Source organism: Derxia lacustris (assembly GCF_002105195.1).
Classification (GTDB): domain Bacteria; phylum Pseudomonadota; class Gammaproteobacteria; order Burkholderiales; family Burkholderiaceae_E; genus Derxia; species Derxia lacustris.
Window position 1 is genome coordinate 1 of sequence record NZ_MUHU01000055.1, and the last position, 44,698, is coordinate 44,698.

Genomic DNA, 44,698 nt, shown 5'->3' on the forward strand with positions numbered 1-44,698 from the left:
CCTATTCTTCGTACCCTCTCGCTCGACCTCGACGACACGTTGTGAGTCGTACGCCGTGGTCAGAATCACTGCGTAGGCCGGGGTGCGGCCCTGGCTTCTCGTCACGCGAACAAGCCTCTGCGAAAGCATCGCGCGCAGGTGGAGCGACAGATCGATCAGCAACTGCTGGCGCCGCTCCTCGGGGAAGAACTTGCTGACGCGGTCGAGCGCCTGGGTGGCGCTGTTGAAATGCATCGTCACCCAGCGCGAAGTGGGCGTGGATACCGACAGCTGGGAGGTGGCGCTGAAGAACGCGCTGCGCCAGGCGCCCGACGTGGTGCAGATCGGCGAAATCCGCGAGCGCGAGACGATGGAACACGCGGTGGCCTTCGCCGAAACCGGCCACCTTTGCCTGGCGACGATGCATGCCAACAGCGCCAACCAGGCGCTCGACCGCGTCATCAATTTCTTCCCCGAGGAGCGGCGCCAGCAGCTGCTGATCGATCTGTCGCTGAACCTGCGCGCGATGATTTCGCAGCGGCTGATTCCGCTGAAGAGCAGCAAGGGCCGCGCCGCCGCCATCGAAGTGATGCTGAACACGCCCTACATCTCCGACCTGATCGCCAAGGGCGAGGTATCGGAGATCAAGGAGCAGATGAAGAAGGGCCGCGAGCTGGGCATGCGCACCTTCGATCAGGCGCTGTTCGACCTGTACGAGGAAGGCCGCATCAGCTACGAGGACGCGCTGCGCAATGCCGACTCGGTGAACGATCTGCGGCTCAACATCAAGCTCAATTCGCGCGGCGCCATGCATCGCGACGTGGGCACCTCGACCGACCACATCAATCTGGTCGAGATGAGTCGCAAGGCCGGCTCGGGCGGTATCTGAGCCTCAGTCGTCGAGCGCCAGCAGCGCAAAGCTGGCGATCCAGTGGCGGCGCGCATAGCCGCCCGCCTCCAGACGCGGCATGGCCGCATGCAGATGGGCTTCGGCGGCGCGCGCAAACGCTTCCGATTGCGGACCGGCGTCGGGCGCGAGCCGGCGCAGGCACCAGGCGCGCGACAGCAGCAAGCCGTCCAGATGCACGAGCCTGGGATCGTCGTCGCCGGCCAGATGCGGCGGCTGAAGCCAGAACACCAGATCGTCGCCCTTGGGGCAGAACTCGCGCCACCAGGTCTGGAAGCCGAGCGGTGCGCCGAGCAGCCGCTGCATGAGCAGGGCCTCGACCAGCCCGGGCGAGAGGAAATCCTCGCCGCTCGGTTCGTAGCGCGCGGGGTAATGCTTGTCGGTGCCGAACCAGGCCAGTCCGCGGTCGCGCAGCTGGCTGGCAAACGCGTCGTCGCCGCGCACGCTGGCCCAGTCCATCGCGGCCAGCAGCAGGAAGGCGCTGTTGCCGTGGCCGCCTTCGCGCACCGGCCAGGTGGCCTGCGGCAGCCAGCGCCGCAGGCGGTCGGCGATCTCCTCCACCAGCGGTGCCAGCGCGGCGGCCCAGCCGCGCGCCGCCACCTCGCGCTGGGCAAAGCGCTCCAGCTCGGTCGCCAACCGGAACAGCCAGGCCCAGCCATAGGGCCGGCCGAAGGTGCTGCGATGCGGTCCGCGCAGATAGGCGATCTCGCCGGCGATGGCGGTCGGCGCAAAGCTGGCGTCGAGCCGGGCGACGGCTTCGCGCGCGCAGGCAAGCCGGGGATTGCGCCGCAGCATGCTCACCAGCAGCCAGTGCATGTGGATGCAGGAATGCCAGTCGAAGCTGGTGTGGAAGGCGGGATGAAGCTGCTCGGGCGGACGCACATCGGCCGGTCCGTCGAGCACATGGCTGAGCTGCCAGGGATAGTGAGTGGCGAGGTTGTCGAGCGCGATGCGGGCGAACAGCGCCGCGATTTCCGAGGTAAGCGAATACATCGGCTCAGTCTAAGAAAAACCCCTCGGACTTTCGTGTCCGCCGGCGGCTCAAGCCCTCCGTCCGGCGGACGGATGCCGCCGGACGGAAGCCGGACTCACTGCGGCGGCAGCGTGCCGGCCACGCCGATGACCAGCCGGCGCAATTCGACCGACTTGCGCAGCGCGGCATTCACCTCGTCGAGCGGAATACCGTCGCGCAGGGTCTGCACGCGGTCGAGGTAGTCGGGGCGCAGATCGCGCTCCTCCAGCGAGGCGAGCAGGCTGGCGAGGCTGCCGTCCTGGGCCCGGGCCAGCGCGGCGGCCTGCCGGATCGCGGCCTTGGCGCGTTGCAGCTCGGCGGCGGTAAAGCCGTCGCGACGCGCGCGCTCGACTTCCTCGTCGAAGGCCCGGCGCACGCGCGAGGCGTTCTGCGGCGCAAAGATCGCCTGCGCGCCCCAGCTCGCATGCGGCTCGAACTGGCCGCCGCCGATGAAGGCGGCCACGCCATAGCTCAGGCCCTCCTTCTCGCGGATGCGGTCCCACAGCCGCGAGCCATCGCCGCTGCCGAGCATGAAGGTGGCGAGCCGCAGCGCCTGGAATTCGCGGTCGGTCTCGGCCAGCGGCAGTTGCAGCGTGGCCATGAGCACCGCGTTCTGCTTGTCCTTGAGTTCGATGCGGAAGTCGGCCGGCTTCACGTCGTAGACCGGGCGCGGCACGCGCGCATAGGGCGTGGCGCTGGGCCAGTCGCCGAACAGCTTGCCGAGCTGGGCCTTGAGCTCGGCGCGGTCGAAGTCGCCGACCGCCGCCAGCACCGCCGACGAGGCGCCGTAGAACTTCTGATGGAAGGCGCGCGCGTCGTCGAGCCTGGCGTCCTTGAGCTCGGCGAGGCTTTCCTCGGTGCTCATCGCATAGCGCACGTCGCCCTTGGGATAGGGATTGCCTTCGCGCTCCAGTCGCTCGCTGACGCGGGCTTCGGGATCGTTGCGCGCGGCTTCGAGGCCGGCGATGGCGGCGGCGCGCGCCTGATCGAACTCGGCCTGGTCGAAGCGCGGGCTGCGCAGCACCTCGGCGGCCAGCGCCAGCGCCGGCGCGAGATTGGCGCGCTCGACCTGGAGCGTGAAGTTCGCGCCCTCGCTGGTGGCCGACACGCGCCAGCTCGCCTTGAGCTTCTCGAACTCGGCGGCGAGCTGCTCGCGCGTGAGCCGCGCCGTGCCGCGCCCGAGCAGCATGCCGAGCGTGGCGGCCGGCACGTCCTGGCCGAACAGCGATTTCTCGTCGCCGAAACGCAGGCCGATGGTCACGACCGCCTTGCTGCCGCGCGTGCGCTTGTCGAGCAGCGCCAGCTTGAGCGGCGCGCCGCCCGTGACCGGCAGCGTGGTGAATTCGGTGCGCGCGGCGATGTTGGCCGGGCTCGGGTCGAAGGCTTCGCCGGCGACCAGGGCCACATCGCCCTTGTAGTCCCTGAGCTCGCTCGCCACGTCCACCCGCACCGGCGCCGGCGCGCGCTGCGGCTCGGCCGTGGGCACGAACTGGCCCAGCGTGCGATTGCTCGACTGGAAGTACTGCTCGGCCACGCGCTGCACATCGGCCAGCGTGGCCTTGCGGATGCCGTCGCGGCGCCAGAACGCCAGTCGCCAGTCGCCAAGCGCGACGTATTCCGACAGCTCGACGCCAACGCGCTCGGGATCGGCGGTCAGCCGCTCGAAGCTGCGCAGCCACTGGTTGCGCGCGCGGTCCAGCTCCTCCTGCGTGAACGGCTGCTGGCGCACGCCCTCCAGCGTGGCCAGCAGCGCGGCGCGTGCCGCCTCGGGCTGCTGGTCGCTCTTGAGCGTGGCCTGGAACAGCGCATAGCCGGGCTCGGCCAGCGAATACACGCCCTCGTCGGCCTCGGCCGCCAGCCCCGCCTCGACCAGCGCGCGATGCAGCCGCAGGCTCGGGCCGCCGAGGATGGTCGCGGCCAGTTCCACCGCCGCAAAGTCGGGCGAGCTGCCGGCGGGGACGTGATAGCCGGCCATCAGGATCGGCGTGTCGCCGGTGCGACGCAGCACCACGCTGCGTTCGCCGTCCTGCACCGGGTCGAGGGTCCAGGTCGGTTCGAGCGTGCGCTTCGGTTTCGGGATGACGCCGAAGCTGCGCGAGATGCGCGCCAGCGTGCGCGCCGTGTCGAACTTGCCGCTCACGATCAGCGTGGCGTTGTCGGGCTGGTAGTAGCGCCGGTAGAAGCCTTGCAGATGCGGGATGTTCACGTTCTCCACATCCGCGCGCGCGCCGATCGTGCTCTTGCCGTAGTTGTGCCAGTCGTAGGCGGCCGACAGCACTTTCTCTTCGAGCACGTTGGCGGGGCTGTTCTCGCCCATCTCCATCTCGTTGCGCACCACGGTCATCTCGCTGTCGAGATCGCGCTTGGCGATGAACGAATTGACCAGCGCATCGCTGAGCCAGCCCAGATACCAGTCGAGATTGCCGTCGTCGGCCGCAAAGCTCGCGAAGTAGTTGGTGCGGTCGAACCAGGTCGAGCCGTTGTAGCGCATGCCGCGCTTGATGAACTCGGCGCCCGGGTTGGCGTAGTGCGTCGAGCCCTTGAACATCAGGTGCTCAAGCAGATGCGCCATGCCGGTCTCGCCATAGCTCTCGTAGCGCGAGCCGACGCGGATCGTGAGGTTGACGGTGGTCGTCGGCTTGGACGCATCGGGCAGCAGCAGCACCTGCAAGCCGTTGGGCAGGCGGTACTCGGTGATGCCCTCGATGCTGCGCACCTGGGCCGCGGCGGGCACGCTGTGAAGCGGGGCGGCAAAAGCCGGCGCGGGCGCAAGGCCCAGGGCCGGAACGAGACTGGCAGCGACGGCGAGCGCAACGGCGCGCAGACGCGGGGCGGATCGAAAGTTCACTCAAGCTCCGGTCGGTTGCGAACGCGGGCGATGGTAAGCCGCCCCGCATGCCAGACCGTCGCAGACCGCTCGGTACAATCGTTTCCAGATATTCCCCGGAGTTGGATGACCATGCCGGCCGCAGCGCCAGCATCGCCCGCCCGGGCGCAAGCCGCTCTTTGACCTCGCCGCGCCGGCCCTCGCCGGCCTTGTGCGCAACCAGCGCCCCTCCTGTTTTCTCCCGCCTGCGATGCCCGTCAATCTCCCCTATCCCAAGTCAGAAGAGCTTCTCCCCGTCGCCGGCTTTGCGCTCGGCCATGCCGAGGCCGGCATCAAGAAGCCGGGCCGGCGCGATCTGCTGGTGATGCGCTTCGACAGCGATGCCAGCGTCGCCGGCGTGTTCACGACCAACCGCTTCTGCGCCGCGCCGGTCACCGTCAGCAAACGCAATCTGGCCGCCGGCAACATCGGCGCGCTGGTGGTCAACACCGGCAATGCCAATGCCGGCACCGGCGCGCCGGGCCTGGTCAATGCCGAGCGCATGTGCGCCGCCACGGCCGCGCTGCTCGATCTCGATGCGAGCCAGGTGCTGCCGTTCTCCACCGGCGTCATCCTCGAACCGCTGCCGGTCGAGAAGATCGAAGCCGCCCTGCCCGCCGCCGTGGCCGCGCTGGCCGAGGACAACTGGTTCAACGCGGCCCACGCGATCATGACCACCGACACCCAGCCCAAGGCCTTCTCGCGCCAGGGCACGGTGGGCGGCGTGACCGTGACCATCACCGGCATCAGCAAGGGCGCCGGCATGATCAAGCCCAACATGGCGACCATGCTCGGCTACATCGCCACCGACGCAGCCATCGCCCAGCCGCTGCTGCAAGCGCTTGTGGCCGAAGTGGCCGACGCCTCGTTCAACGCCATCACCATCGACGGCGACACGTCGACCAACGACTCCTTCATCGTCGTGGCCACGGGCAAGGCGCCGATGGAGCCGATCGAAAGCGCGAGCGACCCGCGCTTCGCCGAGTTCACCGCGCTGCTGTTCGAGGCCAGCGTCACGCTGGCGCAGGCCATCGTGCGCGACGGCGAAGGCGCGACCAAGTTCATCACCGTGCGCGTCGAGGCCGGCGCGAGCCGCGAGGAATGCCGCAAGGTGGCCTATGCCATCGCGCACTCGCCGCTGGTCAAGACCGCCTTCTTCGCCAGCGACCCCAACCTCGGCCGGCTGCTCGCGGCCATCGGCTATGCCGGCATCGACGATCTGGATGTGGAGCAGGTCGAGCTCTATCTGGACGATGTGCATGTGGCGACGCAGGGCGGCCGCAATCCCGACTATCAGGAAGCCGACGGTCAGCGCGTGATGCAACAGAGCGAGATCACGGTACGCGTCGTGCTTGCACGCGGCGATGCTGTCGCCACGGTCTACACCTGCGACCTCTCGCACGACTACGTGAGCATCAACGCCGACTACCGGAGCTGAGCCCCAGCGCAATGGACAGACTCGATTCCACCCTCGACCGCTTCGACCGCCTGCTGGCGCGTGCCGAGGCACTGCTGCCGGCCACGCCGCGCGAACCCGACTGGACCGCCACCGCCTGGCGCTGGCGCGTGCCGCGCGGCACCGGCCGCGGCCAGCTCGACGCGGTGCGCCATGCCAGCGGCATTGCGCTGGCCGACATCCGCAATGTCGACCGCCAGAAGGCGCTCATCGTGCAGAACACGCGCCAGTTCGTGGCCGGCGCGCCGGCCAACAACGTGCTGCTCACGGGCGCGCGCGGCACCGGCAAGAGTTCGCTGGTGAAGGCGGTGCTCAACGAGTTCGCGCCGGCGGGGCTGCGGCTCATCGAGGTGGACAAGGCCGATCTGCACGACCTGCACGACATCGTCGATCTGGTCGCGCACCGGCCCGAGCGCTTCATCGTGTTCTGCGACGACCTGAGCTTTGAAGACGGCGAGGCCGGCTACAAGGCGCTCAAGGTCGCGCTCGACGGCAGCATCGCGGCGCAGACCGACAACGTGGTCATCTACGCCACGTCCAACCGGCGCCATCTGCTGCCCGAGCGCATGAGCGACAACGACGGCTATCGCCATACCGACGACGGCGAGCTGCATCCGGGCGAGGTGGTGGAAGAGAAGATTTCGCTGTCGGAGCGCTTCGGGCTCTGGGTGAGCTTTCACGGCTTTCGCCAGGGCGATTACCTCGACATCGTGCGGCACTGGCTCGGCCAGCTCGGCAGCGACTACAGCCCCGAGGTGGAGCGCGAGGCGCTGCAATTCGCGCTCGGGCGCGGCTCGCGTTCGGGTCGGGTGGCGTGGCAGTACGCGCGCGACCGAGCCGGGCGCGACCGGCTTGCGCTGACCGACGCGCTGGCCGCCTCGGCTGCGGAGCGTGCGCTGTGACCGCGCCGCGCAGGATCGTGGAAGTGGCGGTGGGCGTGCTGCTGCGCGCCGACGGCCGCTTCATGCTCGGCTCGCGGCCGGCCGGCAAGCCCTACTCGGGCTACTGGGAGTTCCCGGGCGGCAAGCTCGAAATCGGCGAGACCGTGGCCGAAGCGCTGGCGCGCGAACTCGACGAGGAGATCGGCATCACGCTCGATCCGCACGATCCGCATGCGGTGCGGCCCTGGTGCACGATCGAGCATGTCTATCCGCATGCGCATGTGCGGCTGCATTTCATGCGCGTGGTGAGCTGGCAGGGCGAGCCGCACGGCCGCGAAGGCCAGACGCTGCGCTGGGTCGCGCTGCACGAGGCCGCGCCGGCGCCGCTGCTGCCGGCGGCCCTGCCCTGTCTGCACTGGCTTGAGCTGCCGCCGGTGCTGGCGCTGAGTCAGGCCGGCGCGCTCGGGCTCGGCGGCTTTCTGGCGCGGCTCGATGCGGCGCTGGCCAAGGGGTTGCGCTTCGTCGAGCTGCGCGAGCCCGGCATGGCGCCCGACGACTTCAATCGCCTGTTCGACGCCACGCTCGACCGCGTGCGCGCGGCCGGCGCCAAGCTGGTCGTGCATTCGATGCACGGACTCGAATGGGCCAGCCGCGCCGACGGCGTGCATCTGAGTGGCGCCGATCTGGCGGCGCTCGCCGCCCGGCCCGATCTGCCGCTGGTCGGCGCCTCGGTGCATAGCCGCGCCGAGATCGATCGCGCGGCGGCGCTCGGGCTCGATTACGCGGTGCTCGGCCATGTGCTCGACACGCCCAGCCATCCCGGCGTGGCGCCGCTCGGCTGGGACGCCTTCGCCGCCCTGGTGCGCGATGCCGGTCTGCCGGTCTATGCGATCGGCGGCCTCGATGCCGACCAGGTGGAGCCGGCCCAGGCCAGCGGCGCCCATGGCGTGGCGCTGATGCGCGCCGCCTGGCGCGACGAGGCGCGCTTTCCCGAGCTGGTGGCGCGGCGCGACGACTGATGCGCCGAGGGCAGCGCGCTAGTCGCTGCCCTTTTCGCCCGGCGACGAGGTGTCGTCGAGCGGCGCGCCCGGGATCACGTAACGGTCGCTGGCCCAGGCGCCGAGATCGACCTTCTTGCAGCGTTCGGAACAGAACGGGCGCCAGCGCGAGGCGTCGGTCCACGGCACTTTCCTGCCGCAGGACGGGCATTTCACTTCGGTCGTCATCGCGAAATCGAATTCAGAGGTTGCACAGGCCGAGTTCGAACGGCACCACGCCTTCGTAGGGGCGCGGGCGCAGATCGCCGTCCTGCTGCGAGAAGCGCACCCACAACATGTACTTGTTGGCGCTGATCTCGGGGATGGCACCGAGCGCGGGATCGACCCGCACCTGGAGCATCTGGAAGGGCTTGCCGCTCAGGCTCTGCTGATAGCTGCCGCCGACCGCCGTCACCTCGTGGCGGCGCGCCGATTCGCGCAGCAGCCTGAGCACGATCACCAGGCAATCGCTCACCGGCATGAAGGGCGCGATCCAGCCGGCCAGATCGGCCTGGCGCTGCTCGACCGGCTTGTGCTGCCAGGCGTGATACGACGGCAGATCGAACTCGCAGGCGCCGCCCGGGATGATGGTGCGGCTGCGGATGCTCATCAGCCACTCATGGTCGCGCAGCTGCTGGCCGGTCTTGCCGGGCACCGCATTCAACACGCGCGCGGCGTTCTCGATGTTGCCGAGAATGATGTCGAGCGCCGCCGGCGACACGTCGGGCGAATTGCGGAACTGGTTCAACGCCACCCGCTGCCGGTCGAGTTCCTGCAGCAGATCCGACTTGAGATCGGCGCGGCTCGCCACTTCGACCACTTCGAACAGCGTGGTGAGTGCGGCGTGATGCTCGTGTCGATCCGTCTGGCTGGCAAAGAAACGCAGCCGCTCGAAAAGGTCTTCGAGCCGGAGCAGGGTCCGCACGCGCTCGTTGAACGGGTACTCGTAGAGGATCAAGGCGCGACCGGACAGCGGTGGAGGAATAGGGACAAAAATGTGCGGCCGATTCTGACCGACCCCCCGGCAAAACTCAAATGAACCCGGCGTGAGCGGCGCAATTCAAGTCGCTGCGGCGCGACCGTTTCGGTCACCGGCGCCGGCCGCCGCCAGATAGCGCCGATGCAGCGCCTCGACCTCGGTGGCGAGTGCCGGATTGGGGCCGGCGTTGTCGAGCACATCGTCGGCCACGGCCAGCCGCCGCGCCCGCGTGGCCTGGGCCGCGAGGATGGCCCGCACCTGGTCTTCGGGCAGGCCGTTGCGCGCCATGACGCGGGCAATCTGCTCGGCCTCCGGGCAGTCGACCACCAGCACGCGGTCGACGCGATCGCGCCAGTGGCCGCTTTCGACCAGCAGCGGAATCACGTACACGAGATAGGGATGGTGCGGCGCCAGCGCGGCCGCCGAGCGCAGCACTTCGGCGCCGATCAGCGGATGCAGGATGGCTTCGAGCCGGGCGCGCGCGTCGGGCTGCTCGAATACCTGGCGCCGCATCGCAGCGCGGTCGAGCGCGCCGTCGGGCGTCATGGCCCAGGCGCCGAAGGCAGCGACGATGGCCGGCATCGCCGCGCCGCCCGGTCGCGTGAGCGCATGGGCGATCAGATCGGTATCGACGATGCCGGCACCGAGCCGGGCGAAGCAGTCGGCCGCGAAAGTCTTGCCGCTGCCGATCCCGCCCGTGAGCCCGACGATCATCGCCTTCAGCCGATGCCGAGCCAGGCAGCGTTGATGGCCGGCCCGAAGAACAGCGCCAGCACGCCGGCGCCAGCCAGATAGGGGCCGAAGGGAATCGGCTGCTCGCGGCCATGGCGCGCGAACACCATCAGCCCAATGCCGACCACCGCGCCGACCACCGACGACAGCAGGATGATGATTGGCAGCATCTTCCAGCCGAGCCAGGCGCCGAGTGCCGCCAGCAGCTTGAAGTCGCCATAGCCCATGCCTTCGCGGCCGGTGGTGAGCCGGAACAGCCAGTAGATGGACCAGAGCACCAGATAGCCGGCCGCCGCGCCGATGACGGCATCGGGCAGCGCGACGAAGGCGGCGTCGAGATTGACCAGCAGACCGGCCCAGAGCAGCGGCAGCGTGATCTCGTCGGGCAGCAGCTGGGTATCGGCATCGATGAAGGTGAGCGCGATCAGCGCCCACGAAAAGCCGATGGCCGCCAGGCCGGCCAAACCGAAGCCGAACTTCCAGGCGCAGGCCGCCGCCAGCACGCCGCCGAGCAGCTCGACGACCGGATAGCGCGCGCTGATGCGGGCACCGCAGCCGGCGCAGCGCGCGCGCAGCATGAGCCAGCCGAGCAGCGGAATGTTCTCGTGGGCACGCACCGGACGGGCGCAGCTCGGGCAGGTCGAACGCGGCACGAACAGGTTGTAGGTCGTGGTTTCCGGCACCGGCTCGCCGCGGAATTCGGCCGCCTCGGCAGTCCAGGCCCGTTCGAGCATGATCGGCAGCCGATGGATCACCACATTGAGAAAGCTGCCGACGAGCAGACCGACCACGCCGGCCAGCAGCGCAAACGCAAGCGGGCTGGCCGACAGCACAGCGAACATCTCGACCATCAGACCACCGACCCGAGCTTGAAGATGGGCATGTACATCGCCACGACGATGCCGCCGACGATGCCGCCGAGGATCACGATGATGAAAGGTTCAAGCAGGCTCGACATCGACGCGACCGCGTCATCGACCTCGGCCTCGTAGAAATCGGCCACCTTGGCCAGCATGGAATCGAGCGCGCCCGATTCCTCGCCGATCGACACCATCTGCGTGACCATGGTCGGGAACACCGCCACATCCTGCATCGCCACGGTCAGGCTGGTGCCGGTCGCCACCTGCTGCTGGATCTTGCGCGTGGCCTCGGCATAGACCACGTTGCCCGACGCCCCGCCGACCGAATCGAGCGCCTCGACCAGCGGCACGCCGGCCGCGAACATCGTCGACAGGGTGCGGGTCCAGCGCGCGATCGTGGCCTTGCGGATGATGTCGCCGAAGACCGGCGCCTTGAGAAAGGCGCGGTCGGCGGCCTGCTGGAACTTGATCGAGCGCTTGAAGCCCTGCCCGATGCCGTAGATCGCCCCGCCGATTCCGCCAAAGATCAATGCCCAGTAATCGCGAAATGCATCAGACATGGCAATGACGATCTGGGTCGGCGCAGGCAATTCGGCACCGAAACTCGAAAACACTTCCTTGAATGCCGGCACCACGAAAATCATGATGACCGCAGTGATGATGAAGGCCACTGCAATCACGGCCGTCGGATAGAACAGCGCCGACTTGATCTTGGCCTTGATCGCCAGCGTCTTTTCCTTGTAGGTGGCAAGACGGTCAAGCAGGCCTTCGAGAATACCGGCCTGTTCGCCAGCGGCGATCAGATTGCAGAACAGCGCATCGAAATACAGTGGATGCTTGCGAAATGCGGTATTGAGGCTGCTGCCGGTTTCGACATCGGCGCGAATCTCGTTGAGCAATTTCGATACCGCAGGATTGGCATGCCCTTTTCCGGTGATGTCGAAAGCCTGGAGCAGCGGCACACCGGCCCGCATCATCGTGGACATCTGGCGAGTGAACAGCGCAATGTCCTTGTCGGTGATCTTCTTGCCACCGCGATAACTCTGCTTCTTGATCTTGGTGGCCAGAACGCCTTGCTTGCGCAAGGAGGCCCGCACGACGGTTTCGCCCTGGGCGCGCATTTCGCCGCGAACCGTCTTGCCAGCGCGGTCCTTGCCTTCCCAGGCAAACATCGGCTCTTTTGCCTGCTTGATTGCGCGCGTGGTGGTCGCCATTTCGTGATCCGTGATGAAACGTTATTCGTTCGTGACGCCGAGTACTTCCTCGATCGACGTCATGCCCTGGCGAACCTTCAACAGGCCCGATTGCCGCAGATCGCGCACACCATCCAGTTTTGCCTGCTTGGCAATATCCATCGAATTGCCATTGGCCAGGATGATGCGCTGCATCTCCTCGGTAATCGGCATGATCTGATAAATGCCGACCCGCCCCTTGTAGCCCGAATTGTTGCAATGCTCGCAACCCACCGGGCGATAGGGCTGCCAGGTCCCGTCCAGATCGCTTTCGGCAAATCCCGCCTGCAACAGCACACTGGCATCGGCCTCGTAAGGCTCCTTGCAATGCGAGCACAATCGCCGGGCCAGCCGTTGTGCCGTGATCAGAATGACCGACGAGGCAATATTGAACGGCGCAATCCCCATGTTGAGCATGCGCGTCAATGTGCTGGGAGCGTCATTCGTATGCAGTGTCGAGAAAACCATGTGCCCGGTTTGCGCCGCCTTGATCGAAATATCGGCGGTTTCAAGATCCCGGATCTCCCCGACCATGATGATGTCGGGATCCTGCCGCAGAAACGACTTGAGTGCCGCAGCAAAAGTCAGCCCGGCCTTTTCATTCACATTGACCTGATTGATCCCGGCCAGCTGAATTTCGGCCGGATCTTCCGCCGTGGAAATATTGACGCCAGGCTGATTGAGAATGTTGAGACAGGTATAGAGAGAAACCGTCTTGCCCGATCCTGTCGGCCCGGTCACCAGCACCATTCCATAAGGCCGCTGGACCGCATCGAGCAGGAGTTTCTTCTGATCGGGCTCATAACCGAGCGCATCGATGCCCAGTTTGGCCTGCGAAGGATCGAGAATCCGCATCACGATCTTTTCGCCAAACAATGTCGGCAAGGTCGAGACGCGGAAATCGATCGCCTTGTTCGGCCCCAGCACCAGCTTCATCCGACCGTCTTGCGGCACGCGCTTTTCGGAAATGTCCAGCTTGCTGATGACCTTGATGCGCGCGGCGAGCTTTTCCTTGATGACCAGAGGTGGCTGCGACATTTCCTGCAGCACGCCATCGACCCGAAAGCGGATTCGATAAAACTTTTCGTAAGGCTCGAAATGCAGATCGGATGCACCCATGTTGATCGCATCGAGCAAGACCTTTTGCAGAAACCGGACGATCGGCGCGTCATCGACCTCGCTGTCCGCCGCCGAAGCCGCATTGCTCGCATCGTCCGGCGAACCATCGACCAATTCGAGGCTGAGATCCTGGCCGGCCATCTCATTGAGCTTGGCCTCAGTCGTCTTGGCGAGTTGCGAGATCACGCGAGCAAGCTTGTCCGCCTCGACCACCACCGGCTCGACCAGCATCTGCGTCTGGAACTTGATCTGGTCAAGCGCCTGCAGATTGGTCGGATCGGCAATCGCAACCAGAAGCCGATTGCCTCGCTTGCGCAGCGCGACGGCGCGCAGGCTGATCGACAACTTCGGATCGATGGTGTCGATCGGCAAAACGGCCAGATCGACCGCCGCAAGATCCATCAACGGATGACCGAAGGTCGTCGCGCAGAACAACGCCACTTCGTAGGGAGTGAGCGCTTTGGCCGCAAGCAATTCGTCGATGAACGGACTGTTGTTGGCAGAGGCCTTCTTGAGCAGCGCGGACGATTGTTCCGGAGTGAGCTTGCCAGCCTGCACCAGCACCCTGGCAAGGCCAGGCACCACCTGGGTCGCGGAAACATTCTGAATCGCAGGCGCGGCCATGCACACTCGGGGAGAAATGAATGACGAGTTGGCGAGCCGACCCGAAGGACAGCCCGTGGACGACTTTTGATGGTGCCGAGCCCTTATGCCTTTGTAAAGGCGAACAAGGGATGCAAACGCGGGCTTAATTCATTGAATCGATGTATCGCAATTGAATTGCGAAATTGATCGACAAGAAATAAGCGCGAAATGCAGGCAAGTTGCGCAGAACGCGCTAGGAAGGAAATCTGGTCGGGGTGAGAGGATTCGAACCTCCGGCCTCTACGTCCCGAATACCGTTTACCGCGTCTGAAGCCTCATCTTGCGGGGGGCGAGCTCTTGAAAAATCAACAACTTAGCGATTTTCTTCCGTCCGTTTCCATCATTTTCCACCCCCTTCAAAACGGTTCCAGTGGAACAGAATTGGCACAGAAGTTCGCTGGGGTGAGGTCAGTGTAGCAACCGAAGGTTTGCGTGGGCAAGGTCGCCCACGCCCGTCTCTCGACATATGCCACTGGTCGAACGATGGCGCTCTGTGACTAGGAACTCGCTCAGGCGCCGTTGGTTGACTGCCAACGCCGTCGAAGTTTGCACGCACCCCCTTGTGTGCAGGCCTAGAAAATCAGCCTCCTGTCAAGGACACCGATGCATTTCCCAACCATCACCGACAGTGTAAGCAGTCACTGACTCGGCTTAAGAGTCATGCTGTTGCGCCCCCGCGAGCGACCAAGGCTCACTTCAGCCTAGCTCAAAGAGCATTCCGAAGATTGCATTAAGTTATCGGTTTACTAGCGTTTTGCTTACAGGAGCTACACATGGCTGTAGCGAAATCTCAGGTGGTCAGCGTCCGCGTCGAGCCGCACATCAAGGCGGCCATGCAGTCGGCCGCCACGCGCGAAATGCGCAGCCTCGCAAACATGATGGAGGTCATGGTGGTCGCCTACTGCCGCGCTCACGGCTACCCACTTGACGGCGTCCCAGACCACGCCTTGGCAGACACCCGCTGGCAGAGCAGTACTTCGTGAGCGAGCATCATCAGTCCCTTCTTGCGCGACTAGGTTTCCGCTTCGGCATCAACGGCCCGCATGCGGCTCGAACCATGATGTTGGAAGACCTACGTCTACTGCTGTCGCACACCTCGGTGGACGCAACACACGCCGAGTACGTTTCGGCGGTAGTCGACGGCAACGTGTTGGGAAAACCTACCCGCAAGGCGCGAGAGCTGGCGTTCCGTCATCTGGCCACGTTGTATGCCTTAGATGCGTCGAATCCCCTCTTTCGCGCATTGCGTCGCCTGTGGCCGCTCAACGAAGCCGCCCAGCCGCTGCTTGCGCTCGCTGTCGCACTCGCACGCGACCCGCTCCTGCGCACGTCACAGCCCTTCATCTTGTCGTTCGCAGTCGGAACTCCGGTCCCGAGAGAAGCAGTGGAGCTAATGCTGGATGCGGCCAATCCTGACCGGTTCAGCCCTGCATCGCTAAGGTCATTTGCTCAGAACATTGCAGGCACCTGGACGGCTGCGGGTCTGCTCTGTGGGCGAACACGCAAGACCCGTGCAGTTGCCCAAGCCTTTCCAGAATCCATCGCCCTTCTTTTGTTCCTTGGCTACTTAGAAGGCCGAACCGGACATCGCCTGTTCTCGTCGGACTGGATGAACCTGGTCGGCGGTTCTCCGGACGAGCTGGAAGCCATTGCGACCTCGGCATCACATCGAGGGCTACTCGTCTTTATGAATGCCGGTGGCGTCAAGGAAGTGCGGTTCCCCGGTTACCTCACGCCTGAAGAAGAACAAGTCCGCCAGGAGATTTCCTATGTCGTCTAAGGTCGCCAAGCTAGCGTCCGCCTATCGTCAGCACCTCACTGTGCCTTGGCAGATTGGTCTTGCGGCCATTCAGCGAGTCGTTTTCGCTGTTTACGACAAGACAGACGAACTACGGCTCCGCGCAAACGTCGACGAGTTCGCCTTGGCGACTCAGCAGGCCGGGAAACGGTGGCTGCTGCTGGACGTGACTAACGCCTTCCCTGAGTGGATGACCGCCCAGGAGTACAGGAATGCGTACTTCAAGCGTCCTGAAAGGCTCGCTGGCTACCAGACCGGTGAATTAACCGAGTTCGTTGCCGACCTCAACACCAAGCTCAAGGCCCGCATTGAGGCAGAAGCTGGACCTGACACCGTCGTGGCACTGCTCGGTGTTGGCACGCTGTTCGGATTGGCGCGTGTTTCGTCCTTGGTTGAGGGCATCAAGGAGGCCGTCGAGGGCCGCCTGCTGGTGTTCTTCCCCGGCGAGCACCACCCTGAAAACCACACCTACCGTCTGCTCGATGCCCGAGATGGCTGGAATTACTTGGCCGTGCCGCTACTGGCGCAGGACTGACCGGACACAACACACCTAAGAATCAGAGCAAGAACATCATGCTGAACCGGGACATTTACAACAAGGCTCCGAAGGAAAACCGTCTCGTCAACAACGGGGTCGCGGAGGTCTCGGAAGACCACTCCGCTGCCGCTCAAGACATCCTGCGCTACGAACTCGAAACCTTCGTCTGCGACGGGCAGTACGAGAAGGGTCTGGAAACCATCCTCGACAAGTTTCTCGTGAACCTCGACGCCGGTACCGAGCAGCCGGGCGTCTGGATTTCCGGCTTCTATGGCAGCGGCAAGTCGCATCTGGCCAAGATGCTGCGCACGCTGTGGACCGACTATCAGTTCACCGACGGCGCCACCGCGCGCAGTTTGGCCAAGTTGCCCACCAGCGTCTTTGAGCAACTAAAGGAGCTGAGCACCCAGGGCAAACGCCATGGAACGTTGCACGCGGCCGCCGGCAAACTCGGCGCAGGTGCGGGCGACAAGGTCCGTCTGGCGCTGCTTGGCATCGTGTTCAAGTCCAAGGGCTTGCCCGAGCAGTACAACCAAGCCCTGCTCGTGTTGTGGATGAACCGCGAAGGCATCCTTGAGAGGGTAGAGGCCGAGCTGCAGGCTGCCGGCCGAACTCTTGCGAAAGAGCTTCCGCACATGTTTGTGTCGGATGACTTGGCCATCGCCTTGCATAAGGCAAAGCCGACCTTGGCGGCTTCGCCAACCGACATCCTCACCCGATTGGAGTCGCAGTTCCCGCAGGTCACCGACGTCACCAGCGAGCAAATGACCGCCGCCATCGAGGCGGCGCTGGCCGTCGATGGCAAGTTTCCACTGACCCTGGTGGTGCTTGACGAAGTGCAGCAGTACATCGGCGCCGACGCCGAGAAGGCATTTCAGGTACAGGAGGTCACCGAGACCCTGTCCAAACACTTCAACGGCAAACTGCTGTTCGTGGGCACCGGCCAGTCTGCCTTGTCGGGCATGCCGAACCTGCAACGCCTGATGGGCCGCTTCCCAGTGCAGGTGATGCTCGGCGACTGGGACGTCGAGAACGTCACCCGTCAAATCATTCTGGCCAAGAAGCCCTCGGCCCAGCCCGCAGTGGAGAACATCTGGCGGGCGAACCTCGGCGAAATCTCCCGGCACCTGCGCGGCACGAAGCTTGAGCACGTCACCGACGACGAGGGCGTGCTGACGTCCGACTACCCGCTGCTGCCGGTGCGTCGCCGGTTCTGGGAACGCGTACTTCGCACCATCGACACCACCGGCACCGTGTCTCAGCTGCGAAGCCAGCTGCGCGTAGTGCACGAGGCAGTTCTGGCCACAGCAGACGCGCCACTTGGCCATGTTGTCTCGGGCGACTTTCTGTACGACCAGATTGCCGCGAACCTGGTATCGACTGCCCAACTACCCAAGGAGGTGTTCGAGAACGTCCAGCGCTTCGCCGTCGGCGATGCACATGCCCAGCTCAAGGGCAAGCTGCTCAAGCTCATTTATCTCATCAACAAGCTGCCCCCCGATGCCGCGATGGACATCGGGCTGAAGGCGACCGAAGAAGCACTGGCCGACCTTCTAGTCACGGACCTGTCGGCGGGTTCTGCCGAGCTGCGCAAACAACTCCCCGCACTGCTGGACGAACTTCAAAACAAGGACCGCCTGGTCATGGCCTTGGCTGGCGGCAACGGCACCGAGTACCGCTTGCAGACCCGCGAGTCGAGTGCTTGGTATGACGAGTTCCGTGCGCAAGAAGCTGAGCTGAAAGCTTCCCCTCAGCGCGTGGAACAGAAGCGCGCCGACCTGCTCAAGGGACGCTTCGGCGAGGTGCTGAAAAAGGTGCGTGTCGTCCAAGGTAAGGACAACGTCGAGCGTCGTCTTACACCCACCTACGACGACAGCCTGCCCAAGGACCACGACAAGAACCTGTACTTGTGGATTCAGGATGGCTGGCAGACAGAGGAAAAATCAGTCATCGCCGAGGCCAAGGCCAAGAGCGCTGACAACCCCACGCTGTTCGCCTTCTTGCCCGCCCAGCACAAGACTGAGTTGACCAATGCCATCGTGGCGCTGGAAGCCGCCCGCACCACGCAGCAAAGAAAGGGCAACCCGTCGACCGAGGAAGGTCGAGACGCCCAGCGCTCAATGGCAAGCCGCGAACGCTCCGCAGAAAAGACCCTTGCCGAACTGCTGGACCAGTTGATGACCGACGTGCGCGTGTTTCAGGCCGGCGGCCAGGAAGCGCAGGACGGCAACGACTTAGCCGACCGAATCAACCGTGCCGCCAAAGCGTCTGCTATTCGCCTGTATAGCCAGTTTGACGCCGCCGACCACGAGCAGTGGAACAAGGTGCTCGACGAAGCGCGTAAAGGCAACCTTGAAGCGCTCAAGGCTGTGGGCCACGCGCAGGAAGCAGACAAGCACCCGGTCTGTCAGAAGCTGCTTTCCTACATCGGCCCCGGCAAGAAAGGCGCCGAAATTCGCGACAACTTCGACGCACCACCCTTTGGCTGGCCTCGCGACGCCATCGACGGAGCCCTTTATGCGCTGCTGGCCGCCGGCCACATCAAGGCCACCGATGCTGCTTTCAAGGCGGTGGACGCCAAAAGCTTGGACCGCGCCAAGCTCACACAAACTAGCTTCCAGCGCGAAAGCATCAATATCACGCCGCCGCAGCTCATCAAGATTCGCGCGCTGTTCAGTGCCGTGGGCGTGCCCTGCCAACCCAAGGAAGAGTTGGCCAAGTTACCGACGCTGCTCGCCAGGCTGCGCGAGCAGGCAGTCAAGGCTGGTGGGCCAGCTCCTGCCCCCGAGGCTCCGAAGCTGACCGCACTGGAATCCATCGAAGCCCAGACCGGCAATGCGCAGTTGCTGGAGCTGTTCACCCGCCATGACGAGCTGCTGAGCCTGTCCAAGACCTGGGTCAAGACAGCCAATCACATCGCAAAGCGTCTGCCGGTGTGGCACAAGCTGAACGACTTGATTCGTCATGCCAAGGCGCTGGGACGCTACGCCAGCCTAAAGGCCGAAGTTGATGCCATCGCTGCCCAACGCAGTCTGCTAGACGACCCTGACCCGGTGCGCCCACTGTTAGACACAACAGTGGACCTGCTACGGCAAGCGTTGAACGCAAAGCTGGACTGCTTCCAGCAAGCGTTCGAACAGCAGCAGGCTCAGCTTCATGCTGACGCGGACTGGAAGAAGCTCACCGACACGCAACGTGCCAACCTAATTACTCAGCATCATCTGTCGGCGCCTAACGCACATCAGCTCGGCACGCCCGAGCAACTGCAAGACGCGCTGGACGAGTGCGAGTTGGAGCACTGGGTCTCCAAGACTCAAGCGTTATCCAGCCGATTCGAGGCTGCGCGCCACGCTGCTATCCAACTCCTTAAGCCCAACGTCGTGCATGTGCCGCTGCCAAAGCGGACGCTGAACAACGAGACGGAATTAAAGGCTTGGCTGACTGAGATAGAAGCACTACTAAGTGCCAAGCTTAAGCAAGGGCCGGTGGCGCTCTAAGAACGAAAGAATGCAGAAGTGAACGATTCAATTATTCAAATAACCGCGAAGAACCTCGGGATGGACGCGCCTGAAGTGTCGGCCGTTATCAATGAGTTCATGTTGCAAATGCACCGGGCGCAGTTCGAGCGCAACGAAGAACAAGGAGGTAGCTACTTAGGCGTAAGCCAGATTGGCAATTTATTCAGGGCCCTACCTCGCCAAGCCTTTTTCCACTTTCTCGGTTTCTATGAATTCATGCAGCGTGACCAAGCCGAGTGGGAACGCGGTTATGCCAATGAATTTTTTGGGCGACTGGCCCCTCGCAACGAATGGCTTCCTTTTTCCCATCAAATGAGTGGTTGGAAGCGGGGCAACTATTGGACGCATCGTTGAGCATGAGCATGTCACCAAATTTGCCGCTGCACCGCTCTCTGCGTAGCCAGCTCGAAGCCACCGTCAAGGCCGCCCGCGACGTCGCCGAGAGGGGTGCCCACGCCGCCCTCAGCCAACTCGCCGTCGGCGAAGCCAGTGCCCCCGGTTACCTGACCGACGACCTCAAAGCCCTGCGCCGCCGCCTGCGTGCCCACGGCCGCGCCTTGGGCGACAAGAAGGCCAGCGACGACACCCAGCCCCTGCAGCACCTGGTCTGGGAAGTGGCCTACGAGCACTGGCACCGCATGCTGTTCGCCCGCTTCCTGGCCGAGAACGGCCTGCTGCTGTGGGAGCCCAGCGCGGCCGTGTCGCTGGACGACTGCGAAGCCCTGGTGCAGGAGGCCGACCCGGCGATGAACCTGGGCGCCAAGACCAAGTGGGAGCTGGCCGGCAAGCTGGCCGCCCGCATGCTGCCGCAGGTGTTCAAGCCGCAGAGCCCGGTGTTCGAGCTGGCGTTCGCGCCGGAGCACCAGCGCGAGCTGGAGCGCCTGCTGGCCGCGCTGCCGCCAGAGGTGTTCAAGGCCAGCGACAGCCTGGGCTGGGTCTATCAGTTCTGGCAGGCCAAGCGCAAGGATGAGGTCAACGCCTCGGAGGTGAAGATTGGCGCCGACGAGCTGCCCGCCGTCACCCAGCTCTTCACCGAGCCCTACATGGTCGATTTCCTGCTCCACAACTCGCTGGGCGCCTGGTGGGTGACGCGCCATCCCGGCCAGACCTGCCCCGTGCCGCTGACCTACCTGCGCACGCTGGAAGACGGCACGCCGGCGGCCGGCACGTTCGAAGGCTGGCCGGACCGGCTGGAAGATTTCACGCTGCTCGACCCCTGCTGCGGCTCAGGCCACTTCCTGGTGGCGGCCTTCCTGCTACTGGTGCCCATGCGCATGGCGGCGGAGGGCCTGAGTGCGATGGACGCGGTGGACGCCGTGCTGGCTGACAACCTGCACGGCCTGGAGCTGGACGCTCGCTGTGTGGAAATCGCCGTATTCGCGCTGGCCCTGGCGGCCTGGCGTTTCCCGGATGAGAACGGCGACCCGCTGGGCGTGCGCTCCGCCATGCCCGCGCCGCAGGTGGCCTGCTGCGGCCTGAAGGTGGCTGCTAAGCCCGAGGACTGGATGGCCCTGGTGCCGGATGACGCACCGAACGCGGCTTACCTGCGGCAGGAACTGCGCCTGCTGCACGCCAGCTTCGCCCAGGCGCCGCTGCTGGGCAGCCTGCTAGACCCGGCGCGCAGCCTGAAGAACGACCTGGCCACGTCGAGCTTTGACACCCTGCGTGACCTGCTGGGACGTGCACTGGCCACCGAACGTCCGGCGATGCTGTTGGGGCAGGCCAGCGAGCTGCAGGACGACAGCTGGGACTTGGCGCTTGCCGCCAAGGGGCTATTGGATGCGGCTAGGCGGCTGGGTGGGCGCTACCACCTGGTTGTGACCAACGTGCCCTACCTGGCGCGTGGGAAGCAGCACGACACGCTGAAGGACTACTGCGAGACGCACTACCCAGAGGCCAAGAACGACCTGGCCAACGTCTTCCTGGAGCGCTGCCTAGAACTGAGCCGCGACCAGGGCGCAGGCGTGGTGCAAATCGTCATGCCGCAGAACTGGCTGTTCCTTCGAACCTACAGCGAGCATAGGCAGGCACTTATCAGCAACAACCAATTTCAACTACTAGCAAGGTTAGGGCCGGGTGCATTTTCATCGATTAGCGGCGAAGTTGTTAAGGCAATCCTTCTTTCGGTTGCGCGGAATAAAGCAGGGGCGACACACCGCATTTCATTTTTGGACGCGAGCAACGTTTCTACGTTGACTGAAAAAGCTGCATTGCTGAAGCACACTGCTCTTGGCCGGCAACTTCAGTCGGAGTCAATGCGTAGCCCTGATTCTCCGTTGGTCATGGGTCGAACAGCTTCGGCCGGTCGCATCGGGGATTTTGCTAGAAGCTTTGCAGGAATTGATAGCGGTGATTCCATGCGATTTCGTCAGCTATTTTGGGAGCAATCGAAGCTAGGGGCTGGCTGGATTTATCAGCTTAGTTCGCCAGCGATAACTGCATCCTTTTCTGGCCGAACGCAGATATTGTTTTTCGAGGACGGGAAGGGGGCTTTGGCGGCTTGTCCGGGAGGAAGCATTCGGAATGTTAGCCAATGGGGCCGAATGGGCGTCGCCGTGACTAGGATGAGTTCATTACCTGTGACGCTTTCATTAGGGGAAAGTTGGGACAGGAACTGCGCCTTACTGATTCCTTACAAAGACGAAGTGTTGCTTCCGCTTTGGCGTTTTTGTAGCTCTGACGAATTTACACCGGCTGTGCGCCAAGTAAATCAGAAGCTGAGCGTTTCCGAAGCTGCATTCGAAGAGGTAGAGTTTGATTTTGATACTTGGGCAAATCGAGAGAATGAGCCAATAGATGCGCTGCCCAAGCCGTACTCCGACGACCCCACCCAATGGCTATTCCACGGCCACCCGCAACCCGCCACTGACCCGCTGCAAGTCGCCGTCGCCCGCCTGGCCGGTTACCGCTGGCCAGCCGAGACCGATACGGCGATGGAGTTGGCCGACGAGGCGCGCACCTGGATTGCGCGCTGCGACAAACTGGCCGAGCACACCGACGACGACGGCATCGTCTGCCTGCCCTCGGTGCGTGGCGAGGCGCCCGCGTACGACCGCTTGCTCAAGCTGCTGATTGCCGCCTGGGAGACCGTGCAGCCCGGCAGCTGGAAACCCGCCGTGCTCGACAAGCTGCTGGCCGATGCCGACTGCGTCGGCAAGGGCCTGGACGTCTGGCTGCGCGAGAAGTTCTTCGAGCAGCACGCCAAGCGCTTCCACCACCGCCCCTTCATCTGGCACGTGTGGGACGGCCTGAAGGACGGCTTTGCCGCGTTGGTGAACTACCACCAGCTCGACCACAAGAAGCTGGAGCGCCTCATCCACACCTACCTGGGCGACTGGATACGCCAGCAGGAGGCCGGCGTGCGCGACCGCATCGACGGCGCGCAGCAACGCCTGGCCGCAGCCCAGGACCTGAAGCGCCGACTGGAGCTCATCCTCGAAGGCGAGTCCGACGGCAAGACCGGCTACGACATCTTCGTGCGCTGGAAGCCGCTGGCCGAGCAGCCCATCGGCTGGAACCCCGACCTCAACGACGGCGTGCGTCTGAACATCCGCCCCTTGATGACCGCCGAGGTGCTGCGCCACAACAAGAAGCCCAAGCTCAACATCACCTGGGACAAGGACCGCGGCAAGGATGTGGAGAGTGCGCCGTGGTTCAAGGTGTTTGGCGGGGACCGCATCAATGACCATCATCTGACGGTCGCGGAGAAAATGGCTGCTAGAGGGCAGAAACCATGAACGTCACGCGCTTGCAGCTGTGGAACTTCCGGGGCGTTGAGCACCTGGAGCTCGATTTCACCGAGCGGACCACGGCTCTTGTCGGCGTCAACGGCGTTGGCAAGTCCACGGTGCTGGACGCCCTGGCGATTGCCTTGTCACAGCTGATTTGGCGCATCAACGGGCACCCGCTGAAATCCAGGCCGATTGCACTGGACGACATCCGTCACGGCGCAGAGTTCGCGCGCATCGAGTTGACCGTGCGGTTGAGAGGCGGCGATGTGACCTGGGCCATCGTCACCAACCGCAGGAAGGTGACGCAGGGCGACCCGCTCAGAAAGAGCGACCTCAATGCGCTGAATGAGGCAGTGCGGCTGCTGGACGTCGAATGGGAGCATGTGGAAACCGACCGGCAGGCCCCGTACAACCTGCCGCTGGCCGTCTACTACGACGTCAACCGTGCTGTGCTCGACATCCCGATGCGGGTGCGAGAACAACTCCAGAACAACCCCTACGAAATCTACCAAGACGCGCTTGACCACGGAGGCGCCGACTTCCGGCGGTTCTTCATCTGGTTTCGCAACCGTGAGGACTACGAGAACGAACAGCGACGGGACCATGTCCAGTTCAGGGACCAGGCGTTGGAAGCTGTTCGGACCGCAGTAGCCGCGTTCACGACCTTTCGCGAGTTGCGCATTCGACGCTCGCCCCTGCGCATGACGGTGAAGAAGGGGGCAGCTGAGCTGAACGTTGCCCAGCTGTCCGATGGCGAGCGGAACATGCTGGCCTTGGTAGGCGACTTGGCGCGTCGCCTCAGCGTGCTTAACCCTGGCCTGACGAACCCCAATGAGGGTGCAGGCGTAGTGCTCATCGACGAGATTGACCTGCACCTACATCCCCGCTGGCAGCGAGAAGTGGTTGGCAGCCTGGAGGCGACGTTTCCGCATTGCCAATTTGTCCTAACGACGCACTCGCCGCAGGTGGTGGGCGAGTTGCAGCCGGCATCCGTTGTGCTGCTTCGCGATGGACAGTTGGTCGGGCATCCGCAAGCCAGCTATGGATTGACCTCTGGCCAGGTGCTGGAGGAAGTCATGGACGGCTTGTCGCGCACGTCTGATGTGAAGGCGCGGCTGGACTCCATCTTCGCGAACCTGGAACGTGGGGCGCTGCTCAAGGCGCGGCAGCTGATTGCCGAATTGAAGCAGGAAGCGCCCAGCGTCCCCGAACTTGCTGGCGCCGAAGCGCTGCTGAGGCGCAAAGAGGTGCTGGGGCGATGAGGCACTTCGTGAAAGGCGCTGCACCGGCAAGTTTTGATGACTGGAAGGCTGGGGCCAACGACGCTTGGCAGCCCAGCTACGGTGGTTTGCAGAACCCACAGAAGCGGCACTTGCATCAGGCGCTGCTGGATGAACAAGGCAAGCTGTGCTGCTACTGCGGGCGTGCCGTCACCCTGGCCGACAGCCACATCGAGCACTTCCGGCCGCAAGAGCAGCGTGGCGACCTGGCGCTCGACTTCCAGAACCTGTTTGCCTCCTGCATTCGCGAGACCAAGCCTGGGGCTCCCTTGCATTGCGGGCATGCCAAAGGGCATGACTTCAACGAGACGCTGCATGTCTCGCCGCTGGACCCGACGTGTGAACACCGTTTCACGTACACGCTTGACGGCGCCATCCTGCCAAGAGATGCCGGTGCCACCTACATGGTGAGCTTGCTGAAGCTTGACATCGAGTTCTTGCGCCACCGCCGTGGCGAGGCACTTGCCAGCGTGTTCGATGCGGCGTTCATCGCGTCGGTCACCGATGACGAACTGCGGCAGTTGGCGCAGGCGTACCGAGGGCCGGATTCAACCGGCACTCCCGCCAGCTTCGGGCACGTGCTGGCTCGTTTCGCGGAACAGATGCTCGAAGGTGCTGCATGACGATGACAGTTCTGTCCCGTCTGGCCGAGCTACTGACCAAGGCCGCCGACGGCAACTCCCACACGGCCGCTCCGACGGCAGCGGTGCTTTGGCCCGACAAAGACCGTCAATGGGAGCCGGCCATCGGCCGAATGCGGCAGGTGATGCCCAACCTGCTGACACTTGGAAGCTACGACGTTGAGAGCCGCTCCGGTCCGTCCATTTGGCTGAAGTGCGCGATGGCTGGGCTCGTGCCTGAGGTGCCAATCAACGGCGTGCCGGTCCTCTACCTGCCTGGTGTCAGCCGGGCAGAGCTGCGTGCCATCGAGAGCTGCCCGAGAGACTTGCAGCCGCTGGCTGAACTGCAATACCGCGGCGTCTTCTGGAGCCAGGCCAACGCGAAGGACTGGACCGTGAGCGCCTTGCTATCTTCAAATAACGGCGGTCTCGGCCTGGATGTTGCGCAAGACAAAGCAACGCTGGAAGCGCTTGGCCAAGCTCTGCAGGCGGGCGTGCTGTTGGAGCGGCCTGTCGTCGAGTTCCAAGGACGGACCATCAACGCGGAGTGGCTGCTGAGCCTGCTGGCGCCCAACCCGACCCGAGACCTGCTGCAGTGGATGAACGCGCCCGACCCAGTGCGCCAGCAATGGGGCGATGTGCTCTGGGATGTGTTCACGAAACGCTGCAAGTTTGACTTTGGCTTTGACCCGGTAGCCGACGGGGTGCTGGTGGCGGCCGAGCGTCTGGCCAAGGGCGAAGGCAAGTGGGCCGCGGTTGCGGTGCTGTACCGCGACTCGTTCGCCAGCTTCCCAAACGTCTATCCGTTGCTGGCCAAGGTCCAGCCGCCGCAACTGGGGCTCTTCCCGGACGAGGAACAACTGGCCGGCTACCCGCAGGCCAACGAGGAAAGCGAAAACTCGCTGCGTTATGCCTTAGCAGCCTGCGCGAACATGGACGCGGCCCAGGCGCGCGCAGCGGTCGTTGCCGCGGAGAAAGAACACGGGTTGCGCCGCAACTGGCTGTGGTCGCGCATGGGCCGGTCACCGCTGGCGGCCGCGCTGGAGCACCTAGCCGAAGTGGCCCAGCGAAGCTCAACCCTGCCCCTCGGGCAGACGCCAACGGAGCTGGCAGTCAACTATCAGCAATCGGGATGGCAAGTCGACCAGGCAGCACTGAAGGCGCTTGGCTGCGTCCACGCAAAGAGTGACGCTGAACCCGTTGGTGCAGCCCTGCGCGCGATGTACCTGCCCTGGCTGGAGGAATCCGCCAGAAGGCTCCAGGAGGCGGTTAAGGCCGCGGGGGGCTTGAAGGCATTGCCGGCTCAAGGCACCGGAACTCTGACGGAGGGGACTTGCACGGTCTTCGTCGACGGCTTGCGTTATGACGTCGCCCGACTGCTGGAGCAGCGCCTTTCGTCGCTGGGCATCACCAGCCTCGAAGCCGACTGGACCAGCATGCCCTCGGTCACGGCATCCGGAAAGGCGTGGTGCTCGCCGGTGGCCAGCCTCATCGTCGGCACGGCTGACGATGTTGACTTCCAACCCAGAGTGACCGCCGACGGCAAGCCGCTCTCAGCCCACAACTTTCGGAAGCTGCTAGCCGAACAGGGTGTCGTGCCCCTAGAGAAGCACGAGACCGGGGACCCGCAGGGCCGGGCATGGACTGAAGCCGGCGACCTTGACCACTATGGGCACGAGCATGGCATCCGCTTGGCGCGGGACATGACGACCCAGCTTGACCAGGTCGTCGAGCGCATCACCGAGCTGGCCGATGCCGGCTGGAAGCGCATCCGTGTCGTCACTGACCACGGTTGGCTGTTGGTTCCTGGTGGACTACCAAAGTCGGAGTTGGCGAAGCATCAGGCTGAGACGCGGTGGGGACGCTGCGCGGTGCTTAAGGACAGCGCTTACGGCACGCCGCTGACCTTCGGCTGGGACTGGTGCAAGGATGTACAGGTGGCCTATGCGCCTGGGGTGACTAACTTTGTGGCGGGCACGGACTACGCACACGGTGGTATTAGCTTGCAGGAGTGCCTAGTCCCCGTCCTGCAACTGGAATGCGCCAGTACGACGGTACCTGGCGCCGCCGTGACGATTCAGTCGGTCGCTTGGAAGGGTCTACGCTGCACGGTCGTGGTGGCCGGTGCTTCGGCGGGCCAGCGGGTCGACATTCGCACCAAAGCGGCGTTGGCTTCCAGTTCGCTAGCGGCTAGCAAGCTGTTGGACGGCGGCAAAGCCAGTCTGGCAGTGGCGGATGATGAGCAGATGGGCGCAGCCGCCGTGGTCGTAGTACTGGGAACTGAAGGCGAAATTCTGCAGAAGCAGGCGACCACGGTAGGAGAAAGGTGACGATGCAGCTCGACGAACTGGACCGCAAGGCCACGGCCGCCTACGAGGGCTATGTGGTGCGCAAAGACTTGGTGCGCACCTTCAGCCGCCAGTTCCCGGTGCCTACCTACGTAGTTGAGTTTCTGCTCGGTCGCTATTGCGCGACGACGGACGAAGCCGAAATTCAGGAAGGCCTGGACATCGTGCAACGGCAGCTGGGTTCTCGCACCGTGAAGGCTGGCGAGGAAGAGCTGTTCAAGGCCCGAGCGCGTGAATCCGGGTCCGTGAAAATCATCGACATCATCACGGCCCGGCTTGACTCCAAAACCGATTCGTATGTCGCCACCTTGCCCAGTCTGAGGCTGAATGAGGTTCGGCTGACGCCAGAGATGGTCAAGGACAACGAGCGCATGCTGACCGGTGGCTTCTACGCTGAGGTCACGCTGGGCTACGACGCCTCCATTGCTCAGGAAAAGGGTGGCCGCCCCTTTGGCGTGATTGCCCTGCGTGCCATCCAGCTGTCGAAGCGCGAGGTGCTGGACGCCTTGGCCAAGGGCCGCGAACAATTCACGACTGCCGAATGGCGCGACCTACTTCTGCGCAGCGTGGGCTTCGAGCCGGAGACCTTGCCCGAGCGGGCCAAAGACGCGCTGTTGCTCCGCATGGTCCCATTCGTCGAGCGCAACTACAACCTCGTCGAACTCGGGCCTCGCGGCACGGGCAAATCGCACCTGTTTCAGCAGGTCTCGCCGTACGCGCACCTCATCTCTGGCGGTAAGGCCACGGTGGCCCGCATGTTCGTCAACAATGCCAGCGGCCAACGGGGCCTGGTGTGCCAGTACGACGTGGTCTGCTTCGACGAGGTGTCAGGCGTTTCCTTCGACCAGAAGGACGGCGTCAACATCATGAAGGGCTACATGGAGAGCGGCGAGTTCTCTAGAGGTAAGGAAAGCATCCGCGCGGATGGCTCCATCGTGCTGGTGGGCAATTTTGACGTCGACGTGGAGCACCAGCAGCGTATCGGCCATCTGTTCGGCCCACTTCCGCCCGAAATGCGAGACGACACGGCCTTCATGGACCGCATCCACTGTTTTCTTCCGGGCTGGGATGTACCAAAGCTGAATCCGGAGCTGTTCACCCAGCACTTTGGCTTAGTCAGCGATTTCCTGTCCGAGTGCTTCACTCAGCTGCGCAACCAAAGCCGGGTATCAACTCTGCAGGGGCGGGTCTATTGGGGCGGCGCGCTCTCAGGTCGAGACCTCAACGGTGTCAATAAGACCGTCAGCGGGTTGCTCAAGTTGCTGTATCCAGACGCGGCGACATCAGTCACCGACGAGGACTTGGAGTGGGCCGTTCGCTTGGCGTTAGAGGTACGGCGGCGAGTTAAAGAGCAGCAAAAGCGCATTGGTGCAGCTGAATTTCGCAACACCCACTTCAGCTACACCATGGGTGCCGAGGGAATTGAAAAGTTTGTCAGCACGCCAGAACTGCAAAGTCAGGGCGGCATCGGCGACGAGCCGCTCGAGTGCGGCCAGATTTGGACACTCAGTCCCGGCGGCCAGGACGAACACCCAGGGTTGTTTCGCCTGGAAGCTACTGAAGGGCCCGGCAGCGGCGTTCGCGTCCTCAATAACCCGGTGCCGGCGGCCTTCAAAGAATCCATTCGCTGTGCTGAGCAAAACCTCTATGCACGCTCACAGCAACTAGTCGGCGACCGCGACCCTCGGTCGCATGAGTTCTCGGTCCAGTTGCGTGGATTCGACGCAGCCAAGTCGGGGACTAAGACCGGAGTGGCGGCCCTCTTGGCCTTGTCCAGCGCCTTGCTGAAAAAGTCGGTACGTGGCGGCGTAATAGTCGTGGGCGAAGTGACGCTAGGCGGGACCATCGAACCCATTCACAATGCAGTAACGCTCGCGGAAATTGCGGTCGAAAAAGGAGCTAAGTCTTTGCTACTGCCGGTTTCTTGCCGCCGACAACTATTCGACCTCTCCGATGAGATGGCAACCAAGCTCGATATTGAGTTTTACCAAGACGGGCGGGATGCCTTGCTGAAAGCTCTTGCGGATTAAGTATGACTTGGAAGCAAATTACTCTCAGCATAAGAGAATATAAGCATACTGTGTCCACAGTCGACTGTGTCAGGACAAAGTACAAACGAGCTTCGGCTCCACAAGCGCACTATCCAACCATCTCTATTATGGCAGATAGGGACTCTGTTTGAGATGCCCAGTCTTCAATGTCTTCAAAAATCAGCAAAGCGGTAGTCAAATACAAACTTATACCCACCGGACTACCGCCAGCTGTTTTTCACTAAAACAACCAAAAATCGTCGACCAACTAAACAGCCTTAATTGGCAGCAACGCCATCGCCACCGCTCGCGCCTTTCCTTTTGGCACACTGCCTTGCCAATTCCATCCCCACATCCGCGAGCAATTCGTCCATATTAGGAACGTCAAAATAGCCCTCCACCTTATTCACAAAATTAAAAATTTCGTGAATATTCTCCAACGAAGTCGGCAACCTATCCCCTCGACACAACAGGGCTTTTTGCAAAAACAAGCCGGCCGCATTCACAAAGAGCGTGGCTTGCGGGAGCAAACTCACCACGACTTCTTGGTACTCGTAGTATGCCTCTTGCACGCGGTACAACCTATTCGCAAAATGTGCGACTTGCGTTTTTAACGAATCTGGAGTCACCTCTCGCAGCTTTTGGTGTGACTCATCCTCAAACATCAGGCCAACCTCACTTCCTTGTGTAGACCACACATCCAGTTTACGCGACAAGCTTTCCGCATAAAGTGCCAGCACAGCAACCATAGGTGCAGTAAAGCCTTCTGTTTCCTGGGCCTCCTTTAAAATCTCATGCATTGCCCGCCCCAACATATGCAACGGCCGCTCATTCAAACGCAGGTCAGTTTCCCTCATGCCATCCTCCAAGCTTCGTTGTCAAAACCATCGCAGCCTTAATACACGTCGGGAAAACTCTCGACGGAAACTTAATGCCGCAGTGCGAACAATAAGAGCACGACACAAAGACGAAACTCAACCCCCCGCGAAACCAGAAAGACAGCATGACCCGATGAAAATCACCAAAAAAAATGCGTGCAAAAATCTATTTTTAAAGCTCACTTTGTTAAACATCGACGACCAAACAAAGTTTTCTACGAAAAGCCAAGTAAAAACATGTCAAACAAGCATGTCATACCGCTTCCACCTTTACAAGGCTTACATTACATTCGACGGACAGCACTTACTCGGCCCGCAGATTCCCCAGGAAACCACGCACAAATCAATGAATTTTCATCAATATAAAAAATTCGAATTCAACGTCGCTAACTGTGCAAATGTCACGCTTGCCGCCTTTTAATCTTTCCGTCGAAAAACAGCACCTTGACCATAAAAATTTGATTTTTCTCTTTTCCAACAAGGCTCAAAATTGTCCCTGTGTAGAAATCAATTCCAACAATGCCATGTTGCAATTGGATACAAATTTGTCTTTGGCTTCAAGAAAATTCGAGCGCCTAACCCACTTGTCGTCTTTCGCCCCTCTCTGGATGCGTAGCGAGCTTTCAGACACATCAAGAGTTGGCCAACCTACAAACCCACCTGCGCTACATCGACTTGTCGACGACTTGCACAGCTTTCACCAATATCCAGCGTCCTCTTGGATGTACTTAAAGTGGATTTGGTCTGCGTTTCGCCGACCGTGCCTCCAAAATCAACTGGCGACGAACACCCGCAAGACGCTATGGCGGTCAGCGACATGCTGTCCGCCATAGCGATAACATCAACCGCCGCACTCCTATGTACGAACAGGCTAGTTCCGCTTGCGCCCGATATAACCGCATAAAAATCAGAACGCCGGTAGTTTCCTGGTTATTGCCTCGCCTGGAATACCCATTATTTCAGTGGTTATGTTTCGCCGTATCTACAATTAATCGTCTTCGTCCGACCGCACCTCTAACCCTAGTCGGATTCCGTGAGCGATACGCACCATGGCGGCCACATCTCCGGCACCACGCAGATAGTCAGGCGACATGCCTTGGGCTTTCATCTGCGCCTTCTGATTCGAAAACGCTCCGTTGACGAATCGGCGGAGTTCGCCCGCCTCCGTCACAACCTGCACGACATAGTGCCAACCCCGGTTTTTCCGGTGGTGCATCGCTTCGCCTTCAAACAAAACATCGCCGGGGAGCAGTTCTTCGTCACCCCGGAGATATTTGCCAGGGATGTCATTTGCCCCGTTCACATCAGCAGGCAACGGCAGCGACTGCCCCTTGCGAATGATTTTGGCCCAGTAGCGGCAGCGGGAATCACAAGGGTAAAGCGAGACAGAAAAGCTGTTCATGTCGAGTCCTATGAGGTCACGGCCAAGTGCCGCAAACCGTCTAAGGACCGGCTTTTATCTTTCGACCTTTTATCTCGACACACCCGACGAAAGGCCAGAGATTTCATCCGTCGGTAAACACTTCTTTCCCATCAGAATCGCACGGTCGGTACTTCGCAACCGTGTTCGTTAAACCAGGCCAGCCAATACTTTCTCCATGAACAAAGGGCCAGCATCTGTCGGATGCTGGCCCGTCCTGTTGTTATTTAATTTGTGGTGAATAGAGCCAAAAGCTCTTCTCCTAGGGAACGACAGGATTTGTGTGGGTCTGCGGGCATTGGAAGTGCCGCATGTGGCTGCTCGTTGTGCCGTATGCCGTCCACGCCTTGCCTTTGTGCCATCTCGCTCTTGGTCACGACTACGCGCCGGCGAGCGATTTGGCGCAAATCGCCTTCCTGCACGATATGCCAGCCGGGCAGCCGGGCAAGCTTTTCCAGTTCGACATCAAGCTGTCGAAAGCGCCGCGTGGTCGAATCAGTACTTTCGGCATTTGAATACAGTCGTGCCAGAAGCGTTGACGTCTTGAACAGGACTGCCTTGCCAGGACTTACCGCTTGACTCAACGAGGCATGCAATGCCCGGCCCAACTCGGTCCGAAAGCTGAATCGCTCTTCGAGATTCACTGCTGCGTATTCCCGCCCCACAAGCGCACGGTGCGCCAGTGGGCATAGCGAAAAGCCCACCCGCCCCTGTTTTCCTCTTGTGTAGGTATAGTGCAAAAAAGGATGCGTCGTTTCGTCACCCTTAATGACCTTCAATCTAAGCCCGGCGAGGCGTTGCAGGGCGCCGGCAATCGTTGCTCCGCCGGAGCCTCCGCGCGCAATGCGCGCGTGAAGCGCCACTTCGTCGAGCGTTGCGCAAAATTGGGCTTCTGTTACATCACTTGACACTCGCTGGAACAAGTACGGTATTGACTGCATTTGCATTCGTGCAATAGCAAGTAGGGCAAGCAGCACGGTCTGGTCACTGATTCCCAAGGCTTGCGACGCTGTCCACAAGTACTGTTTTTCGCCACGCGTACACATCGATGACGAGGGCGGGCGATTTCCACGCTGAAGCGGCTGGAACACCGGGCACGCCAGAAGCGCTGGCGGGCAGTACGCAATGAGCTCAGGCGTCATGCCGACTCACCCATGTCGCGAGTGCCACGGTTCGCCACTAGCGAAAGCACACCGTGGCTATTGCGCTGCAGAAAGCAACCGCCCTGCAGGCTGCGGTAGTTCGCCTTCACCAGGTCCATCTGCACTAGCGCACTGCGCTTCACGCCCAGCGGAAGGCGTTGTGATGCGCTCGACGCTGCTCCAGCCCCGGCATCCCTTTCGCCCTTGCCCGGGGTCGACAGGTTCAATTGCCAACGCACAGTGTCAGTAATCGAGAGAGACCCGCGACCGGCTGATGCCTGATTTCCCATGCCGTTCACGACTGACAGCTTCGTGACGTGATGGGCGACGACGAGAGCGCATTCGTGCTCGACGGCCAGCCGCTGCAACTGCCGCAGCAACGCAGACATCTCTTTCGAGTCGTTCTCGTCGTCTGGATTGAAATGCCGCAGCGGGTCGAGCATCACGAGCCGTGCGCCACGCACGATGTCGTCCAGCTCCGCCGGCACTGGTCGAGCACCAGACACTTGCGGCAGGGGATGGCCCGCCAGTGGACTAATAACGAGATTTCGACTCAGTCGTTCAACGACCTCGTTCCACGTTAAGCCGAGAGTCGGGGCCCAAGGCTTGTCGGCCAGCATCAAGCCATGCACGGCGGCCGTGAGGCGTCGGTGCATGACGGCTTCGGTTTCTTCAGCCACCAGGAGCACCGCGCGCGCGGGCTCGACTGCGGCGCACTCGTTGAAGGCCTGATGAAGGAGGGTCGGAATCCCGAGGGCGACGGCCATGGCGAGCTGCAGCTCGAAGTACGTCTTGCCGATGCCGCCCGGACCAACCAGGGCGCCCACCGTGCGCACCTCGAGGCCAGGCAAAACGAAATCGGGGTCGGACGGAGGCGAATGCAGCGCCTCGCGGATGGACAGACGCGGCAGAGACGGCATGGCCGCCAGCGGGGGTTCATAAAGTGTGTTCATGCACGAGCACATGGATACGAGAGCGCCCGCCCGATGCGAGCGCCATCCCGACCATCGACAGGTGCTGACAGCGATGGCTGCCAGTAAAGCCGGCGGATTTATTCGTGCCGAGAAAAGAGCCGGGCTCGACGCGAAAGCGCCGAGCCCGGGAGCGGAATGGCTGTTGTGCGATGGCCAGCGGCGAGTCGTCAGCGAATGAAAGCGCTGCGTCTACGTGAAAGAGTCAGTGTTCTGCCAGTTCGACTTCTCGGACAGCGACGCCGGGGAGCAATGATGGCCACGCCTGCGGCTGCGACAAGTAGACATGCAGCAGCCGATGCACAGCGCCGCTGTCAGCCGTCGGGACGACCGGCCGGCCGGGACGCGGCGCCGGCACGCAGAGCGTTGCTTGCAGCGGAAATTCGAGCATGCGTCCGAGCTCACCTCCTACGGTAGACAGCACGAGCGTCAGGCATCCCGATTGCCAGCAGTCATGCAGCCAGCGGGAAAACACGGGATTGCCGTATGCGGCAACGACTCGCAGCTGAAGGTCGGCAAGCTGGAAGACGACGACGGCAGCCTCGCTTCCATCCCCGACGGGCACGATGCGAACGTCGCATGCGACTGGCTTGCTTGCGTCTTCGAACTGGTGGAACACCGAGTCACGCGCAATGACGAGCAGGGAATTGACGGCCGTTCGGTTCAGGCTGTGGCGGTCCTCAGGACGCGCCAATGGCACGACGAGTGTCGGCTGGATGATGGGGTGCATGTCCTGCATGGGTTCTCCTTTTGAGGGGTGTCCTGCCCTGTGTAGAAAACCCAATGCGTCATCACGAAGGTGATGTGCCCTTCCGGCGAACCCGCTTCCGGCCCACGCCGGCCTCGACCATCGCTGCCAGGAGCCGCGAGAACGCATCGCGCGTTTCCGCTGCCAAGGCCGCTTTGTTGGGAGCCAGCGCATTGCGAGGGTCACGGTACCAGTCAACACCGGCATCAATCACCGACGGCAGGCTGCGCGCGCACCGCTCGCGGCGCTCGACATCACGACGCGCACGAGTGGCGTCTACGAGCCGCTGTGCTTGCACCAGCTCGTCCTCGGTCAACTTCTGCCGAAGCTCGTCGGGCACATGCTCGGCATCCTTGCCGAGACTGCCCAGGTAAACCGAAACGCCCCTGCCCCGCTCGGCGCTGTAGACAATGCGAATGAGCGCCCAACTGCGCTCGCGTTCTCGAAGCTGCATGCCGGCTCCTGACTGCATGTGGATGGAGCCACGTATAGATACTCAGGAGCGTGGCGCCGACTGCTGTCAGGGCCGCGGTCATCGACCGGTGCTGACTGCGAGACGTAGGCTCGGTAGGGGCACGAGTGGCGGTGTCATTCAAGAGCGTCGGTGTCGATGAGCAAATCACTGCGGAACTCGTCGTTTTCGAAGACCAGCTCGTCCACGTGCGCAGCGCTGCGCCGGTTTTCTGCATAGCCTCGTGGATTGGCGACCACGCGGCAGCCGTCGACGCGGTAATCGAAGCAGTCGTGCACATGACCATGCAGCCACAGGTCGGCCTGCGGCATCAACTTGCTGAGGTCGCTGACAAACGCGGCATTGACCAGCGACCCGTCGAAGCGCGGATGGACCGAGCGCGGATGCGGAGCGTGATGGGTAATCACGACCGTCCTGCCCTGGAAAGGGCGCGCGAGTTCCGTCCGCAGCCAATGCCTTGACGCCTCGTGCTCGGCCAAGGCCTGCGCCGCACCGAAGGCCGTGCCTTGACAGAACGCGATGGCACGGTGGTCCCAAATGCTCTGCTCAGCCGCCCTCATCAACTCTGCTTGTGAACAGCCGTCAGGATAGCGGTAGTCCGTCCACAAGGTCGTCCCGAGGAAGCGCACGCCGTCTAGCTGAAAGGCCTCCCGTTCAAGGTACCGAATCGGCGTACCCGCGGTCAGCTGGCGCGCCTGGTCTCGAACCGCATCGACTCTTTCGCTGTAAAACTCGTGATTGCCGAGCACGTAGAGCACCGGTACCGGCCAGTCCCCAAACACTCGCACGACATCCTTGACCCGTCCGATGTCCCCGGCAAGCACAAGCACTTTTGCCGCCGGAACGGGGCGAATGAGAGGTTCACCGGGAAACCGCGACGTCAGATGTTCAAGGTGCAAGTCGGACGCAAGTTGGATGCGCATGGCGGGCGAGCCAAAGGGAGGATGGAGACGGGAACCTGGTGAACGCGTGGGCGCACGCACGCCCTAATGATGTCGCGCGTCACCAGCGCCGGCAAAGCCGTTGGTCAGGCATCAGCCGCCAACCCACTTCACGTCGTGCCTATACGAGTCGCAGCACCTTCGCTGCAAGGACATCGAAACAGGACATCGACATGAAGGAAAGAACCCATGCAGCCCGGACGCCGAAACCAGACCGCTCGCATCATGCAGCGCCTGCGCTCGCAGCTCGGAGCCGCGAGTCATCGCAAACTGCCCCGACAGCTCTTGCGCTGTCGGCGACGCACTCGACGCCCCTGGTCCACCTCCTTGTAAAGGAGTCGCTGCGACGACAGCAGAACATTGACCAGCTCGCGCGAGAGCTTGACTGTCAACCCTTGTACCTGCGGCAACTGGCCGAGGGAACGAGAAGCACGGAACATGTCGGGCAGGCGTTTGCCGAGAGCTGCTCCCGGTATCTGCGCGTTCCGACAGCGCTCGTAAAGCTCTGGTCCGGCCGCCTGCGGCTGACCGACTTCGACTGGCCGGCGACGGCGCTGGAAGCACTGCATCCGCAGCATACGATTGCCATCTTGCGCGAGGACCCGGTACTCGGCCCCCTGGTGCCGCCCTCGCTGGACACCGCGCCGGCCGAGCTTCAGAGCTTCATCGCGACGATGTACGCCGAGTCCACAGGCAACGTGCCGACGTCGTGGCTCGCAATGCCGCGAGCGCTCGATTGTCTGCAGCGTGCCGCGCTTGGCGAAGATGCTTTCGAAAAGAAGCTTTCGTCAGCGCATACGCGCGAGAAGCAGCAGCCCCAAGGGCAGCGGCGGCGCAACATCGCCGCGAACTCAGGTTGCGACCGTGATGCGGAGGCCTGCTGATGCATCTGAAGCTACGAATCAACGACCGCGATGTATACGTGCGCAGCGGCATGGTCCTGACTGACGAGGAAGTCCGCGAGTTAGCGCAAGACGTCGTTCAAGACGCCAGCTCGTTGCGAGGCGCCGCCGTGGCCATCGCGCTTCCCCATGACATATGCAATCGATTGCATATTGAGGGGGCAAGGCATGAGCTTCATGTAGGCTTGGTGCTGACTCCGACCGGCACTCGCATCCTCCGCCTCGTATTCCAGGTCGAGGAAGTGCAGTTGTGCTTCTTTCTGCACGCGGGCGACAGCAGAACAAAGGCGCTCCTGGAAGCGATGCGCTCACGCTTCGGCCTTCTCGCCTCCAGCGAAGAAACGCGTCAGCTGTCCTGGTGCCACACAACGCTCGATTTCAAGGACGCACCGGCGGTGCTCGCTTTGATAGCGAACGATGTCGAGCTGCCAGCGAGCACTGTGCGGGCTGACGTTCTCGCATACGCCGCAGCCGCTCCTGCATGGCTCGCACCGGTCAGCCTTATTGACGGGGTCGATGTCGGCACAAGCGTGGTCGTCATTCCCGCGGTCAACCCGAGCGTCGCGACTGAGGTTAGACAAACGGTGCATTGAACTTTTCAAGGGCGTCAGCATTCCTGCTGACGCCCTTTTTCCATGCGCGGTTTCCACGTGGAAACCGGCCGCAGTACGCACCAGCAGCTCGCCCGGCTCGCATGAGCGCAATGAAATCGCCCCGGGGTTGAACCCGGGGCGATTGAACGACTAGAAGGACCTTGCGCTCCTGCTCCGTCGCCGTTCCTGAAGTCCTCGTCCCCGAGGACACGCGAGAAGTGCCACCTTCACGCGCGGAGTAATGCTCACACACGCCCCTCCCGAGGCCACGACCTCGTCGACTGCTCCGACCTTTCGCCGCACATCACATCCAGCTGTTCTGCGATGTTGGCTCGACTCGCGCTCTTGCGGGCGCTATCGCTACTCAGTCGGTCTCCCACACTTCCCGTTGCTGCCCGACTGCCAGTCGGACCGGGGTCAGTGCTTCCCGTGTTAGCCACAAGGACCAGTGCTTAGCGCAGTGTCTCCATTGACGCGATGCTCTGCGAGGTCTCCTCGCTCACCCCATAACACGTATCGTGCATGCAGGTTTTCCCAAGGCCAGGTTTCCAGGACGCCTTTGGTACTCCGCGACAACTTCATCAACAACAGCTTGAACGGCCTGCGGCCGCCCCTACGCATCACACCTGGAAATATCCCTCGTCGGGGACACTTATCCGCTTCAGCTATCAGAAGGGCTCTGGACTTGCGTCCAGCGCGCCTGGGTGCGCCAGTTCTCCCTTGCACCCCTGTCGCCTTTCGACGACCTCATCAGACTGCGGCTCCTCTGCGGTTCGACCCTCTCGGGCCGCCCCGCGGCGGGGTTGGCTACCCGCATTCCTTGTGACAGGTCCTGCCGGCATTTCTTCCGACAAGCCATGTGTCCACGTCGCCCAAACCTGCATCTCGAATGCATTCACGAATGGGGTCGAAGCAGGGGATTTCACCCCGCAGCGCCCCGTTGCGACGAGCGGCAGTCGTTGACCGCCACCCGCATTGCCGCGCCAGCACGATTAGGTGCACGCGGCTGCCGCAGTCTCGTCCCATTGGCAATGGAACGATGGGCCATCCGGCCCGGTCGTCGTGTGCGAGGGGTGGCACCCTCGACACCACGGTTCAGTGTGTGAGTGAGCCGCCCGGTTTCAGCGACACGCAAATGCGTGCTGCGTATAGCGCCGACGCCGGCGGCGTTTGCGTCTTCAAGGTCCTGCGCTGTGCGCCTGTGCTTCGCCCAGAGGAAACCTTCTTGTTTCCGCACCGCGCGCGGTGCCTATACCCCTCAGCCCCCTGCTTCGCAGGGCCTGCACTTGTTTACGCACGCTGCGCGTACCGCGCGCTGCGCTTCCTGAGAGGGCAATGAACTCACTGAAACGCTATGACCCGGTGGTCTTCGACCATAAGACTGCCTTCATGCAGCGCATCGCGGACTACGTCCGCCTCGGCTATTGCTACTGGCAACTCACCGAGGTTCGCGTTGAGCGCGCCTGGGCGCTCGCGCAGAAGTTTCGGCGTCTGTACGAAGTGCATCTGCATCGCAATCAGCGGGCCCGTGCACGTGCAAACGGCGAAGGCTCCGCATACGCACTCTGGTGGCAGCAGCATGCGGACTCGCTCGTGGTGTGCCTGCTCGTCACACCCGGGTCGCATGCAGCGCATCGCCTGGAGCGTCTTCGCGATGCAGCGGAAAAAAACGGTCGCATCGCCCTTGGCGACTACGAGCTCCGGCGGCATCAGCGCCCCGGAGCGCGCGGCCCTTCGTGGACGTGGGCGCTCTCCGCTGAAGCGTACGAAGGATGGCGCGCACGAGTTATCGGTGATGTGCGTCGCGGCATACCGGCCGATGACATCACCGCCGAGCTCGTGCGAATGCCCGGCTTCGCCGGCGTGCGTGCACAGGTCAAGGCGCTCAATGCGCTGGTCACCGGCGAACATGTCCGTCGCGGCGGGTCGGCGGGGCAACTCACGCGTCGCCGCATTGCATACGTCCAGCGCACCGCGAATCGCGGCAAGCGGCTCTCGACCCTCCACTGCGTCAGCACCGCCACGCCTGCCGCCATCGCCAAGCCGACCGTCACTTCCGCGTAGAGGCATTCATTCAGCCGTGGAGTCCGTCCATCAGGTCCGTCATCGCACGCGAACCTGACCGTCGCTTGTGCCGCCGGCCCTATCCGGCATAGATGCGCGAGTACGGCTAAAAGTGGTCGGTAGACATATGCCCAATCCCCAAAGGAGGCGCACATGCTCCAGTACCACGACATCACTTCCCCGCTGCCGCACTCGTCCCGACGCCTGCTCGATGACAACGGCGAACTCGCCGAGTCGTTGTCCACCGCGAGTCGCGGTCTCGTCTCTTATGCCCTCGTGGCCAAGGCCATCGTCGAGCACACCTGGCGCCTCGACGACGACCTGCGCGCAGCACTGAAGGACCTCATAGACAGAGCTTGAGCACAGACGCTCGGCTACTCACCGTGGATGAGAGGGTGTCATCCTGCGGATGACACCCAACGGCGCCAAAGCCCGTGGCAGCACGGGCTTTCAGCGTTGCATCGTCGGGGGGTGGCATCGCCAGATAACTGCCCCGCCGAGGACGCTCTGACGCGCGCGCCCTTGTCAGCCACTGCGCTTACTGTCCGTTCAATTCCCTCAGCCTGGCCTGCTGGCGAGCCTGCTGACGCACGACGGGATTGCTGTCGCGCTTTGCGTCATGGGTTGCCCGGCGTCTGCCCACTGCGGGGACTTCACCATCGTTGACCGGAGCGGCTTCGTCCGGACCCGATGCCGGCTGCGCATCGTCGGACCTGACGCGACGGAAGGTCAGTTCCAGGAATGCCCGGAAATCTTCCGGATGCCAGTACTCGCGGCTGGCAAACTCCACGGGCGGCGGCAGCCGCCCCTCGCGGATGTAGTTGTCGATGGTCTTCGTGCAGACGCCGAAGATGGCGGCCGCATCCGCCTTGGTGAGCAGCTTGAAATCGCAGAGGGACATGGGAGACATCGCAGGGTTGCAATGCCTCGTCTAGCGCCCCGTGTTTATCCGGCGCGGGGCGCTTGTGGCGCACCTTCGCTCCGCGGCCGAGAGGCGACGGACTCACCTGTGGCGTCCCGCACGATGCGCGATGCCGGAAACGCGATGACTCGCGCCCCGACCTCGCTGGACGCCGTAGATGCGGACGCCACTGGCGCGCTGGCGGTAACAACCGGCACCTCCTTGGCGATGAGGCCAGCTTCCGACTGCGCGTCCGGCGAGCAAGACGGGGGCGGTGTGGCCTCGACCGCAGGGGCCGGCACGGATGGCGCCTCGTCGGCGGCATCGGCAAGCGTCGTGACCTCGGACAGCGGGACGTCGGCTGCCTTGTTCAGGACCTTGCGTCCACGATGGACGCGGAACTTCGCGCTGTCCTTGAAACACTCGTCGAGCTTCCTCGCCAGGCGCGACGAACACAAGTGGGCGTACCGCATGAGCATCCGCAGGTCCCGGTGACCGCTGAAAACCTGCAACTCCGGCAAGGTGAACTTCCCGCTCTCGGCCAGTCGCGACAACGCCTCGTGGCGCGCGTCGTGGATGCGCAGGTCGGTGATGCCGGCTATCGCGCAGGCCTTACTCCAGGCGCCCACCACGTAGTCGACGCCCATGTCAAAGACCCGCTGGGTGCCGCGAGGCAGGTCGCGCAGCAATTCCAGCAAGTCTTCCCGCAGCGCGAGCTTGCGCGGACGACCGTTCTTCGTCTCCGGCAGGAAGGCGGTCTTGGCGTCGAAATCGATGTGCTGCCACGGCAGGCCCAGCGTCTCGCCCCGGCGCGCGGCGGTCATGACCTGGAACAGATAGAAGACCTGGAGATAGGGCACGACCTCGGCAGTCTCGCGAGCAAGCGGAAGCAACTTGGCGCGGACTGGTGCCAGCACCTTCTTGCGGGCGCTATTGCTCGAGAACACCTGGTCGGCGAGCGCCGCGTTGGCGAGCTCGCTCAACCGGGCTTCGACGGCACGCTCGAAATCCAGCGTGGCGAAGGCCTCCAGCAGACGACGCTCTTCATCGTCGCTGATACGGCGGTCGCGCTCGTTGAAATACTTAGGGCGACGGACCGCGTCCATCGGGTTTTTGGCCAGCGGGTAGTCCCAGACGACGATGGCGACCTTGAAGATGGACTTCAGGCGGTCGATTTCGCGGTCAACGGTACTCGGCTCGACGGCCTCGAGACGGTCGCCGATGAAGTTCTCGATGTCGACGGTCGTAATCTCGGACAGCGGCTTGTGAATCCAGGCCAGTTCGTCACTGCTGCGACGCATCTGGAATTTGCCCTCCCGCACGGGAAGGCCCTGCTGGCGCAGTTGCTCCCGGTACTTCTTGAGCAGTTCCAGACCGGCCGAGCCGCTGTCGGCAAGCCATCCCTCCAGCGAGTAGGCCAGCACCTGATGGCTCTTGTGCTTGGGGGCCTCTTCGAGAAGGTACCGCACGATGAGTTCGGCCAGACTGACCTTCAACGACGCTGTGTAGTCGACGAACAGGCCGCGGCTGCGCTCTTCGGCCGTGCGGGCGATGAACCGCTCCGCGTCCGTGCGCGTCTTGAAAGTGGCGGTGAGGGCTTTGTGGCCCTTCTCGCGGATGCGGACAAGCCAGCTCTCATCGAGCTGCTCGACGCGCGGCTTCAGGCGTTGCGCCCGCAGCGTTGCTATATAGGCCTCGACATCGTCGAGCTTGTTGAAGCTGAAGTGCTGGGTCAGGTCGTCGCGGTTCTTGACCGTGACACACAGGCGGCTGCGATTGGTGATGTCGGCCATGAAAGTCTCCGGTGGATAAGGGAGACTTCGTTAGCGAGACGGTTTTAGCCGGGAGGGGTTCTGGGCTGAAAAACCTGCTCGCGTGGAACAGATTTGGAACAGAACCGCCAGAAACACAAAAGCCGCAATATCTGCGGCTTCGGTAAGTCCTTGATTTACAAGGAAAATCCTGGTCGGGGTGAGAGGATTCGAACCTCCGGCCTCTACGTCCCGAACGTAGCGCTCTACCAGGCTAAGCTACACCCCGAATCGCAATCAAGCTGTGCGCTCAACCGCGAAAGCACATAACAATATCAGGCTTTCCTTGAATTGTGAAGCCTGCACACCAGCAATGCATCGCAGCGCCGTTGTTGTCTCTTCTGCGGCACGCCGGCGCGTGTAGGCGAGTGCACCCGATTCATGCAGCGCTGCCGTGATGGGTTCGATCGCGCTTGCATCGCCGTCGACGATTGCCTGCCGCACCAGCGCGCGTTGCGCCTGAGTTCCGTGATCGCGCAAGTAGATCATCGGCATCGTGGGCTTGCCTTCACGGAGATCGTCGCCAAGGTTCTTGCCGATCTCGGCCGCATCGCCGGAATAGTCGAGAACATCGTCGATCAACTGGAAGGCCGTGCCGAGATGACGGCCGAATGCGGCGCATTGCAGCGCGAGATCACGATCCACACCCGCCAGGATCGCGGCGATGTGCGCGGATGCCTCGAACAAACATGCGGTCTTGTACTGCACCACCTGCATGTACTGCGCCTCTTCCACATCGGGATCGTTGCAGTTCATCAGCTGGAGCACTTCGCCTTCGGCGATGGTGTTCGTCGCGTCGGCCAGCACTCGCATGATGTTCATGTCGCCGGGCTCCAGCATCATCTGGAAGGAGCGGGAATACAGGAAATCGCCGACCAGCACGCTGGCGGCATTGCCGAAGGCCGCATTCGCGGTCTTGCGACCGCGCCTCAGCGAGGACTCGTCCACGACATCGTCATGCAGCAAGGTCGACGTATGGATGAGCTCGACGACGGCCGCCATCGTGTGATGGTGCTCGCCGCGATAGCCAAGCGCACCCGCCATCATCAGCAGCAGCGCTGGCCGCAGCCGCTTGCCGCCGGACGACACGATGTACTCGGCCACGGTTTCGACGAGCGCGACGCCCGAATGCAGCCGGTCGCGGATCACGCGGTCGACGGCACGCATGTCATCCGCAATGGGGAGGAGGATCTCGTTGACGCTCAAAGGGGCAACTGCGGTGCTCAGGGGTTGCAGACCGGAATCGGCCCGAGGCTCTTGATTCATAAGGGGATTTGTTTGACAGGCCTGCGCGTGCCGGCTAGTATAGCCAGTTCCCGAAAGCGGTCCCCTCGGCCGCTTTTTTGTTTAATGACTTCACTTGAAGTCAAGAGTTATGCGAGGTCCAGATGTACGCGGTCATAAAAACCGGAGGCAAGCAGTACAAGGTTGTCGCCGGCGAGAAGATCAAGGTAGAACAGATTGCTGCGGACGTGGGCTCGGAAATCACCATCAGCGAAGTGCTCGCTGTGGGCGCTGGCGAACAGATCAAGTTCGGCGCGCCGCTGGTATCCGGTGCAAGCGTCAAGGCGACGGTGGTAAGCCACGGTCGTCACGACAAGGTCCGCATCTTCAAGATGCGGCGCCGCAAGCATTATCAAAAGCGCCAAGGTCATCGTCAGAACTACACCGAACTGCAAATCTCGGCCATCGAGGCCTGAGCGCAGCCGGACGATCCACAGGAGCATTTCATGGCACACAAAAAGGGTGGCGGCTCAACCCGTAACGGTCGCGATTCAGAATCAAAGCGTCTGGGCGTCAAGGCCTATGGCGGCGAAGTGATCAACGCCGGTTCGATCATCGTGCGTCAGCGCGGTACCCAGTTCCATCCCGGCGAAAACGTCGGCGTGGGCAAGGACTACACGCTGTTCGCGCTGGTGAACGGCAAGGTCGAGTTCACGGTCAAGGGTCCGGCGCGCAAGTCTTTCGTGCGCATCGTTCCGGTCGAGGCCTGAGCTTCGTACCACGACGTTTCCGCACGCCGGAAATTCAAGGGCCACGCTGGGCGTGGCCCTTTTCATTGCTGCCGGTGAATCCGTCGGGAGTCGAACATGTAGATTGTTGAGAAAGCGCGTATCGAGGTCCACGCCGGCAAGGGTGGCAACGGTTAGGCATCTATGAGGCGCGAAAAATTCGTGCCATTCGGTTGGCCGGAAGGAGGCGAGGGCGGGCGGGAGCGCAGGATGGTAGCAGAGGCCGCACGCAACATACACACGCAGCACAGTGACGACTACAAGTGCATGTAGAA

The 44,698-nt window shown here is 62.7% G+C and carries 37 protein-coding genes, 1 tRNA gene and 3 pseudogenes; 21 read left to right on the plus strand and 20 right to left on the minus strand.

The genetic code is table 11. The annotated features are described in order from the left end of the window. Positions 1-234, minus strand: a pseudogene (locus B9P64_RS28330) (type IV pili twitching motility protein PilT); the annotation flags it as partial. Between B9P64_RS28330 and B9P64_RS23090 the strand changes: the two are divergent. Further along, positions 230-868, plus strand: a pseudogene (locus B9P64_RS23090) (ATPase, T2SS/T4P/T4SS family); the annotation flags it as partial. The pseudogenes B9P64_RS28330 and B9P64_RS23090 overlap by 5 nt on opposite strands. A 3-nt stretch (positions 869-871) precedes the next feature. Here the strand turns inward: B9P64_RS23090 and B9P64_RS23095 are convergent. Both B9P64_RS23095 and B9P64_RS23100 read right to left on the minus strand, forming a co-directional pair. Beyond that, complete coding sequence (locus B9P64_RS23095) at positions 872-1,879, minus strand: DUF2891 domain-containing protein (protein ID WP_085318423.1); 1,008 nt, start codon at positions 1,877-1,879, stop codon at positions 872-874. 95 nt (positions 1,880-1,974) lie between these two features. Further along, positions 1,975-4,746 carry a M16 family metallopeptidase gene (locus B9P64_RS23100; RefSeq protein ID WP_235840107.1) on the minus strand — a complete coding sequence of 924 codons (2,772 nt, stop codon included), beginning with the start codon at positions 4,744-4,746 and terminating at the stop codon, positions 1,975-1,977. A 229-nt stretch (positions 4,747-4,975) separates the two neighbouring features. On the opposite strand from B9P64_RS23100, the gene argJ reads away from it, so the two are divergent. Genes argJ through B9P64_RS23115 form a run of 3 tightly spaced genes read left to right on the plus strand, consistent with a single transcriptional unit; the run spans position 4,976 to position 8,120 of the window. Continuing rightward, positions 4,976-6,202 carry a bifunctional glutamate N-acetyltransferase/amino-acid acetyltransferase ArgJ gene (gene argJ / locus B9P64_RS23105; protein WP_085318424.1) on the plus strand — a complete coding sequence of 409 codons (1,227 nt, stop codon included), beginning with the start codon at positions 4,976-4,978 and terminating at the stop codon, positions 6,200-6,202. An 11-nt stretch (positions 6,203-6,213) separates the two neighbouring features. Then, the gene (locus B9P64_RS23110; protein ID WP_085318425.1) at positions 6,214-7,122 is read left to right on the plus strand and encodes an ATP-binding protein; all 909 of its coding nucleotides are present in this window, start codon (positions 6,214-6,216) and stop codon (positions 7,120-7,122) included. Continuing rightward, entirely contained in the window at positions 7,119-8,120 is a 1,002-nt protein-coding gene (locus B9P64_RS23115; protein ID WP_217808740.1) for a Nudix family hydrolase, read from the plus strand. The genes B9P64_RS23110 and B9P64_RS23115 overlap by 4 nt, the downstream gene beginning before the upstream one ends. Positions 8,121-8,138: 18 nt before the next feature. On the opposite strand, the gene B9P64_RS23120 is transcribed toward B9P64_RS23115, so the two are convergent. The 6 genes from B9P64_RS23120 to pilB all read right to left on the minus strand — a co-directional run bounded on the left by B9P64_RS23120 (position 8,139) and on the right by pilB (position 13,684). After that, on the minus strand, positions 8,139-8,327 hold the full coding sequence (locus B9P64_RS23120) for a DNA gyrase inhibitor YacG (RefSeq protein ID WP_085318426.1): 189 nt from the start codon (positions 8,325-8,327) through the stop codon (positions 8,139-8,141). A 13-nt stretch (positions 8,328-8,340) separates the two neighbouring features. Beyond that, positions 8,341-9,096: a cell division protein ZapD gene (gene zapD, locus B9P64_RS23125; protein ID WP_085318427.1), complete on the minus strand. Its 756-nt coding sequence runs from the start codon at positions 9,094-9,096 to the stop codon at positions 8,341-8,343. Between the two features lie 102 nt (positions 9,097-9,198). Next, positions 9,199-9,831 (minus strand): dephospho-CoA kinase, encoded by a 633-nt coding sequence (gene coaE, locus B9P64_RS23130; protein WP_085318428.1) that lies wholly within the window; start codon positions 9,829-9,831, stop codon positions 9,199-9,201. Between the two features lie 5 nt (positions 9,832-9,836). Continuing rightward, the gene (locus B9P64_RS23135; RefSeq protein WP_139826497.1) at positions 9,837-10,691 is read right to left on the minus strand and encodes a prepilin peptidase; all 855 of its coding nucleotides are present in this window, start codon (positions 10,689-10,691) and stop codon (positions 9,837-9,839) included. An 8-nt stretch (positions 10,692-10,699) separates the two neighbouring features. Further along, positions 10,700-11,923: a type II secretion system F family protein gene (locus B9P64_RS23140; protein WP_085318430.1), complete on the minus strand. Its 1,224-nt coding sequence runs from the start codon at positions 11,921-11,923 to the stop codon at positions 10,700-10,702. A 21-nt stretch (positions 11,924-11,944) separates the two neighbouring features. Continuing rightward, on the minus strand, positions 11,945-13,684 hold the full coding sequence (gene pilB / locus B9P64_RS23145) for a type IV-A pilus assembly ATPase PilB (RefSeq protein ID WP_085318431.1): 1,740 nt from the start codon (positions 13,682-13,684) through the stop codon (positions 11,945-11,947). Between the two features lie 794 nt (positions 13,685-14,478). Here pilB and B9P64_RS23150 point away from each other — a divergent pair. From B9P64_RS23150 to brxL, 10 genes are read left to right on the plus strand one after another with little or no spacing between them, the layout of a single operon-like run. Continuing rightward, the gene (locus tag B9P64_RS23150) at positions 14,479-14,688 is read left to right on the plus strand and encodes a hypothetical protein (RefSeq protein ID WP_085318432.1); all 210 of its coding nucleotides are present in this window, start codon (positions 14,479-14,481) and stop codon (positions 14,686-14,688) included. Further along, positions 14,685-15,485 (plus strand): hypothetical protein, encoded by an 801-nt coding sequence (locus B9P64_RS23155; RefSeq protein WP_235840108.1) that lies wholly within the window; start codon positions 14,685-14,687, stop codon positions 15,483-15,485. Before B9P64_RS23150 ends, B9P64_RS23155 begins: the two co-directional genes overlap by 4 nt. Then, entirely contained in the window at positions 15,475-16,038 is a 564-nt protein-coding gene (locus tag B9P64_RS23160; RefSeq protein ID WP_085318434.1) for a BREX protein BrxB domain-containing protein, read from the plus strand. Before B9P64_RS23155 ends, B9P64_RS23160 begins: the two co-directional genes overlap by 11 nt. A 38-nt stretch (positions 16,039-16,076) precedes the next feature. Beyond that, on the plus strand, positions 16,077-19,538 hold the full coding sequence (gene brxC, locus B9P64_RS23165; protein WP_085318435.1) for a BREX system P-loop protein BrxC: 3,462 nt from the start codon (positions 16,077-16,079) through the stop codon (positions 19,536-19,538). A gap of 18 nt (positions 19,539-19,556) precedes the next feature. Further along, entirely contained in the window at positions 19,557-19,913 is a 357-nt protein-coding gene (locus B9P64_RS24795) for a hypothetical protein (protein ID WP_139826498.1), read from the plus strand. Continuing rightward, positions 19,850-23,296 (plus strand): Eco57I restriction-modification methylase domain-containing protein, encoded by a 3,447-nt coding sequence (locus B9P64_RS23170; RefSeq protein ID WP_235840109.1) that lies wholly within the window; start codon positions 19,850-19,852, stop codon positions 23,294-23,296. Before B9P64_RS24795 ends, B9P64_RS23170 begins: the two co-directional genes overlap by 64 nt. Beyond that, the gene (locus B9P64_RS23175) at positions 23,293-24,552 is read left to right on the plus strand and encodes an AAA family ATPase (RefSeq protein ID WP_085318436.1); all 1,260 of its coding nucleotides are present in this window, start codon (positions 23,293-23,295) and stop codon (positions 24,550-24,552) included. The genes B9P64_RS23170 and B9P64_RS23175 overlap by 4 nt, the downstream gene beginning before the upstream one ends. Beyond that, entirely contained in the window at positions 24,549-25,193 is a 645-nt protein-coding gene (locus B9P64_RS23180; RefSeq protein ID WP_085318437.1) for a retron system putative HNH endonuclease, read from the plus strand. The genes B9P64_RS23175 and B9P64_RS23180 overlap by 4 nt, the downstream gene beginning before the upstream one ends. Beyond that, positions 25,190-27,520: a BREX-1 system phosphatase PglZ type B gene (pglZ, locus tag B9P64_RS23185; protein ID WP_085318438.1), complete on the plus strand. Its 2,331-nt coding sequence runs from the start codon at positions 25,190-25,192 to the stop codon at positions 27,518-27,520. Before B9P64_RS23180 ends, pglZ begins: the two co-directional genes overlap by 4 nt. A gap of 2 nt (positions 27,521-27,522) precedes the next feature. Continuing rightward, on the plus strand, positions 27,523-29,568 hold the full coding sequence (gene brxL, locus B9P64_RS23190; RefSeq protein WP_085318457.1) for a protease Lon-related BREX system protein BrxL: 2,046 nt from the start codon (positions 27,523-27,525) through the stop codon (positions 29,566-29,568). 278 nt (positions 29,569-29,846) lie between these two features. On the opposite strand, the gene B9P64_RS24800 is transcribed toward brxL, so the two are convergent. From B9P64_RS24800 to B9P64_RS23215, 7 genes are all read right to left on the minus strand, one after another. Continuing rightward, positions 29,847-30,425, minus strand: coding sequence for a hypothetical protein (locus B9P64_RS24800; RefSeq protein ID WP_139826499.1), 579 nt, complete (start codon positions 30,423-30,425; stop codon positions 29,847-29,849). 1,009 nt (positions 30,426-31,434) lie between these two features. Beyond that, complete coding sequence (locus tag B9P64_RS24805; protein WP_139826500.1) at positions 31,435-31,848, minus strand: hypothetical protein; 414 nt, start codon at positions 31,846-31,848, stop codon at positions 31,435-31,437. 245 nt (positions 31,849-32,093) lie between these two features. Continuing rightward, positions 32,094-33,008 (minus strand): replication protein C, IncQ-type, encoded by a 915-nt coding sequence (gene repC, locus B9P64_RS24810; protein WP_139826501.1) that lies wholly within the window; start codon positions 33,006-33,008, stop codon positions 32,094-32,096. After that, a complete protein-coding gene (locus B9P64_RS23200) occupies positions 33,005-33,961 on the minus strand; it encodes an AAA family ATPase (protein ID WP_176256946.1) in 957 nt (318 codons plus the stop codon). The genes repC and B9P64_RS23200 overlap by 4 nt, the downstream gene beginning before the upstream one ends. A 223-nt stretch (positions 33,962-34,184) precedes the next feature. After that, positions 34,185-34,718 (minus strand): hypothetical protein, encoded by a 534-nt coding sequence (locus tag B9P64_RS24815; RefSeq protein ID WP_139826502.1) that lies wholly within the window; start codon positions 34,716-34,718, stop codon positions 34,185-34,187. A 52-nt stretch (positions 34,719-34,770) separates the two neighbouring features. Beyond that, entirely contained in the window at positions 34,771-35,181 is a 411-nt protein-coding gene (locus B9P64_RS23210) for a hypothetical protein (protein WP_085318442.1), read from the minus strand. Positions 35,182-35,315: 134 nt separating this feature from the next. Then, entirely contained in the window at positions 35,316-36,122 is an 807-nt protein-coding gene (locus B9P64_RS23215; protein WP_085318443.1) for a metallophosphoesterase family protein, read from the minus strand. A gap of 191 nt (positions 36,123-36,313) precedes the next feature. On the opposite strand from B9P64_RS23215, the gene B9P64_RS23220 reads away from it, so the two are divergent. From B9P64_RS23220 to B9P64_RS23240, 4 genes are all read left to right on the plus strand, one after another. Further along, positions 36,314-37,024 carry a hypothetical protein gene (locus B9P64_RS23220; protein ID WP_139826503.1) on the plus strand — a complete coding sequence of 237 codons (711 nt, stop codon included), beginning with the start codon at positions 36,314-36,316 and terminating at the stop codon, positions 37,022-37,024. Continuing rightward, a complete protein-coding gene (locus B9P64_RS23225; protein ID WP_139826504.1) occupies positions 37,024-37,635 on the plus strand; it encodes a hypothetical protein in 612 nt (203 codons plus the stop codon). Before B9P64_RS23220 ends, B9P64_RS23225 begins: the two co-directional genes overlap by 1 nt. A 1,335-nt stretch (positions 37,636-38,970) precedes the next feature. Further along, positions 38,971-39,699 carry a hypothetical protein gene (locus tag B9P64_RS24820; protein ID WP_139826505.1) on the plus strand — a complete coding sequence of 243 codons (729 nt, stop codon included), beginning with the start codon at positions 38,971-38,973 and terminating at the stop codon, positions 39,697-39,699. Between the two features lie 153 nt (positions 39,700-39,852). After that, a complete protein-coding gene (locus B9P64_RS23240) occupies positions 39,853-40,059 on the plus strand; it encodes a hypothetical protein (protein WP_085318448.1) in 207 nt (68 codons plus the stop codon). A 178-nt stretch (positions 40,060-40,237) separates the two neighbouring features. Here the strand turns inward: B9P64_RS23240 and B9P64_RS23245 are convergent, their stop codons facing one another. From B9P64_RS23245 to B9P64_RS23260, 4 genes are all read right to left on the minus strand, one after another. Next, positions 40,238-40,600: a helix-turn-helix transcriptional regulator gene (locus B9P64_RS23245; RefSeq protein ID WP_085318449.1), complete on the minus strand. Its 363-nt coding sequence runs from the start codon at positions 40,598-40,600 to the stop codon at positions 40,238-40,240. 44 nt (positions 40,601-40,644) lie between these two features. Further along, positions 40,645-42,393, minus strand: a complete 1,749-nt coding sequence (locus tag B9P64_RS23250) for a site-specific integrase (protein ID WP_085318450.1) — start codon at positions 42,391-42,393, stop codon at positions 40,645-40,647. Between the two features lie 170 nt (positions 42,394-42,563). Further along, positions 42,564-42,640 (minus strand) — tRNA-Pro (locus B9P64_RS23255). 8 nt (positions 42,641-42,648) lie between these two features. Continuing rightward, complete coding sequence (locus tag B9P64_RS23260; RefSeq protein ID WP_407919702.1) at positions 42,649-43,617, minus strand: polyprenyl synthetase family protein; 969 nt, start codon at positions 43,615-43,617, stop codon at positions 42,649-42,651. Between the two features lie 182 nt (positions 43,618-43,799). Between B9P64_RS23260 and rplU the strand changes: the two genes are divergently transcribed. From rplU to obgE, 3 genes and pseudogenes are all read left to right on the plus strand, one after another. Beyond that, positions 43,800-44,111, plus strand: a complete 312-nt coding sequence (gene rplU, locus B9P64_RS23265; protein WP_085318452.1) for a 50S ribosomal protein L21 — start codon at positions 43,800-43,802, stop codon at positions 44,109-44,111. A gap of 30 nt (positions 44,112-44,141) precedes the next feature. Beyond that, positions 44,142-44,405, plus strand: coding sequence for a 50S ribosomal protein L27 (gene rpmA, locus B9P64_RS23270; protein ID WP_085318453.1), 264 nt, complete (start codon positions 44,142-44,144; stop codon positions 44,403-44,405). Between the two features lie 102 nt (positions 44,406-44,507). After that, positions 44,508-44,666: pseudogene (gene obgE / locus B9P64_RS28335) on the plus strand (GTPase ObgE); the annotation flags it as partial. Positions 44,667-44,698 lie beyond the last annotated feature (32 nt).

Excerpts from the sequence above, each read along its gene's own strand:
- B9P64_RS23240 (WP_085318448.1), top strand. The coding sequence starts at position 39,853 with ATGCTCCAGTACCACGACATCACTTCCCCGCTGCCGCACTCGTCCCGA.
- B9P64_RS23200 (WP_176256946.1), bottom strand. The coding sequence starts at position 33,961 with ATGAACACACTTTATGAACCCCCGCTGGCGGCCATGCCGTCTCTGCCG.
- B9P64_RS23175 (WP_085318436.1), top strand. The coding sequence starts at position 23,293 with ATGAACGTCACGCGCTTGCAGCTGTGGAACTTCCGGGGCGTTGAGCAC.
- repC (WP_139826501.1), bottom strand. The coding sequence starts at position 33,008 with ATGACGCCTGAGCTCATTGCGTACTGCCCGCCAGCGCTTCTGGCGTGC.
- rplU (WP_085318452.1), top strand. The coding sequence starts at position 43,800 with ATGTACGCGGTCATAAAAACCGGAGGCAAGCAGTACAAGGTTGTCGCC.
- B9P64_RS23095 (WP_085318423.1), bottom strand. The coding sequence starts at position 1,879 with ATGTATTCGCTTACCTCGGAAATCGCGGCGCTGTTCGCCCGCATCGCG.
- B9P64_RS23150 (WP_085318432.1), top strand. The coding sequence starts at position 14,479 with ATGGCTGTAGCGAAATCTCAGGTGGTCAGCGTCCGCGTCGAGCCGCAC.
- B9P64_RS23215 (WP_085318443.1), bottom strand. The coding sequence starts at position 36,122 with ATGCGCATCCAACTTGCGTCCGACTTGCACCTTGAACATCTGACGTCG.
- pilB (WP_085318431.1), bottom strand. The coding sequence starts at position 13,684 with ATGGCCGCGCCTGCGATTCAGAATGTTTCCGCGACCCAGGTGGTGCCT.
- B9P64_RS23110 (WP_085318425.1), top strand. The coding sequence starts at position 6,214 with ATGGACAGACTCGATTCCACCCTCGACCGCTTCGACCGCCTGCTGGCG.
- brxL (WP_085318457.1), top strand. The coding sequence starts at position 27,523 with ATGCAGCTCGACGAACTGGACCGCAAGGCCACGGCCGCCTACGAGGGC.
- B9P64_RS23210 (WP_085318442.1), bottom strand. The coding sequence starts at position 35,181 with ATGCAGCTTCGAGAACGCGAGCGCAGTTGGGCGCTCATTCGCATTGTC.
- B9P64_RS23135 (WP_139826497.1), bottom strand. The coding sequence starts at position 10,691 with ATGTTCGCTGTGCTGTCGGCCAGCCCGCTTGCGTTTGCGCTGCTGGCC.
- brxC (WP_085318435.1), top strand. The coding sequence starts at position 16,077 with ATGCTGAACCGGGACATTTACAACAAGGCTCCGAAGGAAAACCGTCTC.
- B9P64_RS23170 (WP_235840109.1), top strand. The coding sequence starts at position 19,850 with ATGGCTTCCTTTTTCCCATCAAATGAGTGGTTGGAAGCGGGGCAACTA.
- B9P64_RS23160 (WP_085318434.1), top strand. The coding sequence starts at position 15,475 with ATGTCGTCTAAGGTCGCCAAGCTAGCGTCCGCCTATCGTCAGCACCTC.
- B9P64_RS23120 (WP_085318426.1), bottom strand. The coding sequence starts at position 8,327 with ATGACGACCGAAGTGAAATGCCCGTCCTGCGGCAGGAAAGTGCCGTGG.
- B9P64_RS23140 (WP_085318430.1), bottom strand. The coding sequence starts at position 11,923 with ATGGCGACCACCACGCGCGCAATCAAGCAGGCAAAAGAGCCGATGTTT.
- B9P64_RS23220 (WP_139826503.1), top strand. The coding sequence starts at position 36,314 with ATGAAGGAAAGAACCCATGCAGCCCGGACGCCGAAACCAGACCGCTCG.
- B9P64_RS23180 (WP_085318437.1), top strand. The coding sequence starts at position 24,549 with ATGAGGCACTTCGTGAAAGGCGCTGCACCGGCAAGTTTTGATGACTGG.
- argJ (WP_085318424.1), top strand. The coding sequence starts at position 4,976 with ATGCCCGTCAATCTCCCCTATCCCAAGTCAGAAGAGCTTCTCCCCGTC.
- B9P64_RS24800 (WP_139826499.1), bottom strand. The coding sequence starts at position 30,425 with ATGAGGGAAACTGACCTGCGTTTGAATGAGCGGCCGTTGCATATGTTG.
- B9P64_RS24820 (WP_139826505.1), top strand. The coding sequence starts at position 38,971 with ATGAACTCACTGAAACGCTATGACCCGGTGGTCTTCGACCATAAGACT.
- rpmA (WP_085318453.1), top strand. The coding sequence starts at position 44,142 with ATGGCACACAAAAAGGGTGGCGGCTCAACCCGTAACGGTCGCGATTCA.
- B9P64_RS23225 (WP_139826504.1), top strand. The coding sequence starts at position 37,024 with ATGCATCTGAAGCTACGAATCAACGACCGCGATGTATACGTGCGCAGC.
- coaE (WP_085318428.1), bottom strand. The coding sequence starts at position 9,831 with ATGATCGTCGGGCTCACGGGCGGGATCGGCAGCGGCAAGACTTTCGCG.
- B9P64_RS24805 (WP_139826500.1), bottom strand. The coding sequence starts at position 31,848 with ATGAACAGCTTTTCTGTCTCGCTTTACCCTTGTGATTCCCGCTGCCGC.
- B9P64_RS23250 (WP_085318450.1), bottom strand. The coding sequence starts at position 42,393 with ATGGCCGACATCACCAATCGCAGCCGCCTGTGTGTCACGGTCAAGAAC.
- B9P64_RS24815 (WP_139826502.1), bottom strand. The coding sequence starts at position 34,718 with ATGCAGGACATGCACCCCATCATCCAGCCGACACTCGTCGTGCCATTG.
- B9P64_RS23245 (WP_085318449.1), bottom strand. The coding sequence starts at position 40,600 with ATGTCCCTCTGCGATTTCAAGCTGCTCACCAAGGCGGATGCGGCCGCC.
- pglZ (WP_085318438.1), top strand. The coding sequence starts at position 25,190 with ATGACGATGACAGTTCTGTCCCGTCTGGCCGAGCTACTGACCAAGGCC.